Annotated in this window: 50 protein-coding genes, 1 tRNA gene and 1 riboswitch (2 of these 52 only partly in view); of the genes, 30 read left to right on the top strand and 21 right to left on the bottom strand. The window is 65.3% G+C overall.

The window, feature by feature from the left end:
• From FHP89_RS15345 to FHP89_RS15330, 4 genes are all read right to left on the bottom strand, one after another.
• A protein-coding gene (locus FHP89_RS15345) for a cupin domain-containing protein (RefSeq protein ID WP_144174434.1) crosses the window boundary here: on the bottom strand, positions 1–800 show its 5' portion. The gene continues 112 nt to the left of window position 1, outside the view; only the first 800 of its 912 coding nucleotides appear in the window; the start codon lies at positions 798–800; its stop codon lies off the left edge, out of view.
• A 72-nt stretch (positions 801–872) separates the two neighbouring features.
• Positions 873–1,676 carry a spondin domain-containing protein gene (locus FHP89_RS15340; protein ID WP_144174432.1) on the bottom strand — a complete coding sequence of 268 codons (804 nt, stop codon included), beginning with the start codon at positions 1,674–1,676 and terminating at the stop codon, positions 873–875.
• A gap of 127 nt (positions 1,677–1,803) precedes the next feature.
• Positions 1,804–2,472, bottom strand: coding sequence for a hypothetical protein (locus FHP89_RS15335; RefSeq protein WP_144174430.1), 669 nt, complete (start codon positions 2,470–2,472; stop codon positions 1,804–1,806).
• A gap of 168 nt (positions 2,473–2,640) precedes the next feature.
• Positions 2,641–2,714, bottom strand: a tRNA-Gly gene (locus tag FHP89_RS15330).
• A gap of 140 nt (positions 2,715–2,854) precedes the next feature.
• Between FHP89_RS15330 and thiS the strand changes: the two genes are divergently transcribed.
• The 10 genes from thiS (at position 2,855) to FHP89_RS15280 (ending at position 15,594) form a co-directional block, all read left to right on the top strand.
• Positions 2,855–3,058, top strand: coding sequence for a sulfur carrier protein ThiS (gene thiS, locus FHP89_RS15325; RefSeq protein ID WP_144174428.1), 204 nt, complete (start codon positions 2,855–2,857; stop codon positions 3,056–3,058).
• 43 nt (positions 3,059–3,101) lie between these two features.
• A complete protein-coding gene (locus tag FHP89_RS15320) occupies positions 3,102–3,887 on the top strand; it encodes a thiazole synthase (protein ID WP_144174426.1) in 786 nt (261 codons plus the stop codon).
• A gap of 49 nt (positions 3,888–3,936) precedes the next feature.
• Positions 3,937–4,653, top strand: a complete 717-nt coding sequence (trmB, locus tag FHP89_RS15315) for a tRNA (guanosine(46)-N7)-methyltransferase TrmB (RefSeq protein WP_144174423.1) — start codon at positions 3,937–3,939, stop codon at positions 4,651–4,653.
• Between the two features lie 28 nt (positions 4,654–4,681).
• Positions 4,682–6,490, top strand: coding sequence for a signal peptide peptidase SppA (gene sppA, locus FHP89_RS15310; RefSeq protein WP_144174421.1), 1,809 nt, complete (start codon positions 4,682–4,684; stop codon positions 6,488–6,490).
• A 74-nt stretch (positions 6,491–6,564) separates the two neighbouring features.
• Entirely contained in the window at positions 6,565–6,951 is a 387-nt protein-coding gene (locus tag FHP89_RS15305) for an MliC family protein (RefSeq protein ID WP_144174419.1), read from the top strand.
• Positions 6,952–7,134: 183 nt separating this feature from the next.
• Entirely contained in the window at positions 7,135–10,125 is a 2,991-nt protein-coding gene (locus FHP89_RS21305; RefSeq protein ID WP_313792166.1) for a type VI secretion system Vgr family protein, read from the top strand.
• Positions 10,126–10,129: 4 nt separating this feature from the next.
• Positions 10,130–11,146: a hypothetical protein gene (locus FHP89_RS15295; protein WP_144174417.1), complete on the top strand. Its 1,017-nt coding sequence runs from the start codon at positions 10,130–10,132 to the stop codon at positions 11,144–11,146.
• Complete coding sequence (locus FHP89_RS15290) at positions 11,143–14,250, top strand: T6SS effector BTH_I2691 family protein (protein WP_144174415.1); 3,108 nt, start codon at positions 11,143–11,145, stop codon at positions 14,248–14,250. The genes FHP89_RS15295 and FHP89_RS15290 overlap by 4 nt, the downstream gene beginning before the upstream one ends.
• Positions 14,247–15,278, top strand: a complete 1,032-nt coding sequence (locus FHP89_RS15285) for a DUF6708 domain-containing protein (protein WP_144174413.1) — start codon at positions 14,247–14,249, stop codon at positions 15,276–15,278. The genes FHP89_RS15290 and FHP89_RS15285 overlap by 4 nt, the downstream gene beginning before the upstream one ends.
• A 67-nt stretch (positions 15,279–15,345) precedes the next feature.
• Positions 15,346–15,594: a hypothetical protein gene (locus FHP89_RS15280; protein WP_144174411.1), complete on the top strand. Its 249-nt coding sequence runs from the start codon at positions 15,346–15,348 to the stop codon at positions 15,592–15,594.
• Between the two features lie 67 nt (positions 15,595–15,661).
• On the opposite strand, the gene hemW is transcribed toward FHP89_RS15280, so the two are convergent.
• The 5 genes from hemW to FHP89_RS15255 all read right to left on the bottom strand — a co-directional run bounded on the left by hemW (position 15,662) and on the right by FHP89_RS15255 (position 20,138).
• The gene (gene hemW, locus FHP89_RS15275) at positions 15,662–16,870 is read right to left on the bottom strand and encodes a radical SAM family heme chaperone HemW (protein ID WP_144174409.1); all 1,209 of its coding nucleotides are present in this window, start codon (positions 16,868–16,870) and stop codon (positions 15,662–15,664) included.
• The gene (gene rdgB / locus FHP89_RS15270) at positions 16,867–17,469 is read right to left on the bottom strand and encodes an RdgB/HAM1 family non-canonical purine NTP pyrophosphatase (RefSeq protein WP_144174406.1); all 603 of its coding nucleotides are present in this window, start codon (positions 17,467–17,469) and stop codon (positions 16,867–16,869) included. The genes hemW and rdgB overlap by 4 nt, the downstream gene beginning before the upstream one ends.
• A 2-nt stretch (positions 17,470–17,471) precedes the next feature.
• Complete coding sequence (gene rph / locus FHP89_RS15265) at positions 17,472–18,191, bottom strand: ribonuclease PH (protein ID WP_144174403.1); 720 nt, start codon at positions 18,189–18,191, stop codon at positions 17,472–17,474.
• Positions 18,192–18,273: 82 nt separating this feature from the next.
• Entirely contained in the window at positions 18,274–19,194 is a 921-nt protein-coding gene (locus FHP89_RS15260; RefSeq protein WP_144174401.1) for a PP2C family protein-serine/threonine phosphatase, read from the bottom strand.
• Positions 19,191–20,138, bottom strand: coding sequence for a serine/threonine protein kinase (locus FHP89_RS15255; RefSeq protein WP_144174399.1), 948 nt, complete (start codon positions 20,136–20,138; stop codon positions 19,191–19,193). Before FHP89_RS15255 ends, FHP89_RS15260 begins: the two co-directional genes overlap by 4 nt.
• A gap of 90 nt (positions 20,139–20,228) precedes the next feature.
• Between FHP89_RS15255 and FHP89_RS15250 the strand changes: the two genes are divergently transcribed.
• Positions 20,229–21,098, top strand: a complete 870-nt coding sequence (locus tag FHP89_RS15250) for a YicC/YloC family endoribonuclease (protein WP_144174396.1) — start codon at positions 20,229–20,231, stop codon at positions 21,096–21,098.
• Positions 21,099–21,322: 224 nt separating this feature from the next.
• On the top strand, positions 21,323–22,318 hold the full coding sequence (locus tag FHP89_RS15245; RefSeq protein WP_144174394.1) for a toll/interleukin-1 receptor domain-containing protein: 996 nt from the start codon (positions 21,323–21,325) through the stop codon (positions 22,316–22,318).
• A 77-nt stretch (positions 22,319–22,395) separates the two neighbouring features.
• On the opposite strand, the gene FHP89_RS15240 is transcribed toward FHP89_RS15245, so the two are convergent.
• Positions 22,396–22,635 carry a helix-turn-helix domain-containing protein gene (locus FHP89_RS15240; RefSeq protein WP_144174392.1) on the bottom strand — a complete coding sequence of 80 codons (240 nt, stop codon included), beginning with the start codon at positions 22,633–22,635 and terminating at the stop codon, positions 22,396–22,398.
• Between the two features lie 224 nt (positions 22,636–22,859).
• Positions 22,860–23,183 carry a DUF1840 domain-containing protein gene (locus tag FHP89_RS15235; protein WP_144174389.1) on the bottom strand — a complete coding sequence of 108 codons (324 nt, stop codon included), beginning with the start codon at positions 23,181–23,183 and terminating at the stop codon, positions 22,860–22,862.
• Between the two features lie 117 nt (positions 23,184–23,300).
• On the opposite strand from FHP89_RS15235, the gene FHP89_RS15230 reads away from it, so the two are divergent.
• Complete coding sequence (locus tag FHP89_RS15230; RefSeq protein ID WP_144174387.1) at positions 23,301–24,953, top strand: thiamine pyrophosphate-binding protein; 1,653 nt, start codon at positions 23,301–23,303, stop codon at positions 24,951–24,953.
• 65 nt (positions 24,954–25,018) lie between these two features.
• Here the strand turns inward: FHP89_RS15230 and FHP89_RS15225 are convergent, their stop codons facing one another.
• Complete coding sequence (locus tag FHP89_RS15225; RefSeq protein ID WP_144174385.1) at positions 25,019–26,617, bottom strand: hypothetical protein; 1,599 nt, start codon at positions 26,615–26,617, stop codon at positions 25,019–25,021.
• A gap of 15 nt (positions 26,618–26,632) precedes the next feature.
• Positions 26,633–27,031, bottom strand: a complete 399-nt coding sequence (locus FHP89_RS15220) for a DUF4399 domain-containing protein (RefSeq protein ID WP_144174383.1) — start codon at positions 27,029–27,031, stop codon at positions 26,633–26,635.
• A 135-nt stretch (positions 27,032–27,166) separates the two neighbouring features.
• Here FHP89_RS15220 and FHP89_RS15215 point away from each other — a divergent pair, with 135 nt between their 5' ends.
• Complete coding sequence (locus FHP89_RS15215) at positions 27,167–28,024, top strand: alpha/beta fold hydrolase (RefSeq protein ID WP_144174381.1); 858 nt, start codon at positions 27,167–27,169, stop codon at positions 28,022–28,024.
• On the opposite strand, the gene FHP89_RS15210 is transcribed toward FHP89_RS15215, so the two are convergent.
• A complete protein-coding gene (locus FHP89_RS15210) occupies positions 27,998–28,951 on the bottom strand; it encodes an AEC family transporter (protein WP_144174379.1) in 954 nt (317 codons plus the stop codon). The genes FHP89_RS15215 and FHP89_RS15210 overlap by 27 nt on opposite strands.
• Positions 28,952–29,150: 199 nt before the next feature.
• Between FHP89_RS15210 and FHP89_RS15205 the strand changes: the two genes are divergently transcribed.
• The 6 genes from FHP89_RS15205 to FHP89_RS15180 all read left to right on the top strand — a co-directional run bounded on the left by FHP89_RS15205 (position 29,151) and on the right by FHP89_RS15180 (position 35,298).
• Entirely contained in the window at positions 29,151–29,975 is an 825-nt protein-coding gene (locus FHP89_RS15205) for a substrate-binding periplasmic protein (protein ID WP_186300207.1), read from the top strand.
• The gene (locus FHP89_RS15200) at positions 29,972–31,324 is read left to right on the top strand and encodes a GGDEF domain-containing protein (protein ID WP_144174367.1); all 1,353 of its coding nucleotides are present in this window, start codon (positions 29,972–29,974) and stop codon (positions 31,322–31,324) included. Before FHP89_RS15205 ends, FHP89_RS15200 begins: the two co-directional genes overlap by 4 nt.
• Positions 31,324–32,034 carry a substrate-binding periplasmic protein gene (locus FHP89_RS15195; RefSeq protein WP_144174365.1) on the top strand — a complete coding sequence of 237 codons (711 nt, stop codon included), beginning with the start codon at positions 31,324–31,326 and terminating at the stop codon, positions 32,032–32,034. The genes FHP89_RS15200 and FHP89_RS15195 overlap by 1 nt, the downstream gene beginning before the upstream one ends.
• Positions 32,035–32,283: 249 nt before the next feature.
• The gene (locus FHP89_RS15190) at positions 32,284–33,252 is read left to right on the top strand and encodes a Bug family tripartite tricarboxylate transporter substrate binding protein (RefSeq protein WP_144174363.1); all 969 of its coding nucleotides are present in this window, start codon (positions 32,284–32,286) and stop codon (positions 33,250–33,252) included.
• Between the two features lie 90 nt (positions 33,253–33,342).
• Positions 33,343–33,786: a tripartite tricarboxylate transporter TctB family protein gene (locus tag FHP89_RS15185; protein WP_144174361.1), complete on the top strand. Its 444-nt coding sequence runs from the start codon at positions 33,343–33,345 to the stop codon at positions 33,784–33,786.
• A 3-nt stretch (positions 33,787–33,789) separates the two neighbouring features.
• Positions 33,790–35,298: a tripartite tricarboxylate transporter permease gene (locus FHP89_RS15180; RefSeq protein WP_144174359.1), complete on the top strand. Its 1,509-nt coding sequence runs from the start codon at positions 33,790–33,792 to the stop codon at positions 35,296–35,298.
• Between the two features lie 156 nt (positions 35,299–35,454).
• Here the strand turns inward: FHP89_RS15180 and FHP89_RS15175 are convergent, their stop codons facing one another.
• Together FHP89_RS15175 and FHP89_RS15170 are read right to left on the bottom strand one after the other, a co-directional pair.
• The gene (locus FHP89_RS15175) at positions 35,455–36,861 is read right to left on the bottom strand and encodes a sensor histidine kinase (RefSeq protein WP_144174357.1); all 1,407 of its coding nucleotides are present in this window, start codon (positions 36,859–36,861) and stop codon (positions 35,455–35,457) included.
• 12 nt (positions 36,862–36,873) lie between these two features.
• A complete protein-coding gene (locus FHP89_RS15170) occupies positions 36,874–37,566 on the bottom strand; it encodes a response regulator (RefSeq protein WP_449240220.1) in 693 nt (230 codons plus the stop codon).
• A 77-nt stretch (positions 37,567–37,643) separates the two neighbouring features.
• Between FHP89_RS15170 and FHP89_RS15165 the strand changes: the two genes are divergently transcribed.
• Both FHP89_RS15165 and FHP89_RS15160 read left to right on the top strand, forming a co-directional pair.
• Entirely contained in the window at positions 37,644–38,738 is a 1,095-nt protein-coding gene (locus FHP89_RS15165) for an ABC transporter substrate-binding protein (protein WP_260851634.1), read from the top strand.
• Positions 38,739–38,768: 30 nt separating this feature from the next.
• A complete protein-coding gene (locus FHP89_RS15160; RefSeq protein ID WP_144174353.1) occupies positions 38,769–39,818 on the top strand; it encodes an AbrB family transcriptional regulator in 1,050 nt (349 codons plus the stop codon).
• Between the two features lie 119 nt (positions 39,819–39,937).
• Here FHP89_RS15160 and FHP89_RS15155 read toward each other — a convergent pair whose 3' ends face one another.
• The 3 genes from FHP89_RS15155 to FHP89_RS15145 all read right to left on the bottom strand — a co-directional run bounded on the left by FHP89_RS15155 (position 39,938) and on the right by FHP89_RS15145 (position 45,229).
• Positions 39,938–42,640 carry a CoA-binding protein gene (locus FHP89_RS15155; RefSeq protein WP_144174351.1) on the bottom strand — a complete coding sequence of 901 codons (2,703 nt, stop codon included), beginning with the start codon at positions 42,638–42,640 and terminating at the stop codon, positions 39,938–39,940.
• A gap of 65 nt (positions 42,641–42,705) precedes the next feature.
• The gene (locus FHP89_RS15150) at positions 42,706–44,082 is read right to left on the bottom strand and encodes an ATP citrate lyase citrate-binding domain-containing protein (RefSeq protein ID WP_260851633.1); all 1,377 of its coding nucleotides are present in this window, start codon (positions 44,080–44,082) and stop codon (positions 42,706–42,708) included.
• A gap of 100 nt (positions 44,083–44,182) precedes the next feature.
• Positions 44,183–45,229, bottom strand: coding sequence for a porin (locus FHP89_RS15145; RefSeq protein ID WP_144174349.1), 1,047 nt, complete (start codon positions 45,227–45,229; stop codon positions 44,183–44,185).
• A 167-nt stretch (positions 45,230–45,396) separates the two neighbouring features.
• Here FHP89_RS15145 and FHP89_RS15140 point away from each other — a divergent pair, with 167 nt between their 5' ends.
• Both FHP89_RS15140 and FHP89_RS15135 read left to right on the top strand, forming a co-directional pair.
• A complete protein-coding gene (locus FHP89_RS15140; RefSeq protein WP_144174347.1) occupies positions 45,397–45,750 on the top strand; it encodes an antibiotic biosynthesis monooxygenase family protein in 354 nt (117 codons plus the stop codon).
• Positions 45,751–45,801: 51 nt separating this feature from the next.
• On the top strand, positions 45,802–46,173 hold the full coding sequence (locus tag FHP89_RS15135; protein ID WP_144174345.1) for a hypothetical protein: 372 nt from the start codon (positions 45,802–45,804) through the stop codon (positions 46,171–46,173).
• A gap of 3 nt (positions 46,174–46,176) precedes the next feature.
• Here FHP89_RS15135 and FHP89_RS15130 read toward each other — a convergent pair whose 3' ends face one another.
• Positions 46,177–47,580, bottom strand: a complete 1,404-nt coding sequence (locus FHP89_RS15130; RefSeq protein ID WP_144174343.1) for an MBL fold metallo-hydrolase RNA specificity domain-containing protein — start codon at positions 47,578–47,580, stop codon at positions 46,177–46,179.
• 105 nt (positions 47,581–47,685) lie between these two features.
• Positions 47,686–47,760, top strand: a riboswitch (S-adenosyl-L-homocysteine riboswitch).
• Between the two features lie 76 nt (positions 47,761–47,836).
• Between FHP89_RS15130 and metH the strand changes: the two genes are divergently transcribed.
• From metH to FHP89_RS20990, 4 genes are all read left to right on the top strand, one after another.
• Positions 47,837–51,571 carry a methionine synthase gene (gene metH, locus FHP89_RS15125; RefSeq protein WP_144174341.1) on the top strand — a complete coding sequence of 1,245 codons (3,735 nt, stop codon included), beginning with the start codon at positions 47,837–47,839 and terminating at the stop codon, positions 51,569–51,571.
• Entirely contained in the window at positions 51,537–51,845 is a 309-nt protein-coding gene (locus FHP89_RS15120; protein WP_144174339.1) for a cupin domain-containing protein, read from the top strand. Before metH ends, FHP89_RS15120 begins: the two co-directional genes overlap by 35 nt.
• Positions 51,846–51,946: 101 nt before the next feature.
• On the top strand, positions 51,947–52,921 hold the full coding sequence (locus FHP89_RS15115) for a PEP-CTERM sorting domain-containing protein (RefSeq protein ID WP_144174337.1): 975 nt from the start codon (positions 51,947–51,949) through the stop codon (positions 52,919–52,921).
• Complete coding sequence (locus FHP89_RS20990; protein WP_186300206.1) at positions 52,918–53,349, top strand: ribosomal protein L7/L12; 432 nt, start codon at positions 52,918–52,920, stop codon at positions 53,347–53,349. Before FHP89_RS15115 ends, FHP89_RS20990 begins: the two co-directional genes overlap by 4 nt.
• Positions 53,350–53,413: 64 nt before the next feature.
• Here the strand turns inward: FHP89_RS20990 and FHP89_RS15105 are convergent, their stop codons facing one another.
• On the bottom strand, positions 53,414–54,019 hold the full coding sequence (locus FHP89_RS15105; RefSeq protein WP_144174335.1) for a YitT family protein: 606 nt from the start codon (positions 54,017–54,019) through the stop codon (positions 53,414–53,416).
• 119 nt (positions 54,020–54,138) lie between these two features.
• Here FHP89_RS15105 and FHP89_RS15100 point away from each other — a divergent pair, with 119 nt between their 5' ends.
• Together FHP89_RS15100 and FHP89_RS15095 are read left to right on the top strand one after the other, a co-directional pair.
• Positions 54,139–55,122: a toll/interleukin-1 receptor domain-containing protein gene (locus FHP89_RS15100; RefSeq protein ID WP_144174332.1), complete on the top strand. Its 984-nt coding sequence runs from the start codon at positions 54,139–54,141 to the stop codon at positions 55,120–55,122.
• 109 nt (positions 55,123–55,231) lie between these two features.
• Positions 55,232–56,045: the 5' portion of a PAS-domain containing protein gene (locus FHP89_RS15095; RefSeq protein ID WP_260851638.1), read on the top strand. It continues 2,522 nt past the right edge of the window; the window shows 814 of its 3,336 coding nt (coding positions 1–814); the start codon lies at positions 55,232–55,234; the stop codon falls past the right edge of the window.

The raw sequence follows: 56,045 nt of genomic DNA, 5'->3' as shown, positions 1-56,045 counted from the left end.
ATGCGTTCTTCGTTCAGCAGATGCCGTGCATGCAGCATGCGCCATTCGGTCAGCAGATCGATCGGACCCCGCCCCAGCGCCTCGCGAAAACGCTGGGCAAAGCCCGAACGCGACAGATGCGCTTTTTCGGCCAGCTCCGCCACCGTCCACGGGTATTCCGGCTCGGCCAGCATGGCGTCCAGCGCCGGATGCAGGCGCGGATGGGTAAGTGCCGCGGAAAGCCCGGTGGCCGGCGTGGGGTGACGCGTCATGCCCTCGCGCAGCACAAACAGCAGCAGGGTTTCAGCCAGTCGTTTCAGCAGCGGATCGGTGTTGGGCGTGTCGCGGGCCGCCTCCTGAAACAGCAGTTGCGTCAGGCTGGCCAGCGGCTCTTCATCGGCCTGAATCACCAGCGCATCGGGTAGCGTGCCGCGCAGCAAGCGGCAGGTGGCTGGGTCCACATCCAGATAGCCGCAGATCAGTGCGGTTCCTTCAGACGGCGCGGCCAGCGACGTCACATTGCCGATCTCGGTGTGACCAAAGCGTGGCCGGATGTCGGCGCGATGCGCCAGCACGTGGGCGCTGTCCCACGGCAGAATCAGAATGTCGCCGGCGCCCAAGACGCGCGGCGCCTTGTCCGGCAGGTGCAGCCAGGTACGACCGTGACCCACAATATGAAAGGTCATCCGGCACTGGCCGGAGGTGTCCACATGCCACTGATTGCACACCTGACCGCGAAACGACACCTCGACCCGCGGCGCGAGGCGGCGGAGCAAAGCGTCGATCGGGGTGTCGCGGCGTTCGGGCTGAAGGCAATCCATGGCGGGTCTCCTGGGTGACAGGCAATGGACATTGCGTTGTCATCGCATAAGACCCGGCCACCGGCGAAGGGCTTACATCGCGGTCATCACTTTTCGCTTGCGGCGCATCCAGCCCGCCATGCCGAGGCCGCCCGCCAGCAGCGCCAGCGTGCCCGGCTCCGGTACTTCAGAGATGGTGATGCGCGCGACCTGATAGCCGTCAGCGGTGAAGTCGGCATTGGGGAAGGCCGTCAGAATCGGCCCGCCCGCATTGAAACCACTGTGCAGCGCCACCACGCCGCCTTGGGGCGTACCGGTGTCGGCGACCATCTGGCCGAGCACCGGGGTGTCGGCGGCCGCCTCGGTGTTGACCTCGGTGCCGGCGTCCCAGATTTGCGAGCCAAGAATCACGATGCTCTGGCCGGTCACAGTGCTGCCGTCGCGTACCTTGTAGGCGGTTGGATTGCCGTTGCCGAAGAAGGCATCGTTGCTCGGCAGAATCATCGAGGCAAAGCTCAGATACAGATCGGTCGCCCCCGTGCCCAGGTCCAGCACGATCTCGCCGCTGCCACCGGGCCCGAAAATCGGCGGCGAGCCCGGACCAATGCCGGGGCCAAACACCACGCCCTGCATGCCACTCGAGAACAGCGTGCTGAGCGGGCCGGGGTTGCCGTCCTCGGCCAGACGTTCCAGCTGGGCGCTGGCCGGCGCGCCGGCATCAAACAGATCGAAGCTGCCGTCGTGCACGCCAATCCACACCGGCGTGAACAGGGTGCCGGCAGTCGGTGCCAGGTTTTCGACCTTGATCTTGATGAGTGCGGCCTGGGCGGCCGGCGCGGCGAGAAAAGCCGCACTGCTGACAGCCAGCAGGGCAGTAAAGCGAAGCGGATGGCGCATGTCGGTGTCTCCTTTATGGATGAACGGGGCGGCAGACGAGTGCGTGCCGGTGGACACCCTGACTCTAGTTTTGCACCGCCGCCGACACCATGCGCCAGCGTCCAGGGTTTATGACGGAGGGTCCGGCCTAGACCTTGAAATCGGCCAAGCGAAAAGCGGTTTTTGTCGCAAGAACATCAGCAATCTCGCTCATCGTGTCCTTGCGCTCATCAAGTACTGTGTCGTGCAGGCTTTCCCGCTCTGCGTCGACCTTGATGCGGTACCCTTCGGCGTCTTTGACGATTGTTGCGTGGTGGTGCTCGAGGCCGGTGGAGGTATCGATCGACATGGATGCGGTCAATTGTGTTGACGCCGCATTCAACGACATCGCTTCTGCGAACTGAGCTTCGCGTATAGCCTTTTCAAGCCGTCTCGCGGAACGAACTGCAATAACTCCTACCAATATGGCGAGCAGGTTGAAGTTCAATTGGCTTGGGGGAGAAGCCCAGCCGAATCCGAACTTGACAGTGATCGGACCCATCAGGGATGCGTAGAACGATTCAGACGAGTACTCGACTGATTGCATGAGAAACGATGCAAAAACGAGCCAGAACGCCCATGGTTTTCCGTAAAACGCCATTGCACCACCGATTAAAGTAAGGCTGCCAAGGAGTACAACGATCCCCATGGTGTGCACTGGCATCGGTTCCGTGACCATCAGTAGCGGGTATAGAAATGGACCGGCAAAGAAGTGTAGGCCTTGCAGGATGGCGAGTGCTGCGATGAGGTTTTCAAGGCGCGTAGTTCGGACTGACATGTGGGGCCTACTGCATTGACCGTGAAGGCGCACGCTTTGGGCGAGCGATGTGATCGAAAGGGTATGACAGATGGACTGAAGAGTACTTCAATATGGAAAACGGCAAAAGCACGCAAAACGCCACCGTCCGGTGGATGTAGTGAGCAACATGAAGGAGATCAGGCGGCGTGGAGCGGGTGAAGGGAATCGAACCCTCGTATGCAGCTTGGGAAGCTGCCGTTCTACCATTGAACTACACCCGCACGCTTTGGATGGCCGCGAACGCGACAGCGCGGATTGTAGCCTTGCCGCTGGCGCTTTGGCAATTTGCCCGCGCCGGCCGGGGCCGGGGTGCATGCTACAATTTCGGCTTCTTTTTGCCTCGTCAAGTACCGTCATTGCCATGATTTCCGTGCATATCAATGGTCAGCTCGAAACGCTGAACGCGCCCCTGTCGGTGGCCGACTTGTTGCAGAGCAAAGGCCTGGCCGGCAAGCGGCTGGCGGTTGAGCGCAATGGTCAGATCGTGCCGCGTGGTGTGCACGCCGATACCGCGCTGGCCGACGGTGACACGCTGGAGATAGTCGTGGCCGTCGGCGGCGGCTGATTGACTGGCCTCTTTCCCCTGATTCTTATTCGGTAGCCTCTCCATGAACGACGCACTCGTCATCGCTGGCAAGACCTATGCCTCCCGCCTGCTGGTGGGCACCGGCAAGTACAAGGATTTCGACGAAACCCGCGCGGCGATGGACGCCAGCGGGTGCGAAATCGTGACCGTGGCGATCCGCCGCACGAATATCGGCCAGGACGCGAACGAGCCGAACCTGCTCGATGTGCTGCCGCCGGATCGCTTCACGATTTTGCCCAACACGGCGGGCTGCTACACCGCCGACGACGCCGTGCGCACGCTGCGTCTGGCGCGTGAACTGCTCGATGGGCATCCGTTGTGCAAGCTGGAGGTGCTGGGCGATCCCGACACGCTCTTCCCGAACATGCCCGAAACACTCAAGGCCGCCGAGACGCTGGTCAAGGATGGCTTTGACGTGATGGTGTACTGCTCGGACGACCCCATCCAGGCCAGGATGCTCGAAGACATCGGCTGCGCCGCGGTGATGCCGCTGGCGAGCCTGATTGGTTCGGGCATGGGCATTCTCAACCCGTGGAACCTGAAGCTGATCATCGAGCAGAGCAAGGTGCCGGTGATTGTCGACGCGGGCGTCGGCACGGCCTCGGATGCGGCGATTGCCATGGAGCTGGGCTGCGACGGCGTACTCATGAACACCGCCATCGCCAAGGCGCAGAACCCGATTCTGATGGCCAGCGCCATGAAGAAGGGTGTCGAGGCCGGCCGCGAAGCCTTCCTGGCCGGGCGCATGCCCCGCAAAACCTATGCAGCCACGCCCAGCTCGCCCACCGGCGGCCTGATCGGCGGCTGACTCCGCTCCCCGCTCGGCGCGCAGGCGTCGGGCCAGCAGACCTTCAAAAATGACTGACACCCACGACACACCGGACACGCCCGAGGCCGATGGCCGCATGTCGCACCGTGCGATCCGCAGCTTTGTGCTGCGCCAGGGCCGCATGTCGGACGCCCAGACGCGCTTCCTCGAGGCCAAAATGCCGGTGGTCGGCATCGCCTATCGCAACGCGCGTATCGATCTGTCCGAGGTGTTCGGGCGGCAGGCGACGCAGGTGGTGGAGATCGGCTTTGGCATGGGTGACGCCACCGCCAAGATCGCCCAGGCACTGCCCGACACCGACTTTGTCGGCATCGAGGTGCACGGCCCCGGCGTGGGCAATCTGTGCAAGCTGATCGACACCGACAACATCCCCAATCTGCGCATCATCCAGCATGATGCGGTGGAGGTGTTGCAGGCCATGATCGCGCCGGACAGCCTCGATGGCGTGCATGTGTTCTTCCCCGATCCGTGGCCGAAAAAGCGGCATCACAAGCGCCGCCTGATTCAGCCCGAGTTCGTCGCGCTGCTGGCCAGCCGGCTCAAGCCCGGCGGTTACATTCACTGCGCCACCGACTGGGAAGAGTATGCTGTTCAGATGCTCGAGGTGCTGTCGGCGGAGCCCTCGCTGGCCAACACCGCCGACGACTACGCACCGCGGCCCGACTACCGGCCACTGACCAAATTCGAACAACGCGGCCTGCGGCTGGGCCATGGCGTATGGGATCTCGTCTTCCGACGTCAATAACTCTGACCGACCCCAAGGATAGGCACGTATGTGGCGTTTTCTGACTGCACCGTTTCGTGGCGTCTGGCGACTGATTGACGGCCTGCGCCGGGTTTTGGCCAATGTGCTCTTGCTCCTGCTGGTCACCGCCATCGCGCTGGCCTGGTGGTTGAGCCGCGGGCCCGACATCGCCGATGGCAGCGTGCTCTTTCTCGCGCCCGAAGGCCGGCTGGTCGAGGCCGCCACGCCGCCGGCACCGGCCGACCTGCTGCAAGGCGGGCGCGGCGTGGGTGAAGTGGTGCTCGACGATGTGCTGGTCGCCATCCGTCGCGCCGCGACCGATTCGCGCATCCGAGGGCTGGTGATCGAAACCGACCGCCTCGGTCCGGCGCCGATCACCAAACTGGCTGCCATCCGCGACGAGATCGTCACCTTCAAGGCCAGCGGCAAGCCGGTCGTTGCCCGCGCCCGCCGCTACAACCAGGCGCAGTACTACCTGGCGACGGCCGCCGACCGCATCGTGCTCGCCCCTGACGGCTATGTGCTGATGCAGGGTCTGGCGCGCTATGGCACCTACTACAAGCGCGCGCTCGATCAGCTCGGCGTGAAGGTGCAGGTGTTTCGCGCCGGCAAATACAAGTCCTTTGTTGAGCCCTACACGCGCAGTGACATGTCGCCCGAAGATCGGGCCGTGACCCGCGAGTTGCTCGATACGGTGTGGAGCCAGTTGCGCAGCGATGTGTCCGCCGCGCGCAAGATCGCGCTGGCGGTGGTGGACGATTACGTGATCGACTATCGCCGCTTGATGGCCGCGGCCGGTGGCGACACTGCGCAGATGGCGAAGGCGCAGGGCCTGGTCGACGACCTGATGGACGATAACGCCTGGGCGCACTTCCAGCACACCGAACTCGGGCTCGATCCGGCGCAGATTGCGGCCGCGCGTGTTGATGTCGACGGCTATCTCGCCGCGACCCAGGGCTGGACGCCCGATGAGGGCGAGGCGATTGCCGTGCTGACGGCGCAAGGCGCGATCGTGGACGGCGACGGCCCGCCGGGCACGGTCGGCGGCGACCCCACCGTGGCCATGCTCCATGCTCTGCGTGACGACCCGCGCGTGCGCGCCGTGGTGGTGCGCATCGACAGCCCGGGCGGCAGCGCCTTTGCCTCCGAACAGATTCGGCTTGCCATGCAGTCGCTGCGCGACGCGGGCAAACCGGTGGTGGCCTCGATGAGTTCGGTCGCCGCGTCAGGCGGCTACTGGATCGCCACCGGCGCCGATGAAATCTGGGCCGCGCCGATGACGCTCACTGGCTCGATCGGCGTCTTCGGCCTGTTCCCCGATGTGTCCGCGCCGCTGCAGCGTCTGGGTCTGGACGTGGATGGCGTCGCCACCGCACCGCTGGCCAGCGCGCTCGATCCGCGCCGCCCGCTATCGGACGACGCGAGTGCCGCGCTGCAGATGGGGGTTGATCACACCTATGATCGTTTTTTGCAACGCGTGGCCGACGCGCGCAACATCAGCGTTGATGCCGCCGATGCGGTGGCGCAGGGCCGGGTGTGGATGGGGCGCGAGGCCAAGGCGCGCGGGCTGGTCGATCAGCTCGGTGGCCTGGATCAGGCCGTGGCCGCCGCGGCGCGTCTCGCCGGGCTGAGCAGCTACCACCGGGTCGAGGCCAGCATGCCGCTGCCGCTGCGTCTTCAGTTGCTTCAGCAGCTGGTGCCCGAGCTGTCACCGGCCTCGGGTGCGGTGGGCGGGCAGTGGCTCGCGCAGCTTCGTCGTGATGCGCTCGAGATGCTGAGCTGGAACGACCCCGATCATCTTTACGCGCATTGCCAATGCGCGCCGCTCGCGCCGTGAAGCGTTTTGTTGCAGTTTGCCGGCCGTTCAGGGGGTACCCTGATCGGCCATATGACGAAAAAGAGGCTGGGGTAATGGCGGCGAAGTGGCTGGCGATTCTGAGTGTGTCTGTGTGGCTGGCGGCGTGTAGTTCTGCGCCACCCGCGTCGGTGGTGGAAGCACCGCCGCCCGATCCGGTCACTGGTGAGCCGGGGCAGATGGAGTTTGCCCTGAGCAGTGGTCGCTATCGTTGCGATGCCGGGCAGAGCGTGGATGTCTTCCGCAGCGCCGAAGACCGCAACCGCATCAATGTCGGCTGGCATGGCGAGTTGGTCGCGCTTGCGCGCAATCCCTCGGCCTCGGGCCTGCCGCGCTATGAGAGCGCGAGCAGTGATCTGGTATGGATCGATCTGCCGTGGAAGAGCGTGCTGCTCGACGACCGCAAGGGCAAGCCGCTGGCGAGTGACTGCAAGCCGGTCTGACGCGCGTCGGCGGGCGTACGATTTGTTGTCGCCGGCCGATCTCCGGGTATGCGTGAAAATGCCTTAGGTATAAATCAAATGCCGCTTGGCATTTTATCGGTTAGAACATGGGCATGCTTGTTGATGGCCGCTTAATGACGATATCATTCGCGCTCATTCTATTCGAGCCGCCGACGTCGTCCCATGGATCTACGCCTTCCCCGTTCCGCCGGCTGGACACAGCACCGGCGGCTGATGCGCCTGACGACGCCCGCGGGCGACGATGTGCTGCTCGCCGAGACGGCGACCATCCACGAAGCCATCGGCCCGCTGAGCGAGCACAGCGGCCTGCGTATCGCGCTCACAGCGGTCAGCGAAGATGCTCACCTGGCACTCGACGCCTTGCTCGGCCAGGCGGTCCGGCTCGATCTGCAAACCGCGCTGTCCCGCGTCGAAGCCCGCCCCTTTCATGGCCACATCACCGCCCTCTCCAAGCTCGGCGCCAATGGGGGCTTCAGCCGCTATCGGCTCATCATTGAGCCCTGGCTGGCCTTTCTTGCCCATCGCCAGGACAGCTATATCTTCCAGCAGCGCAGCGTCATCGAGATTATCGATGCCGTGTTTGCCCGCTGGGTGGGGCAGGGTGACCTGAACCCGGCGTGGCGCTGGGATCTGGCCGACCCCGCGCGCTACCCCAGGCGCGGCACCACCACGCAGTACCAGGAAAGCGATCTGGCCTTTATGCGTCGTTTGCTGGCAGAAGAGGGCTTGTTCTGCTGGTTCGAGCACGCCGCCACCGACACCCCCGCCTTTGGCCAGCACACCCTTGTCATCAGCGACCACAACGCGGCCTTCACCGACAACCCACAGCCGGTGTTTCGCTTTACCCAGCCCGGCGCCACGATGCGCGACGACAGTGTCGACCGCTGGCACGGCATGCGCCGGCTGGATACCGCCGTGCTCGCCGGCGGCAGCTGGGACTATCGCAGCCTTGACACCCGCGATCAGCAAGACGAGAGCCGCATCGACAACGGCCACAGCCCCAGGCTGACGGCCACCGACGACCCGGGCCAATACGCCTGGCAAGACAGCGCCCACGGCGAACGCATGCTGCGCGGCCAGCGCGAAGCGCTCGACGCCCGCGCCAAACAGTTCCTCGGTCAGGGCACCGTGCGCACCGCCGCGCCGGCCAGCGGCTTCACTCTCGTCGAGCATGCCGAACACGATCTCGACCCGCCCGAGTCGCGCCACTTCGTCATCACCGAGATCACGCACCACGCCCGCAACAATCTGGACGAGCACATCCCGGGCGGCGCCGGTGCGACCACCGATTCGGTCTTTTCAGGTACCGACGGCGGGTTGAAGCCCGCCCTACAAAAGGCTGCCGCCGGGACGGATGTTGCCACGCAAGGGCACAAATCCGTCGGGCCGAATGCATCCGGCCACACCGCCTCCGAACACAGCACACCCCCCGTCGAGCTCTATCGCAACCACTTCCGCGCCATCCGCAGCCACATTCCCTGGCGCCCCTTGATGGCCGACGGCCACGGCCGCCACATTCACCCGCGGCCCACCGTGCACGGCACACTCACCGCCGTCGTCGTCGGCCCCGGCACCCCCACGCACACCGACCGCGACGGGCGCATTCGTGTTCAGTTCCCGTGGCAGCGCGGCACTCAGAGCGCGAATCACTTCGACCGCGCCGAGCACGACAACGCCCCCGCCAGCGACGCCCTCGGTGCCTGGGTGCGCGTCATGAGTCCGGCGGCTGGCGCCAACTGGGGCGGCCACTGGACGCCGCGACCCGGCCAGGAAGTGCTCGTCGCCTTCGACCACGCCAACATCGATCGCCCGGTGATCATCGGCGCGCTCTATAACGGCCAAGGCAACGACGACCGCCCCGGCAACCGGCTCGGCGCCGCCACCATGGCCGCCAGCGCCAACGCCCCCGCCTTCTTCGCCGGGCGAGCCGCCGAACCCCATCGCCACAACGCCGCCCTCTCCGGCCTCAAAACCCAACAACTGAGCACCAGCCGCCACGGCCAGGGCGGCGCCAACCACCTCATCTTCGACGACACCCCCGGCGAGCCGCGCATCTGCCTGGGCACCACCGAATACACCAGCGCCCTGCAACTGGGCCACCTCAAACAACAACACGACAACGCCCGGCTCAAAGACCGCGGCCACGGCGCCGAGCTGGCCACCCACGCCGCCGTGGCCGTGCGCGCCGGCAGCGGCCTGCTCATCAGCGCCGACGCGCGGCCAGGGGCCAGCGGCACGCATCTGGACAGCCGTGAGGCCATGTCGCAGCACGAGGACGGCAAATCGCTCACCGTCGCGCTCGCCGACACCGCCGCCAAACAAAACGCCGCGCTCGCGGGCGAGCCCGCCGCCGACAAGCTCCCCGCCAGCGAGGGGCTGGCTCATGCCCTCGACACCCTCGGCGCCACGGCCACCATCGGCGCCAGCGCCAATGGCGGGTTGAAACCCGCCCTACAGACAAGCGCCACGGCGCCAGGGGCATCGGCCCACACCGCCGCGAAAGCCCACCCTTCCGTCGGGCCGGATTCATCCGGCCAATCAAGGGCCGGCCATGCCAGCTTCAAACCCATCGCCGGCGGCGAAGGCAGTGTCCCCGCCTGGTCCGCTCCCCGCCTGCAATACAGCGCCCCGGCCGGCATCGCGCAACTCACCCCTGCCTGCGCCATCCTCGTTGCCGGCAAAACCCTCAGTCTCGCGGGTCAGGACATCAACCTCGTCGCCCAGGGCAATCACAGCCTCGCCGTCAAGGACGGCCTCGCGCTGTTCACCGTCGGCAAAGCCAGCGGCAGCAAGCCCAACACCGAGACCGGCATCGCCCTGCACGCGGCCAGCGGCAAAGTCAGCGTGCAAGCGCAAAGCGGCCAGCTACGCGCCGCGGCCGACAAGACCGTCACCCTCGCCAGCACCACCGCCAACCTCAAGGCCAGCGCCAAAACCCACCTCCTCGCCACCGCCGGCGGCGCGTATCTCAAGCTCGAAGGCGGCAACATCAGCCTGCACGCCCCGGGGCCGGTCAAGCTCAAGGCGAGCATGAAGAATCTGACCGGGCCGAAATCGAGCAGCGTGGGCGGAAGCTTGCCGAAGGCGGGGGATTTGCGGGTATGTGCGGCGGCCGCTGCGCAGGCGGGCGCGTCGGGCGCTACGGCCATATAACGACATGAACCACATCACCGATATCACCCCCGAATCATTGTCGGCAAAGCTGACGAGTCAACTGGATCCCGTCGTACCCACCTTCGTGCTTGTCGATCCGATGTTGGGCGAGCCCTTGCCTGAGCTTGTCGAGGCGGTGAATGAATGCGCCGATCTCGACGAACTCAATGACATGCGCTCGAAGGTATGGCAGGGGGCGGTGTTCGCTCTGGTGCTCGACGAGACGATCGAACTCGAAGCGCATCGACATCCGTATCTTGTGAGTGTCGATCCAATGACACAGGCGCTGCCAAACTCTGCGCGAATCGCATTCGAAGAGCGCGCGCGGGCATTGGCGCAGGGGACGGCGCCATACCGGATTGGTGGCTGGTTGCAAAGCGCCCGGGATCCGCAGGTGTTGTGTGGAGAAATTGCCCGCTTGTGCCGTCTGCGCACCCAGGGCGGTGTTGCCCGATCGGCGCGTTACCTTCGCATGGGCGATCGTCGTGTCCTGGCACTGCTCAGACATGTATTGGGCGAGCAGTCGATCGGATCGCGGTTGCCCTCGCTGAGCCAGTGGCTCTGGCTTGACGATGCCGGGAGGCTTGAACGGCTTTCACGGATCGAGCCCACGACCGACAAGGCGCTCGTCATAGCGTCGGTGGCATGGTCGCGCCTGGCGCTCGGCACGGATATTCACCCGGTTCGTGCGCGCTGGCTCGGCATGGCGCCAGATGCGCACACCGATTTCGATCGTGTTGAACGCGCGTTGGCTCATGCCGGGGCGATGCGCACAAAGTGGCCCGCCAGATTTCAGGACAGCGCCGACCGTCAGGCGTGGGCGCTGCTGTACCTGCTGTTCGGCGACCTGTCGGGACAGCCGGGCATCGATGCGCTGCTCCGGCAAGGCGACCCGGCGCATCCGGAAGCGCCGGGCGAGCCGGCCGAAGCCTTTCACCTGCTGTTTGACGCCGCATTCGACGTGGCCGTGCGCATGCGTCTGGACGCATCGCGTTCGCCCACGCTGGAAGAGAACTCATGAGCAAGAATCCGAAGTGCGAGGTCTGCGCCAAGAGCGGACTGTCGATTGCCCTGTTCCGGCCATCGCCGGTCGCCCGGGAAGAGGCGGTTGCCCCCGTGGTGGCAGACCGGCTGCGCGACGCCAGCGCCTTGGTTGCCGGCCTGCACCCCGGCATCTCACCCGCCACCGCCCGCCCCGTGCTGCGCCTGCTGCGCAAGGGCTACCTGCACGTCTACTTCGAGAAACCACCCTCGGCCGGTAAACACTGGCAGATCTACCGTGTCACCGATCAGGCCGAACTGATCCCGCTGGAAATGGCCGACATGATCAACACCGCCGGGGAGGTGGTTTGCCGTCGTGAGGGGCACAACCAGGCGACGCTGCGCAGCCTGCACATTCCCCAGGCCCACAAGGCGGGCAAGGTGTGGGTCGCCTTCAGCGCCAACTTGTGGTCGGACGCGATCAAGCAGCAAAACAAGGCCGACCCGGCGGTGATGCAATGCATCGACGTGCCGGCCATTCTCGGTGGCGCCCGCCCCGCCAACAGCTTCGAAGCCGATGCGCAGTCACTCAATGCCTACGTGGCCGAGTGTGCCACGCCGAAGTTCAAGACGGCCAGGGGCGGCGCGCTGAGCCGCTTCCCGTTCGTCGCGCTGACCGACGTGGCCGGTAACGGACCGTCGGCGCAGGTCTCCGATTGGGCGAGCGCACTGAACAACATCGCCGCCGCCCACCCCAAGACGGCCGGCAAGCAATTTGGCCTGGTGCTGTCCGACCCGGTCGGCTTCGCCATCGAGCTGAACGACCTTCGCCTGCGCCGCTACTCGCTCGCACTGACCGAACTGGAAAAGCCCGACAACGTCCATGCGCTCAACAGTTCCAACGCCCTCATGGGGCTCAAGTCGGTGATGCTCGATGGCAATCTGGCGCGCGGTTGGGATACCGTCGCGCAGGTCATGAGCGGGGGGCAGTTCAAGGACATCATGCGCGTGCGGCCCAACCCGCGCGGCTGGCCCGAGGGCACGCGCTGGGAGCCCCTGCCCGACACTCGCGAGAACCGCCTCAAATACGGCCACGGCCAAGGCCGGGTGGTATTCCCCGACCACGAAGAACGCGCCGAGGCCTGGGCCCGTCGTCAAACCGAAGCGACATGGTCGCGCATGGCCAAGTACTACGATGAGGAAAAACGCGCCGCGTGGATCGACACATTCGACAATCGGCTCGAAACAACCCACTTCAAGCCACTCGAAGCCTTCGAACTCGATTGGCTGGGCGCCCGCCAGAGCCCGGCCTTCAAGCGCGTCTTCGAGCGCCACTACGACCCGTCCGACCCCAACAACCCGCGCATGGTCCACCGCCCCGGCCTCATCTACGCCGCCGAGGTCGACGCCGCGCTCACCCCGCAGCCCTACACGCGCGGCAAGGCACTGACGCAGTGGGTGGCGGAACTGCAAAAGGACGCGCCCAACCCCGACGCCTTGCTGCTACGCGCCCTGGTGGCCAATCAGGACGAGATCATCGCCGCCAGCGATCAGGTCTATGGGCTCAAGGACGCCTCTGCCGTCGGAGAACACCTGCACGACAAACGCAACGACAAGCTCCTCGACCTGGGCAAGGGCGTGGTCCAGCAAGCGGCCGAGGGCAAGATGGGCGCCACCGCCGCCGCGCTCACCAAGCGTTTCGGTTGGCTCGGCGACGCATTGGGCGGCTACGCCACCAGCATCGCCATGAGCGCTACCGGCGCCGCAGCCGCGCTCACCGACCCCAAGACCGCCGCGGCCATCGCCGCCGGGGCCAGTGGGCTGGCGCATCTGCCCGTCGAGTCGGCCGCCGGGCGAACACTGCTCAGAAAAGTGCAATCCATCCACATGGTGCGCCAGACGCTCGACATGGCGCTCAAAGGCGTGGTGCAAGGCGGCGGGTTGCGAACACCGGTGCTCATCCACCGCAGCATGCCCATCGACGAGGCCATGGATCTGCTGCGCGGGCGCTCGGACCAGGACATGGGCGTTTCGCGCAACCAGCTCAAGCGACTCAAACGCGGCGGCCAGAAGAACATCACCATGAGCGTGCTGACCGACAACAAGACCCTGGCCGAGATGGGTGGTGACACAAAGGCCTTGATCGAACACGGCAATGGCGAGATCAAGCTCGGCGGCGCCTCGCGGGCGCAACAGGCGGGCGCGGTGGCCGCCACGGTGGTGCTCTCGGAAGAATCGTTCATCAAGCTCTACCAGGCGCAGTCGCAAGGTTTGGCGCAAGCGGCGGCCGGCATCGGCGAAGCCTTCAGCGGCGCCAAGGCCGCCATGCGCAGCCTGGACGGGCGTTTGGCGCTGGGGGTGATCATCATCAACGGTGCGGGCGTGTTGGACAACCTCAACAGACTTGAAAAGGCGGAGGACGCCATCGCCGTGCGCAACGCCTGGTACGGCATGGCCGACGCCAGTGCCGGCGTCACCGGCGGGCTGCTGGAGCTGTCGGGGGTGGTGGCCAAGGCGGCGATGCAGGCGCGCAGCCGGGCGCCGGTGGTGGTGGCGGAGAGTGCGGCCTTGAGCTACCTGGCGGCGAGTGCGTACTTCATGGGGGCGATTGCGGGGGTGGTGAATGGGGTGTCGGCTTGGGCCAAGGCGGGGGATGCGGAAAGGAGAGGGGATGATGCTGTGGCGAGGCTATATGCAATGTCGGCGCTATCGTTCAGCGGAATGTCTGTCGCATATGGCACATTGGCGCTAGGTGTTGTCGCAGATCGGATGGTCGCCAAGGGTTTGGGCGGTGCCGCGATGCGCACGATTTCGCTGCGTTTCGGCGCCAGAGGCACTTTCGCGCTGTTGGGTGTCTCGCTCAGCGGCTGGGGTCTGATCCTGCTTGGTGCCGGGCTGATCTTCGAGGTGGGGGCCATTCTCATGACGCCCACGCCCTTGCAGAACTGGATTCGCCGGACCTATTTCGGCACGGGTGGCGGCGATGGCAAGCCCTTTGCCAAGGGCGACTGGCCGGCAGAGTATGCGGCCTTGATGGAGACGCTGACCATTGCGACCGAGTCGGACACCACGGCCCAAGTCGGTAGCGCCGCGACGCCAAGCTTGAGCCCTGAACTGGACCATTCCATTAACATTGCGCCATGACGACATCGAGACTCTATCGGCACGGGGAGCACCCTGAGCAGCAGCTAAGTGCGGATTTTCCCGAAACCCCGCCCCAGGCAACGGATGGCGCGACTTTCGATGGCGTGGTCAAACGCTTCGACAAAAGAACTCGCGCCCATGAGAATGGGATGTCCATGGGGTGGGTGAAGCGGACGTTTACGGATGCGATTGAGTGCACCCGAACGGGGGATGGAGCGCGGGGTCTTGGGTTCTTTTTTGCGTGTGCGTTTTTCTTTGGATTTGGCTCGGCGCTACTTTTCGGCGTTATCCTCAATGGCCTTTTTGACGTCGACGGCTTGTTTGATGTGGTGATCCTGATCGCATTTTTGGCACTGTTCGTCGGCGGTGCTTTTCTTCTCCCTCTCTGGGGCATCCGCCTAGAACTCTTCGCCCCCGAAGACCTCCCCGTCATTTTCGACCGCAAGCACCGCAAGGTGTACCAGATCACGCGCTACACCCAGCCGGGCCTCAAGGGCCTGTTCAAGCCCTGGCCGACGGTGGCGCTCGAATACGACTGGGATCTGGTCGATGCACAACTGAACGTTCAAACCGCTGTCGGCCCCAACATCGCCAAGCGCCAGCACTCGCTGTGGTTCGTCGTGCGCCGCAGCGCGGATGACGACACTCCCATCGATGCCTTTACGCTGGGCAATTCTCTTGTATTCAACGAAGGACTGGCATCGGCCTTCTATGAGCACATCCGGCGCTTCATGGAAGAAGGTGGGCGGCATGTGGTGCGGGGCGAGCCGCTGGCCGTCGTTGGACGCCCTGAAACCATGTGGGAGGGCGTCAAGCAGGCGGCGCACTACAAAGGCGGCGGATTCCGGCAGTGGTTCCGCGATGGCTCGCTCATCCCGTGGATGGTCATCCTGCTGTTCCCTGTCTTTGGCCCGATGATCTTCCTGTCAGGCATCGGTAACTACCTCGCGTACAAGACCTCGACTCCCGTGCGCTGGCCTCGGGAAGTGCTCGATGCGGTGGGCGAGCCGTTGGCGGGGCAAGCGTAGGGCCGGCTTGGCGCACGCAACCGTGCCGCCAAACCGTGCGACGCGGCATCGTCCCAAATGGTGGATCATGTTCGATATCGTCGGTTGGGCGGAAGAGTGGTCCAACTGGTACCGCGACTGCGACAAATTCGGCCTGAGCCCCATGCCATGGATGAGCAGCATCATCTGGGTTCTGACCTTTCCCCTGTGGTTCCCCATGCATGCGGCTGATTTGGCTGAGTTGGCGGCGATAGAGAAACCATCTTCAAACGCCAAAAAAGAGCCTCTGTCACGCAAGTCGGCGATCCGCATCAATGGCCATGTCATCGATCTATAGGCTGCTGGAATCCTTTTGGCAATTTCCGGAGGTCATGGCTTCCGCTGACCCGACCTCCCGTAGATCCTCAGTCCAGAAACATTTCTAGCAAATCATTCAAGAAGCGTTGGCCTTGCAGCGTGGGGCGCAGCGTGTCGCCGCTGACATCTAACAGGCCGCGGTCGCGCGCGGCGATCACTTTGGCCTGGATGACATCGAGCGCGATGCCGGTGCGCGTTTCCATCAAATCGGTGGGGATGCCGTCGATCAGGCGCAAGCTGTTCATCATGAATTCGAAGGGCAGGTCGGCCACGCTGAGGCCTTGCTCGGTCTGCACGAAATCGCCATGCCCGTGGGCGGCCAGGTAGGCGCCCGGGTGCTTGTGGCGCATCTGGCGGACGATGCCGGTGTGGCTGGAGAGCTTGCTGTGGGCGCCGGCGCCGATGCCGAGGTAGTCGCCGAAGGTCCAGTAGTTGAGGTTGTGGCGGCAGCGCTTGCCGGGCTGGGCGAAGGCCGAGGTTTCGTAGTGTTGGTAGCCGGCCTCGGCGAGCATCGTTTCAACGAGTTGCTGCATGTCGGCGGCGAGGTCGCCATCGGGCAGTTTGGCCGGCGGGCTGTGGTGGAAGGGCGTGTTGGGTTCGAGCGTGAGGTGGTAGCAGGACAGGTGCTGCGGGGCGAGCGCGATGGCGGTGCGCAGGTCGGCGGCGAGGTGGTCCAGACTCTGGCCGGGCAGGGCGTACATCAGGTCGAAGTTCACCGACTCGAAGTGGGTCAGCGCCAGTTCGGCGGCCTTGTGTGCCTCGGCGCCGGCATGGATGCGACCCAGTGCGCGCAGGTAGCGGTCTTCAAAGCTCTGGATGCCCAGCGACAGGCGGTTGACGCCGGCCGCGCGGTAGCCGGCGAAGCGTGCGGCTTCGACGGTGCCGGGATTGGCCTCCAGCGTGATCTCGGCCATTGGGTCGAGCGGCAGCAGCATGCGCACGGCGGTGAGCAGGCGGTCCAGCCCCTCGGCGCTGATCAGGCTGGGCGTTCCGCCGCCGATGAAGATGCTCAGCACGCGGCGCCCCCACACATCGGGCAGAGCGGCTTCGAGGTCGGAGATCAGCGCGTCGACATACGCCGACTCGGGGATGCCGTCCTGATGCACTGCATGCGAGTTGAAGTCGCAATACGGGCACTTGCGCACGCACCACGGAAAATGGATGTACAGCGACAACGGCGGTGGGGCGCTCAGTTGTGGCGTGGCCGGTGGGGTGGGGCGTTGCGGGCGCAGCGGGATGACGCGGCGTTCGCTCACGGTTGTGCCTGCAGGGCCTGGATGCGTTCGAGCAGGTGGCGGCAGGCGTTGCCGCGGTGGCTGAGCATGTTCTTCAGGGCGGCGTCGAGTTCGGCGGCGCTTTGCTGCAGATCGTCGAGCCAGAACACCGGATCGTAGCCAAAGCCATGCGTGCCGCGCGGGGCGTCGAGGATCTGGCCGTGCCACTCGCCTTCGGCGATGATCGGTTGCGGGTCGTCGGCGCTGCGCACCAGCGCCAGCACGCAGACGAAGCGGGCGCGACGGTCGTCCTGGCCGGCCAGATCGGCGATCAGGCGGTCGATGTTGCGGGCGTCAGACTTGGGCTCGCCGGCATAGCGCGCCGAGTGGATGCCGGGGGCACCGCCGAGCGTCTCGACGCACAGGCCGGAGTCATCCGCCAGCGCGGGCAGGCCGGTGTGCTGTGCGGCGTGGCGGGCCTTGCCGAGTGAATTTTCGACGAAGGTGGCGTAGGGCTCGTCGGCTTCGGGCACATTGAAATCGGACTGCGGCCGGACGGAGATGCCCAGCGGTGCCAGCAGGGCCGTGAATTCGCGCAGCTTGCCGGCGTTGCCGCTGGCCAGAACGACGGTGTCAAACATACTTAATCCTGTGCCAGCGCGTCGCGCTGGAGCGCGTTGAGTTCGGCGATGCCGGTGGTGGCCAGGTCGAGCAGGGCGTCGAGCTGGGCGCGGGTGAAGGCGTGGCCTTCGGCGGTACCCTGCACTTCAACAAAATGGCCGCTGGCGGTCATCACAACGTTCATGTCGGTGTCGCAGGCGGAGTCTTCGGGGTAGTCGAGGTCGAGCACCGGGACGCCGTTGTAGATACCGACCGACACTGCGGCGACGAGTTCGCGCATCGGGTTGGCGGTCAGCAGGCCGCGGCGCACCAGGCCGTCGAGCGCTTCGTGCACCGCCACGCAGGCGCCGGTGATGGCGGCGGTGCGGGTGCCGCCGTCGGCTTGCAGCACGTCGCAGTCGATGATCACCTGGCGCTCGCCTAGCGCGTTCATGTCCACCACGGCGCGCAGGCTGCGACCGATCAGGCGCTGGATCTCTTGCGTGCGGCCGCTTTGCTTGCCCTTGGCCGCTTCGCGGGCGCCGCGGGTGTGGGTGGCGCGCGGCAGCATGCCGTATTCGGCGGTCAGCCAGCCGGTGCCCTTGCCGCGCAAAAAGCCGGGCACGGATTCTTCGACGCTGGCGGTGCACAGCACGCGGGTGTCGCCGAATTCGATCAGCACCGAGCCTTCGGCGTGTTTGGTAAAGCCGCGGGTAATGCGGATGTCACGGAGTTGATGGGGCTGACGCTGGCTGGGACGCATGGGGCAAATCCTGTGTGAAAGGGGTGAGACGGCCGACGACGGCAGCGGCGCGCACGCCGGCTGCCGGTGGGAGGCGTGGGCCTCAGTCGGAGGTGAATTTCTTGATGGCGACGTTGATTTCGGAGATGGCCTGTTCGATTTCGTCGTCGGTCAGATCCTGGGCGCCGCTGCCGGCGGTGCGCTCGAAGCTTTCCATTTGGGTGGTGAAGCTGCTGATCGCCATGGTCTGGGTGGACACGGTGTCGGGCAGGGTTTCGGCAAAGTCCTGCAGCCATAGCAGGCCGATCATCGACAGGTTGTCGGCATGCGCGCCGCCGCGTTCTTCGGCTTCATCGAGCAGTTTGGGGATGCTCTTCATGAGCGGCCTGCCGTCGAGCAGCCGCGCTTTGAGCGGGTCGGTGCCGACCGGGCCCCACACGCCGTCGGTGCACAGCGCCAGGATGTCGCCCGAGAACAGCGGCGTCGGGCGCGAGAACTCGACCTGCGGTGAGTGATTGCCGCCCAGGCAACTGTAAATGCGGTTGCGTCCGGGGTGCACTGCGGCCCCTTCGGCGTCGATCAGGCCCTGGTCGAGCATCAGCTGCACGCGGGAGTGATCGCGGGTCTGCATTTCGACCTCACCCTTGCGCAGCAGGTACAGGCGCGAGTCGCCGGCATGGGCCCAGTAGGCCTGGCCGTTCTGGATCAGACAGGCGACCACCGTGGTGCGTGGCGCTTCGGGCAGGTATTTGTCGAAGGCGTAGTCGAGGATGGCGTGGTGCGCGTTGGTCATCACGTGCGACAGGAACAGCACCGGATCGCCCACCAGCGGCTGGGCTTCGCGCTGGAAGGCCTGGGTGATGAACTGCACCGCGATCTGCGCCGCGACCTCGCCATGAAGGTGTCCGCCCATGCCGTCGGCGACAACCATCAACAAGGCGTCACGCGAGTAGCAATAGGCGATGCGGTCCTGGTTGGAGGCGCGCTTGCCGATGCGGCTTTCTTGGTAGATGGTGAATTTCATGAGCGACCAATGAAGGTTTTGAGCCGGCTCCCGACGTCCGAAAACCACGAGGCCGGCATGGCCTCGTCGGGTCCGCGCTGGACCAGTGCCTTTTGTAAAGCGTAGACGCTTTGAGGGCGGGCGAGGGGGTCAAGATGGAGACACCAGTCGATGATGTCGAGTAGTTGCTCGCTGTGGCGACCGGCAAAGGCCTTGGCCGCGGGCGTGTAGGTGTCTTTGGTGGTGCGCTCGTCAGAGCGCGGCGGCGCACTGCCGGCCAGGCAGGCATACATGCTGGCGCCGACGCTGTAGATATCGCTCCACGGCCCGAGATGCTCGCGCCCGGCGAACTGCTCGGGCGACGCGAAACCCGGGGTGTACATGGGTTTGAGCATTGGCTGGCCGGTCATCAGGGTCTGGCGCGCCGCGCCGAAATCGAGCAGCACCGGCGTGCCGTCCAGACGCAGATAAATATTCGAGGGCTTGATGTCCAGGTGCAGCAACTTGTGCGCATGCACTTCGCGCAGGCCGTTGAGCATGCGGGTGAACACGCCGCGCAGGAATCGTTCGCGCAGCACATCGCGGTGTTTGTTCACATACTCGTGCAGGGTCCGGCCGCGCTCGAACTGCATCACCATGTAGACGGTGTTGTTGGCGCGAAAGAAGTTGAGAACCCGCACCACGTTGGGGTGCATCAGCTTGGCCAGCGCGCGCCCTTCTTCAAAAAAGCACTTCATGCCGTAGCGAAAGGCGGGTTCGTTCTCGGCGGAGATAATGGGCTCCACTTCGCCTTCACCGCGCAGCGCCAGTGAATTGGGCAGGTATTCCTTGATCGCAACGGGTGTTCCCTCGGCGTCATACGCGAGGTAAACAATGGAGAACCCCCCCAGCGACAGTTGCCGCTCGATGCGGTACTGGTCCAGCTGAAAACCGGAAGGCAGTGCCTGATTAACTTGAGGGGGCATGAAGGGGCGGCTAAAATTCCGTTTTCACAGCATTTTCTTGTGTGCCGCGGGTGGTGTAAAGCACATCGACACCGGGCACCGGAGTCCCAGATGATACTCAGTATGACCGGCTTTGCGGTCCAACACCGCGAACTGGGCAGGGTCAGTCTTCATATCGAACTGCGCAGTGTCAATTCCCGCTTCCTTGATCTGGCCTTCCGCCTGGGCGACGACGTCCGGCTCGCCGAACCCGCGCTGCGCGAAATGCTCACCGCGCGTCTGAGCCGGGGCAAAGTCGAATGCCGACTGTATTTGCAGAAGAATGATGCCGCAAGCACGGCCGAGATGTCTCTCAACGGCGCTTTATTGCAACAACTGAAGGCCGCGCAGACCCAGGCGCAGGTGGTTTTTCCGCAGGCCAAGGCGCTGTCGGTGTCCGAGCTGCTGCGCTGGCCGGGCATGATGGCCGACGACAGCGTCGGCTTTGATGAACTGATGCCGGTGATCCGCGAGATGGCCGAGGCGGCGATCGACGAGTTCCTCGCCAGCCGTCAGCGCGAAGGCGAGAAGCTGGCTGGCATCATCCGCGAGCGGGTCGACGGCATGCGTGAGCTGGTGCTGCGTGCCGCGCCGCAGATGCCGGTGCTGGTCGAGGCCTATCAGGCCAAGCTGACCGAGCGCCTGCGCGAGGCGGTGGCCACGCTCGATGAAGACCGCATCCGTCAGGAAGTGGCGCTGTTCGCCCAGCGCATCGATGTCGATGAAGAGCTCGATCGCCTGCGCACCCACTTGGACGAGGTGACGCGCATTCTCAAAAAGGGCGGCATCTCAGGCAAGCGCCTGGACTTCCTGATGCAGGAACTCAACCGCGAAGCCAATACCCTGGCCTCCAAGAGCGCCGCCACCGATGTCACCGCCGTGGCGATGGAAATGAAGGTGCTGATCGAGCAGATGCGCGAGCAGGTACAGAACATCGAGTGATCTGCTGGATGCGAAGAGAGAAAAGACCGCAGTGGATGCGGTCTTTTTTTTGGGCCACTCTGCTGGGTCGGGGTGTCGATCGGCCGTTGCGGCGTCCTTGTGTGCTTGCCCCCCGATGCGATGTCACATGAAGCGGCCGAATGGCGCTAAGGTAGGAGCTTGGCCGATCCGCGGCAGTGCCAGAGACCTCGCGGGTCGCGTTCAACCGAGAGCAGGAGGGCTCGATGGCGACATCCGTTTCCCCGCCGCGCGCGGGGTCGCAGCGCATCTTCATCAGCTATCGCCGTGATGACACGCAATGGGTGGCCGGGCGTCTTGGCGATTCGCTGGGGACCTACTTTGGTGACAAGCGGGTCTTTCGTGATGTTGAAGGGATCGCCGGTGGCGCGGATTTTGGCGAGGTCATCCGGCACACGCTGGGCAGCGCCGATGCCGTGGTGGTGCTGATCGGGCCCGACTGGCTGAGCGCCAGCGATGACGAGGGCCGCCGGCGCCTCGACGATGCCGACGATTGGGTCTCCCATGAAGTGTCTGCCGCGCTCGAGGCTGGCGTGCCGGTGTATCCGGTGCTGGTCGAGGGCACGCCGATGCCGCGCGTCGACGAGTTGCCCGCATCGCTCCGGCCGCTGGCCCGTTTCAACGCGATCTCGATCAGTGATAGCCGTTGGCGCGAAGACGTGACCCGACTGGCGAAGATCATCGCGCTCGACATTCCCTCCGCCACCGAGCGCCAGTTGCATCAGGTGAACCTGGCGGTGTCGCTGTCGCTGGTGCTGGCGGTCGCCCTGACCGTCTTGACGGTGATCGGCAATCTGTTCGACGCCAGCAGCAGCCTGACCGGCCAGGACGGCGTGCCGGCGTGGTCGTTGAAGCAGTTGTTCGAGAGCGTGAGCACCGTCGGTGCTCTCAACGAGGGGCGTTGTCTGAACCCGCCGGCGGGCTGGTTTGTGCCACTCAGCAAGGCCTGGTCGGGGGTGATCTTTCTGGTTGTCGTGCCGGCCAGCGCGCTGATGTTTGTGTTTGCACGGCATGTTGATCCGGCGCGGCGCGGCTATTTCCTGGGCGCGGCCTGGACCGGGGCGATTGGGGCATTCACCGCGTTCATGTTGTTCAAGCCGGTCTGCGAGGAGTACGAATCGGCGGTGCTCTTCACCGTCGGGGTGCTGGTTGCGACGCTCATGCTGGCCTTGATGAGCCTGTCGGGATTCCGCGAGCGGTAGTCGCAGGCGGGTTCTCGCCTGGCGCATACTAAAAAACCCGCTTGTGGCGGGTTTTTTAATGGGGTCGGGGGATGAGCTTACTGACCGGTGGCGCGAAGTTTCGCGAGCAGTTTCTCGGACCGTTTGGGGGGGCCGTAAACCAGGTCGAGCAGGAGTGCGATCGGAATCGGAAGCGGCCGTCCACTTTCGTAACGGCTGCCGGCCGACTGGGTTACGCCGATGGGCGCCCAGAACTCGGACTGACTCAGCTTGCGCTTCTTGCGCCAATCCAGCAGTTGCTCGGCGCTTGGGGATTGGGCTTTGTGTCGCTGTGGCATGGCTAATCCAAAAGTATTAGTTTTTGATGCGTAGCCGCACTTTAACCTTTTAGGTTGTATGGATCAATTCCCAATTGCGTCGCGGGATGCCGCAGACAAATCCTGTAACAATTATGACGTCGCAGTTTATGGCGTCGGAACGCGGCTTGCGCGCTCATAGTTCCATTGAACTAGTGGTGTGTGGCGACGGCTTATGGCCGCCGCGAGAGCGGACTTGATCCGGATCAAACGCCCCAGGTGACGGGCTTTTGTTCTTTTTGCGCCAGTTCAAGCAGCTCCAGCAGCGGCCAGGCGCGCTGGTAGAAGCTGACCGGCGCGGCCATGCCGCGCGGTGCCGCTTCTTCTGCGTCGGGGTCGTCCTTGGCCTGTGCGGCCCGATCGGCGGCGATGGCTTGCTTGAGCCGTGCGATGGCGTCGGGCAGTTGTTCGACGGTGACGATGCCGCTGGGGCTGTCGGGGTCTCTGCCCAGCGCCCTGAACATGGCCTGGGCGGTCGGGCCGAGCATGATGACGTCGGCGCCAGCGGGAGATTTGAAGATGGTCAGCATGAGCGTGTCCTCGTGGGGAATGCGTTCGATTGTAGTCCGAGCGGGCGGGTCGTTGCCCGGAGCGCGCGGGCGCAGCACAATGGACGCACAAGCATATCGACAATGACGGAGGCAAGCATGACGGCAGAGCATCCCGAGGCGAGGCTGGGCGGACACATCGTGGCCGAGGCGCTGCGCATCAATGGCGTGAACACGGTGTTCTGCGTGCCCGGTGAGAGCTACCTGCCCTTGCTCGACGGCTTGTATGAGCGCCGCGAGCAGATCCGCCTGATCACCTGTCGCCACGAGAGCGGCGCCGGCTTCATGGCCGATGCCTGGGGCAAGCTCACCGGCCGGCCCGGCGTGTGCCTGGTGACACGCGGGCCGGGCGCCTGCAACGCCAGCATTGCGGTGCATAACGCGGCACAGGATTCATCGCCGATGATTCTGCTGGTCGGGCAGATTGGCGACGATTGCGTGGATCGCGAGGCCTTTCAGGAGGTCGACTACCGTCGTATGTTCGGCAGTATGGCCAAGTGGGTGACGCAGATCGACCGCATCGACCGCATTCCCGAATACATGCACCGCGCCTTCCAGACGGCGATGTCGGGCCGCCCGGGCCCGGTGGTGCTGGCGCTGCCCGAGAACCTGTTGTTCGGCCGCGGCGTGGCGCGTGACGTGGGGCCGGCGCGGGCGGTGCAGGCCAGCCCGGCTGAGGACGACATGGCACACCTCAAGGCGCTGCTCGCCGCCGCCGACCGGCCGCTGGTGATCCTCGGCGGTGCCGGCTGGAGCGACACCGCCTGCATCGACATGCTCGGCTTTGTCGAAGCCAACCACCTGCCGGTCGCCTGCGCTTTCCGCTGGCAGGACCTGTTCGATCATCGTCATCCGAATTACATCGGCGACGCCGGTCTGGGCATCCGGCCCTCGCTGGCAAAACGCATCGACGCGGCCGACCTGCTGATCGTCGTCGGCGCCCGTCTGGGCGAGGCGACCAGCAGCGGCTACACGCTGATCGACGTGCCGCAGCCCAAGCAGGCGCTGGTGCATGTGCATGCCGGTAACGACGAGCTGGGCAAGGTCTATCGCGCCGAGCTGCCGATCAATTCGGGCATGGCGGCTTTTGCCGAGGCGGCGGCGGATATTCGGGTGGATTCCTCTGCCTGGGCCGACAGCGTGGCCGATGATCGCGCCGAATATCTCGCCCACAGCACGCCGCCGACGGTGCCCGGCCCGCTGCAGATGGGCGAGATCATGACCTGGCTGAACGACACCCTGCCGGACGACGCCATCCTCACCAATGGCGCGGGCAACTACACCATCTGGCTGCATCGCTACTTCCGCTATCGCCGTTTCCATACGCAGCTGGCGCCCACCAGCGGCAGCATGGGCTACGGCGTGCCGGCGGCGGTGGCGGCCAAGCTGGCGCACCCCGAGCGGCAGGTGATCGCCTGGAGCGGCGACGGCTGCTTCATGATGACCGGGCAGGAGCTGGCCACCGCCGTGCAGCACGATCTGGCGATCATCTTCATCGTGGTGAACAACGGCATGTACGGCACCATCCGCATGCACCAGGAAAAGCACTATCCGGGCCGCGTGGCCGCCACCGCCCTGAAGAATCCCGATTTTGTCGCGCTCGCGCAGGCCTATGGCGCGTACGGCGAGCGGGTGACCGAGACCGCGCAGTTCGCGCCCGCTTTTGAGCGTGCGCAGGCGGCGGGCAAGGCGGCGCTGATCGAGCTGGCGCTTGATCCGAATGTGCTGACGCCGACGCTGCGCCTGAGCTAACCCGGCGAACCAGACCGGGATGGTCTGGTTTTGCTGGGAGCGTGCGTGGCCGGATGAATCCGGCCCTACCTGCGGCCGCGAGACTGTGTAGGGCCGGATTCATCCGGCCTTGCCGCCGGCGTCAGCAGCGCGGCCAGCACGGCGCGGTCGGTGTGGCGGTGGCGTTGGGTCATGTCCGCCCAATGCACTCGCCCACTGGCGTCGCCGAGGTCGGCCTCGGCGGTGCGGCGGTCGGTGTGCTCGTTGAACAAAACCACAATTTGCCGCAAGTGCGCGGCGCGCGACAGCTCGCCCAGCTCAAAGCGGCAGCCACCGTTTTCGGCACGGAAGTCGCGCAGATCCATCAACACCGCATGCGAGCCGGCGACCAGCGCGCGTAGCGCGCCTTGCCAGGTCGCGTCACCGCAATAGCATTCGTTGATGCGGTAGCGGCCGTCATGATCGGGCGTCAGGTCAAACTCCGCCAGACGGCGCGGAATGTCGTCCGGCTGCAGGATGAAGCGCTCGCGCAGGCGGCGGCTGAGGAAGACGAAGAGGTCGTCGGCGTCCAGCGTGCGGGTGACCAGATCGGTGCCGGCGATCAGCACCGTGTTGCCGGTGGCGCGCCAGCGCTCGGTGACGGCGTCGAACAGCGCCTCGACGGCCGCGTCGCGCCGGAACACCCGCAGCACCAGCAGCGTGGGCGGGGCGGGCGGCGGTGCCAGCCACCCCCGCGCCAGCGCGAAACCGATGGGCACCCACAGCCACACCAGCACAATGCCAAAGGCCGCCAGCCCCACCGAGTGGATGCTCGGCAGCGCCATGGCGATCAGCACCACCAGCCAGAACAGGCCGAAGAGGTAGGCCAGCTCCGAGAAACGTTTGTGGCGGTAGGCCGTCGCCACCGCCCGCAGCACGCCGATCACCGGCCAGATGCCGATAGCCCACGGCGCGGCAATGAACACCAGAATGGTCGGTATTGCGCCGATGGCGTCGAGCAGTGCGAGCAGGGTCGGCGGCGGGGCATCCACCATCGACGCCGCCCATGCCAGGCCGACCAGCGAGGTGCCGACCAGCACGACAGCGGCCGGAAACAGCAGCGGAGCGATGGCCCGGATCCGCCCCGAGGCGGCCAGACCAAGCAGGCTGATCATTGGCAAGGCGACCGTCGACGCCAGCCAGCCAGTGACCATGACGAGGGTTTGCGCGGCATTCGAGCCGAGCAGGATGACGGGGATCAGGCACAGCATGTACGCCGCCACCGCGCCAACCGTGCGCCAAACCGACCAGCGCCACAGCAGACCCAGCGCCGGCACCACCGGCCAGGTGTACACCGCGCCGAGGACGAGCCAGCGGTTCAGGGTGAAGCCGGGGTCGGTGTGCACCGCGAGCAGTTCGAAGGCGCTGGTGGACAGCCCGAGCACGATCGAGATGCCCGCCAGCACGGCTGCAAGCCGGCGATTCTGGCGGCGGTTGATGACCGCATCGAAACGGGCCGGCGCGGCGGTGGCACCCACCACTGTGGTCATGGGCGTTGCCACGGCCGCGTCCTGCGGCGGTGTTGGCGTGCTCATCAGCCGCAGCATGGCCTTGCGATAACGCCCGGCGAGCCACCAGGCCACGATGGCGGCGATGGCAAGTGACACCAGCAGACCGAAGAGCAACTGTCCGTCGAGCGTGGCCATGGCAGCGTTCCGGGTTTATTTGACGGTGATCGTGATCGTGCGGCTCATGTCCGGCCCATAGGACTGATGCAGGCCGTCGGCGAATTGCAGGGTCAGCGTGTGTTGCCCGGGCATGAGTTTGAGCGTGGTCTCGGTCTGGCCCTTGCCGAAATGCAGGTGGGTGTCGTCGGCGGGCACGGCCACGCCGGCGGCGACCGGCTTGCCGTTGATGATCAGATGGTGGTGGCCGGTGCCCTCCATCAGCGCGCCGGCGGGCTGCACCTTGATGCCTTCCACGCCCATCTTGACGGTAAATTCCTGCGCCACGGTGGCGCCATCAGCGGGTTCAACGAAATGCACGCTGCCACCGGCCATGGCCAGCGACGAGAGTCCGGCGGCACACGCCGCAACGATAAGGGAATGAATTTTTGTCATGGGTCTCTCCTGGGGTTGGCGCCAGTACGGCGTCATTTCAATCTATGTGTGAAACGCTCAAAACGCCAGACTTGCAATGTATCCCCTCGTTAGCAGCGCTCTATACTCTGCCCGCTCAACCGGACGAGACTTGCGATGGAACACTTCACCGCCGACGATGGCGAACGCCTGCACCTGAAGATCTCGGGCGAGGGCCCGCCGCTGATTCTGCTGCATGGCTGGACCGCCTCGCACCGCGACTGGAACCCCTTCATGGCGGATTTCGACGCCCACCACCGGGTGATCCGCTGGGATGCGCGCGGCCATGGCGGCCACCCGCTGCGCACCGCCACCGCGCCGACCGTGCAACGCATGGCGCAGGATCTGGCGGCGGTGATCGACCACTACCAACTCGATGGCGCAACGGTGGTCGGCCACTCGATGGGGGCGTTGACGCTGTGGCAATACCTGCGCGACTTCGGCCCTGCGCGGCTGTCGCGCCTGGTGTTCATCGACCAGTCGCCGCGTCTGGTGACCGGGCCGGGTTGGCGCTGCGGCATCTATGGCGATTTCGATGCCGAGCGCAACGCGGCCTTCATGGGCGATCTGCGTGGCGACTTTGCCGAGGCCGTGCTGCGCCTGGTGGCGAACGGCCACAACGCCGCGGCGCGGGCGCGGTATGAAGAAAACGGCGAAGCCATGCAGTCGGCGCGGCGGCGGCTGGCCAGCGTGGCGGCCGACCCGTTGATCGAATGCTGGGCCAGCCTCACGGCGGCCGATTACCGCGACGTCCTCAAAACCATCCCGCTGCCGAGCCTGCTCATTTACGGCGGGGCCAGCAATTTTTATGGTGCCGAGGTGGCGCACTATGTGCGCGACAGCATTCCCAACGCGTTGCTGCACATCTACGAAGATGTCGATCATGCGCCGCATCTGTGGCAGCGCGAGCGCTTTATCGCTGACGTGCTGGCCTTCGTGGCGGCGGATTCAGGCCAGCAGGGCGACCGCGCCTGAGAAGGTAAAGAAGGACACCGCAGTCGACACCAGAATCACCCGCGCGATGCGGCCGTTGTCGGCGCCGAAGCGCTCGGCCAGCAGTGACACATTGCTGGCGCTGGGCAGCGCCGCGGCGAGCACGATGACGGTCAGCGCGAAGGGGTCGAGCGGCAGGCCGAGATGGATGGCGATGCCGCCAATGATGAGCACCAGCACCGGGTGCAGCAGCAACTTCTTGAAAGCCACCGGCACATAGTCGATCAGCGGCGTCGGGTCGGTGCTGGTCATCTGCGAGCGCGCCAGCACCGCGCCGATGGTGAACAGCGCCACCGGCGAGGCCGAGTCGGCCAGCAGGCTGATGGTCTTGTCCAGCGGGCCGTAAAGCGTCAGGCCGGCGGCCGAGCTGATGCCGCCGAGCACGATCGCCCAGGGCATGGGGTTGCCGGCCACGCCGCGCAGCGCCTTGCCGGCGGCCGCCCGCGCGTTGCCAGCGCCATGGCCGTCGAGCCGCGACAAGGCAATGCACAGCGAGGAGGTGACCAGCAGATCAACCAGGATGGTGACAATCACCGGCCCCGCCGCGCGCGCGCCGAGCAGCGCCACCAGCAGCGGCACGCCCATGAAGCCGGTGTTGGGAAAGGCCGCGGTGAGCGCGCCGAAGGCGGCGTTATTCCAGTCGATGCGTCCGCCCAGGGTGAGCGCCACGGTGGTGCCGACCATGATCAGCGCGCACAGCAGATAGACGCCGATCACGCTCGGGTCGAGCAGCTCGGCGATCGGCGTGCTGGCGCCGAAGCGGTACAGCAGGCAGGGCAGGGCGAAGTACAGCACGAAGCCGTTCAGGCCCGGAATCGCCGGCATGGGCAAGGCGCCGCGGCGTACGGCGAGATAGCCGCACAGCACCAGGGCAAAGAAGGGAAAGGTGACGGCGAGGACGGACAGCACGCGTGGGTTTCCGCTGGACGGTGGATGAGCGTTATCGTCGCATGCTTTGGCCTTGTGGCGTTCGTTTGAAGCGATCGGGCGTACGGGCGGCTCAAGATTGGTGGTCAGCTGCCGACAATGGCAAGTAGACGACGCCGCATGGATGGGCGCTGCAATGCGCCGCCGGGTATCACGGCGGTCGCACATCGGATGGAGTGGCATGCACGACGTAGAAACAATGCTGCGACGGAATGGCTTTGATCGCGCTCAGCGTGGGCGGGACCACGCACGCCGCCAACCGAGCCGGTGGACCCGGCGGCTGGCCGCCATGGTGTTGGCGGCATGGCTGTTGCCGGCCAGTGCGCAGTCGATTCGTGTGGTGACCGAGGAGTACCCGCCCTACAACTTCACCAAGGACGGTGTGGTGAGCGGCGTGAGCACCGTCGTGGTGCGTGCCGTGCTCGCCGAGGCGGGGCTGGATGCCCAGATTCAGCTGATGCCCTGGGCGCGCGCCTACGAGTTGGCGCTGCACACCGAGAATGTGCTGATCTACTCGATCGCCCGCTCGCCGGCGCGCGAAGACCTCTTCAAATGGGTGGCTCAGGTGGCGCCGTCGGCGTGGTTTCTGTATTCCTATCGTGGCCGTGAAGTCCCTCTGAAAACACTTGAGGATGCCAAGCGCTATCGGATTGCGACGGTATATCAGGATGTCGGTGAGCAGTTTTTGCTGGGGAATGGCTTCGACCGTGAGCACAGCATCCAGTCGAGCAATCGGTATGCCTACAACTACGAGAAACTCAAGCAGGGGCGGGTGGATCTGTGGATTGTTAACGGCGTGGTCGCTGACCATCTGGTGCGCGAGGCGGGCGATGACCCGGACACGCAGCTCAAGGCCGAATTGAAGCTCGATGAGATTGCCAGCAACGGTCTGTATATGGCCTTCAGCCTCGCGACGCCGGACGCTGTCGTCGAGCGCTGTCGCCAGGCATTCGAGCGTTTGCGCCGCGCCGGCCGTTTGCCGGGCCAGAAATCGGGCGGCTCGTGAATACTGGCGTCACGCCACCGCGTTCGGGGGCGCCCGGGGCGCGCAGCCGAATCGGCGTGCGCCTGCTGCTGGTCACGGTGATGGCCGGGCTGGTGTTCTCCGTGCTCAGCACCGTGGTGCGCGGCGCGCTGGCGTACATGGATGAGCGCGATGCGCTCGTCGATGAGCTGGCCCAGGTCGAGGACATCATTCAGCCCGCCTTGGCCAAGGCCATCTGGGAGCTCGATCGTGCCAGCGTCAAGGTGCATCTGGACAGCGCCGCCCGGCTCCCGGCGCTCGGCCAGATTGTGGTGACGATCGTGATGGCCGACGCCGAGCCCGAGGTTCACGCCCGGAGGCGCCCGGGCTGGTCACCCGATGCCTCATTGCCGGTGCTGCGGCGGTCGCTGGTGTACTCGCCCTATGCCGACTCGCGGGAAGTGGTGGGTGAATTGACCGTCTTTGCCAACGGCGGGGAACTCAAGCGACGCCTGTACCGCGAGCTTCGCATCATCTTTGCCACCCAGCTGATCCAGTCGCTGCTGCTGGCGGGTTTCGTGATGTGGATGTTCAACCGCTCGGTGACCCGCCATGTGCGCGATGTGGCGGCACACCTCGACGCCTTGTCGCCCGAGACGCTGTCGCGCAAGCTCGTTCTGCGCGACAAGATGAATCAGAACGACGAGCTCGATCAGCTCGCCGGCGGCGTCAACGAATTGCAGCACCGTCTGGGTGGGCACCTGGCGCAGCAGGCGCAGTACGAGGGTGAGCTGTCGCGCCACCGTGACAACCTGGCCGAGCTGGTGGGCGAGCGCACGCGCGAGCTTGAAGCGGCCAATCTCAAGCTCGATCAGCTGTCGCGCAGCGACGCCCTCACCGGCGTGTCGAACCGGCGGCATTTCGATGAATGCAAGGAAGTGGAGTACCGTCGTGCGCAGCGCACCCACCAGCCGCTGTCGCTGGTGATCTGCGACATCGACTACTTCAAACACTTCAACGATACCTATGGCCATATGGCCGGCGATGACTGCCTGCGCCGTGTGGCGGGGGCGCTGGCCGAGTGCTGCCGCCGGGCCGGCGATGTGGTGGCGCGGGTGGGGGGCGAGGAGTTCGTGATCCTGTTGCCGGGGCAGGATATGGCCGAGGCGCAGCAGTGCGCAGAGCGCTTGCGCGCGGCGGTGCAGGCGCTGGGTATTGCCCACACGGCCTCCGAGGTCGCGCCCAGCGTCACGATCAGCGTCGGCGTCGCCGGGCTGGATCTGCCCAAAATGGAAAGTGTCGACGCGTTCTATCACTGCGCAGACCAGGCGCTGTATCGCGCCAAGGCGGGTGGCCGTAACCGGGTGGTGTGCTGGGAAGGAGAGGCTTGATGCGAATCGTGTTGGCGCTGATCGTGTGGTTGGCCGTGAGCGCGGCTCAGGCACAAGCAATACAGGTGGTGACCGAGGACACGGCCTATACCTATCTTGAAAATGGGCGCGTCGTCGGGCCGGCGACACACCATGTCCGCGCGGCGTTGGCACGGAGCGGGTTCACCGATGTGCGGGTCGACCTCTATCCCTGGGCGCGCGCCTACGCGATGGCCTCAAGCCAGCCCAATGTCCTGATCTACCTGATTGCCCGTACGCCCGAGCGGGAGGACCGCTTCAAGTGGGCGGGCGAGCTGATGCGCATCAAATACCATCTGTACAAACTCGCCGCGCGTGAGGACATCGTGGTCGACAGTCTCGACGCCGCGCGGCCCTACCGCGTCGGGGTGATGCGCTCGGATGTGCGCCAGCACTATCTCCAGCGAAACGGCTTCGCGCATCTGGTGGAGTCGTCGGGCAATGAAGAAAACTTCCAGAAGCTGCTGGCCGGGCGGGTGGATCTGGTGCCCCTGCCGCGCGGCGATGTGGCTCGGCTGTGCGCCAGGTTCCAGGTCGATTGCAGCACCGTGACGCCGGTGTTCTCGCTCGACGCGCTGACGGTCGACTTGTACATGGCCTTCAGTCTCACCACTGATGATGCGGTCGTTGAGCGGCTTCGTCTGGGCTACGCGGCGCTCAAGGCCGAGGGGCGTCTGGTCGCGATCGACTAGCACCGCCTTGCGCCGAGGGCGGCCGCTGGCGGCGCGGCGGATACGGCAGGACTCATCTCGCAGGCAACGGTACCGATTTCCCGCGTCGTCGGTGGGGCCGGGTTCGGCCGTCTACGGTGCGTGGCGTGATCCTGGTGCGCCCCTGTCGGTGACTGAAAGCTGATCGAAAGCGCATCGGCCTATCGTTCGCTGCACGTGCCGGAATGCAGATTCCGCACTGCAACCAACACAGAACGGAGGAGACCCGACATGATCAAGAAAGCCCTGCTTGCCCTGGCCGCCACGGTCGCGATGAGCGCGACCCAGGCCGCACCGGACAAAACCGAATGCATTGCCCCGGCCAAGCCCGGTGGCGGATTCGACCTGACCTGCAAATTGGCCCAAGGCGGCCTGCAAGGCGGAAATTTCATCGACTCACCGATGCGTGTGACCTACATGCCGGGCGGCATTGGTGCGGTGGCCTACAACACCGTGATCGCTCAGCGCCCCGACGAGGCCGGCACGATTGTGGCGTTTTCGGGCGGCTCGCTGCTGAACCTGGCCATCGGGAAGTTCGGCCGCTATGGCGTGAATGACGTGAAGTGGCTGGGCACGGCGGGCGCCGACTATGGCGCGATCATCGTTCGCGCCGACTCGCCGTTTCAGAGCCTGAAGGATTTGATGGCGGCGCTCAAAGCCGATCCGACATCGGTGGTGTTTGGCGCGGGTGGCTCGGTTGGCAGCCAGGACTGGATGAAGTCGGCCTTGGTCGCCAAGGCAGCCGGAGTGGATTTCAAGTCCATGCGCTATGTCGCCTTCGAAGGCGGTGGCGAGGCCATGACGGCGCTGCAGGGCGGTCACGTCAAGGTTTACTCGGGCGACGCATCGGAAGTCGCGGCCCATCTCAAGGGCGGCCGGGTACGGGTGCTGGGCATTTTGTCGGCTGACCGCTTGCCGGGTGAGTTGAGCGCGATCCCGACCGCCAAGGAGCAAGGCTATGACGTCCAGTGGCCGATCATCCGCGGTTTCTACGTCGGCCCGAAAGTCGCTGATGCTGACTACGCCTGGTGGGTGGCGACCTTTGACAAGATGCTGGTCTCGCCGGAGTTCGCCAAGCTGCGCGAAGCCCAGGGACTGTTTCCCTTCGACATGACCGGCGCCAAGCTGGACGCCTATGTGAAGGAGCGGGTCAAGCATTACGCCGAACTCGCCAAAGAGTTCGGGATGGTTGCTCAGTAAGTCTGCCTGACCTGATTTGTCGCGATCGCGACCGCCACCGCAAGACGGTGTCGGTCGCCTAGCCACGCCAACGTGCGACTGGAGAACCCCATGAGCGAGCGTATTTTCGGCGCTTTCCTGCTGCTGCTGTCGGTGGGAGGCATCTTTGTTGGATGGGACCTGAAGGCCCCGATTTCTTATGAGCCGGTCGGGCCGCGTGCTTTCCCGCTCCTGGTGTTTTCCTTGCTGGGCGTCTGTGCGCTGGGGCTGATTCTCACCCGGCGCGAGGCCACCGAGTGGGCACCATCGCCGGTGTTGCTGCGTGTTGGCGCGATGTTCCTGACGGTGCTGGCCTACGCCTTGCTGTTCGATAAGCTCGGCTTCGTGATCTCGACCGCCTTGATGAGTGTGCCCCTGGCCCGCTTCTTTGGCGGCACCTGGCGGCAGGCGATGTTGGCGGGCACCGGGCTCGGCGTGCTGCTCTTTCTGTTCTTTGATCGACTGCTCGACGTCGTCCTGCCGGTCGGTTACTGGCTCAAGCCATTGTTGGGGTAAGCCATGGAAATCCTCTCTCATCTTCTTGACGGCTTTGCCGTCGCCGGTACGCCGACCAATCTGTTGATCTGCCTGATCGGCGCTTTTCTGGGCACCATCATCGGCATGCTGCCGGGTCTGGGCCCGATCAACGGTGTGGCCATTCTTTTGCCCATCGCCTACGCGATGCGCCTGCCACCCGAGTCGGCGCTGATCTTGCTCGCCGCGGTTTATTCCGGGTGCGAGTTTGGCGGACGGATCTCCGCCATCCTGATCAACGTGCCGGGCGACGCGGGCGCGGTGATGACCACGCTCGACGGGTATCCGATGGCCAAGAACGGACTGGCCGGACCGGCCCTGTCGATTTCGGCGGTGGCGTCGTTTACCGGAGCCATCGTGGCCACTGTGGGTATCGTGGCGTTTGCGCCCTTGTTGGCCAACTGGGCGTTGGCCTTTGGCCCGGCGGAGTACTTCGCGCTGATGGTGCTGGCCTTGTCATGTCTGGGCGGGCTGGTGGGCGACTCCCTGCTCAAAGCCATGGTCGGCGTGCTGATCGGGCTGATGATCGCCTGCGTCGGCATCGATGCGAACAGCGGCGTCTATCGTTTCACCTTCGATCTGCTTCACCTGTCCGATGGCATTCCCTTCATCGTGGTGGTGATCGGCTTGTTCGCAGTGAGCGAGCTGATGCTGATGCTGCAAAGCCATCACGGCAGCACCACACCGGTCGAAGTGACCGGGCGCACGATGTTCAACATGCAGGAGTTCATGCTGGCGAAATGGACCATCCTGCGCTCGTCGGTGGTCGGCTTCTTTGTCGGCGTGTTGCCCGGCGCCGGCGCGTCGATTGCATCGGCGATGACCTACTCCATGGAGCGCCGCATGGCCGGCAAGGATCACTGCTTCGGCGAGGGCGATGTGCGTGGTGTGGCGGCACCCGAGGCGGCGAACAACGCGTCGGCTTACGGCTCGCTGATTCCGATGCTGACGCTGGGTGTGCCGGGGTCGGGCACCACCGCGGTGATGATTGGCGCGCTGACGCTCTACAACATCACGCCGGGGCCCACCTTGTTCCAGGACCAGCCCGGCATTGTGTGGGGCTTGATTGCCTCGCTGGCGATCTGCAGCGTGATGCTGGTGTTGATGAACATTCCGCTGGTCAAGCTCTTCGTCAAGTTCCTGCAGATCCCGAACTGGGTGCTGGTGCCGGGCGTCGCGGCGGTGTCCATGGTGGGGGTGTATGCCGTGCATGGCACGACCTTCGACCTCATCGTCGGCACCTTGCTGGGCGGCTTCGGCTACCTGCTGCGTGTCATGAACTTCCCGATGGCACCGTTCATTTTGGGCTTTGTACTGGGCGACATGATGGAGCAGAACCTGCGTCGGGCCTTGTCGATCAGCAACGGCGAACTCAACATCTTGTTCTCCAGCCCGATCTCGATCGGCCTGTGGGTCGCGGCGATTGCCATGTTGGTGGGGCCGCGGCTGGCCAAGGCCATCGAGATGCGGCGTCAGCGCCCGGCCGTGATCTAAGCGGCGTCGGCGTGGCGCACCCGCAAGGGGCGCTGCGCCGTGTGCCGGGTTTTCTGCGTCAGACGCGTCACGCGGCAGGGGGCGCACTCGGGGACATCTCGGGTGCGCCCCCTGTTTTTATCTGCCTGAGACGCCGGCGTGCGCCGGCCGTGCGAATCAGCGCGGCGCGCCCGGGCGATGTTGCGGAAACTCGACCAGAATCGTCAGGCCGCCAGCGGCCGATGTCTGGTCAAGCGTGATCTGTCCGCCGTGGGACGAGACGATCTCCTGGACGATGGCGAGCCCCAGCCCGCTGCCGGGCGCCGTGCCTTGCCCGAGGATCCGGTAGAAGCGCTGAAAGACCTTGTCGCGCTCGGCGGGGGAGATGCCGGGCCCCTCGTCGCAGACCGACAGCGCCACGACGCCGTTCAGGCAGCCGGTGGCGACAACAACCTGTGTTTCGGGCGGGCTGTAGCGGATGGCATTGTCGAGCAGGTTGGAGATCAGCTCGCGCAGCATTTGCCCATTGCCTCGCACCATGGCTTCGCCATCGCCTTCGAAGGCCAGCTCGATGCGTTTTTGAAGCGCCAGGGGGGCTTGTTCGAGGCAAACCTCTTTGGCCAGCTGATGCATGTCCACCGCGGTGCGATCCCGCGGTGACTGTTCCAGGGATTCGGCATGCGACAGCGCCAGCAGTTGGTCCGCCATGCGGCGGGTGCTGTGGATCGTGCCAAGCAGACTCTTGAACGTATGCTGGATTTCCGAGGCCTCGCTCTGACGCTGGCCGTATTCGATCTGTGTGCTGAGCACCGCCAAGGGGGTCCGGATCTGATGCGCGGCATCGGCAAGCAGGCGGCGTCGCGCGGCCATCATGGTCGACAGCCGGTCGGTGTGGTGGTTGATGGCGTCAATCAACGGCCGGACTTCGGAGGGCACATCGGTGTGGGCGATCGGCGTCAGGTCGGCTTCATCGCGCTGGCGAATGGTGTCGCGCAGCTTGAGCAAGGGCTTGAATGCCGTGGTGAGCGCAAAGGCGAGGATGACGGTGCCGAAGATCACCAGCAGGACCTGACGCTGCAGACTGTCGGCGAACAGCACGCGTGCCAGCGCCAGACGGGATTCGGTGGTCTCGGCGAAAATGATGGTGGCCGCATCGCCGCCGGTCAGCGCGGGATCGTAGAGCCGCTTTTTCATGGCACCGATGCGGACATTTTCATTCTGGAACTGGCCGTCGACGATCCGGGGCGGGCCATCGGGGATCAGCCCGCCGGGAGGCTTCAATGCTTCGTAGCCGGTGATCAGCGCACCGTCCGGGCCGATCACGGCATAGAAAATGCGCTCCTGGACGCCACCTTCAAACGCGTCGAAGGCAGAATAGGGCACATCAACGGCGATGTTGCCTTCGAGCGAGTGAACACGCTCGGCAATCGATTTGATCGATGCCGTGAGTGAACGGTCATACGCGCGATTGACCGCGTCCAGTGCCCCGAGATAGGACAGTGCCGCGTTGATCAGCAGCAGCAACAACAGGGAGGGGAGCAGCCAGATGGCCACCCGGCGGCGCAAACTGACAGAATGCTTCACGCGCACCGGGCCTCAGGGTTCATCAACGGGGTGGATCAGATAGCCGAGCCCGCGCATGGTGACCACCGCGGCGCCCGAGCCTTCGAGCTTCTTGCGCAGGCGATGGACATAGATTTCGATGGCTTCCGGCCGTGCGTCATCGTCGAAGTTGAACACTTTCTCGAAGAGTGTTTCCCGGGTGACCGGGCGCCCCTGACGGGTGATCAGCGCTTCGAACACCGCCAGTTCTCGTGGCGTCAGGCCCAGGGGGACGCCGGCGATGCTGACCAGACGAGAGTTCGTGTCGAAGCTGAGCCTGCCAATGTGCACCGTGGGCGCCAGGTTGCCGGAACGGCGCAACAGCGCTTTGATGCGCGCTTCAAGCTCGGCCAGATCGAAGGGCTTGGGCAGGTAGTCGTCGGCGCCGAGATTGAGCCCGCGCACCTTGTCTTCGGTGCTGCCGCGCGCGGTCAACACCAGTACCGGCGTTTGCGCCGTGTTCTCGCGGCTGCGCATCCGCTTGAGCACCTCCAGCCCGTCCAGGCCGGGCAGGGACAGGTCGAGAATCACGGCGTCGTAGGGTTGGGTGAGCAGCGCGTGGTCGGCATGATCACCCCGGTTCATGACGTCAAGCGCGTAGCCTGCCTGAGTCAGCGCCTTCGACACCCATTCGGCCAGTTCGACATGGTCTTCAACGAGGAGCAGGCGCATGAGTTTGAAAGTCATTCGAAAGCTTGATGACCGATCATACTGACTCAAAAAAGCCCTTGCGCAAAGCCTTGGGCGGGAAGGAGAGGCACTCCGTGTTTCGACGCCAACATTCGTTCCGCGTAATCATCGTGCTGGTCTGGGCGCTGCTTTTTGGCCTGCCTTTGGCGCTGGCCCAGACCGCCCCCGATCAGCGCTACTCCGCCGCGCGCAAAGAAGGCGTGGTGGTGATCTACGCGGCGACGGATGAAAGCCTGGCACGCGAACTGATACAGGACTTCATGCAGCTGTATCCGGGCGTGCGGGTCGAATACCACGACATGAGCTCGGGCGTTCTGTACACCCGCTTTGTGGCGGAGACGGACCGGGGGGGTGTGGCCGACGTGGTCTGGAGCTCAGCCATGGATTTGCAGGTCAAGCTGGTGAACGACGGCCACGCCCAGGCGCATCGCTCGCCCGAGACGGCGGCGCTGCCCGATTGGGCCGTGTGGAAGGATGAGGCTTTCGGCACCAGTTTCGAGCCCGTTGTCTTCGTCTACAACCGCCGGTTGCTGTCAGAGGACGAGGTGCCGAGCAGCCATGCCGAATTGTTGCGCTTGCTGGCGCGCGCGCCGGAGCCATTCCGGGGGCGTCTGACCACCTACGACCCGGCACGCTCAGGGGTCGGGTACTTGCTTCACAGTCAGGATGTGCTCGCCAATCCGGTGGTGTTCTGGCGTCTTGCCGAGGGCTTTGGCCGCATTGGCGTCCAGACCATGCCGGCCACCTCGGACATGCTCGACCATGTTGCCTCGGGGAAGGCCCTGATCGGTTACAACATGCTCGGCTCCTACGCCATGATCCGGGCCGCCAGCGACCCGAACCTGGGCGTGGTGTTGCCGCGGGACTACACCCTGGTGATGAGCCGGGTGGCCTTCATCGCGCGCCAGGCGCGCCACCCCAATGCCGCGCGGCTGTGGCTCGACTATCTGCTCTCGCCCCGCGGGCAAGGGCTGCTGTCGAAGAATCCGGGCTTCTATTCGGTGCGTACCGATGTGCCCGCCGATGAGGCGGCCGAGGAGTTGCGTCAACGGCTGGGCGGCGCGTTCAGGCCGATTGCCATTGGCGCCGGTTTGTTGACCTATCTGGACCAGCTCAAGCGCCGGGACTTCCTGCGCCAATGGAATGATTCCGTCGCGCCGCTGCCCTGAGCGCGGTCGCCGCGACAGGCTGTTGGCTTCATGTCATTCAAGAATAGCTGCACGACCTTCGGCCTGATGGCATCGACCCTGGCGCTGGCGGGCCTCGCAGGCCTTGCCGCGTCGGCGGCGCACAGCCCCTTGCCCTGGATGCTCGGCCCGCTGTTTGGTGTCGCGGCGCTGCGCACGCTCGGCCTGCCCTTGCTGCCGCCGCCCGGTGGGCGTCAGGCCGGCCAGTGGGCGATTGGCGCCAGTCTGGGCCTGTACTTTACCGCGCAGGTACTCGATCTGTTGCGCGCCAATGTTCTGTTGGTGAGCGTGCTTGCCCTCTCGGCCTTGTTGATCGGCTTGCTGTGCGCCTTGTTGACCCTGCGTCTGGCGGCCAGCGATCGCCCCACCGCGTTCTTTGCATCACTGCCCGGGGGCGCGTCGGAAATGGCGGTGATCGCCGAGCGCTTCGGCGGCGCGGTCGACCGGATTGCGGCGGCGCATGCGCTACGGGTCATGCTGGTGGTGGCCCTGGTGCCGTTCGGGCTGAGCTGGTTTGGCGCGCATGGTAGCGATGTCTACCTGCCGTTGGCGACGACGGTTGAGCCGGCCCGGCTGCCGTGGCTGCTGGCGTCGAGTCTGTGCGGCGTTGGGGCGTTGACCGCCCTGCGTGTCGGCAACGCCTGGGTGCTCGGCCCCTTGCTCGGGGTGGGCCTGGCGACGGCGTTTGGCGTTGAGCTGTCGGCGCTGCCGGTGTGGGCGGTCAATGGCGGGCAGTTGCTGATTGGTTGCGCGCTGGGCTGCCGTTTTTCACCTGAATTTTTTCATGCCGCGCCGCGCTTTCTGGCGGCCGCGGCCATGTCGGCATTGCTTGCCGTCGGCCTTGGCTGCGGCCTGGCGGTCATGGTCTCTGCCGCGTCCGGCGTGCCGCTGGCCACGCTGGTGTTGGCCGCCGCGCCGGGCGGTGTAGCCGAAATGTGTATCACGGCCAAGGTCTTGCAGCTCGGTGTGCCACTGGTGACGGTGTGTCATGTATTGCGGGTGATTGTGCTGACCGTGGGCGCGCCGGGGCTGTATCGACTGTTCCTGCGCATGACGCGTTGAGCCCTGCTTCGAGGCGCATTGTCCGTGGTGCCGCATGCGCGTGAACGCAAAGCGGCCGCACCCGTGATTGCGGTGCGGCCGGAGCTTTTTCGCCGCGAGGCGCGGCTTCTGCGAGTTGCTTAAGCGACAAACCTCACTTGCGATTGCGGCGTGCGGGTGTCCATGTTGCGGCCGCGATTGAGGTGGTCATCGATCTCGCCGGCACAGCCAATCATGCGTCCGTAGAGGAAGGCGGTGAACGCCGCCGTCTCCAGTTGTGCCGTGGACAGGCGGCCCTCGCGCAGCGGCTGCCACATCATTTTCAGCAAGAGCGTGGCGATCAGCGCATCGACGTTGACGCAGAACACGTTGCGGGTGACGCCCCGATCGAACAGCGCCTGGGCGAGTTGGCGGTAGTAGTCATGGAAGATGTTGTATTCGCCGCGCGCAGCGAACAGCTCGCGGACGAATTTCTCGCGCGGGTCGACGTTGACCGCCTTGCCCTTGAACACCGGATGGTTGAGGCAGGGCAGGTTGCGACTGCCGGTGCCGGTCTCCTTGCCGGCGGATCGTTCGGCGGCGTAGTCGTCAATGAAGGCGTTGATCATCGCCGCGAGATCCAGTCCGTGGTCCGGATTGCCCGGGTCGGTCAGGTCCTGCCCGGCGAATCGCTCCAGCAAAAAGGCGACGCCTTCGAAGCCGTTGCCGCCATGGGCGAAGCCGGTGTGGGTCAGAAAGCCGACGACGGCCTTGTTGAGTTGCACGCGTGACGGGGTCTCCGGGCCATCGGCCGACACGGCGCCTTTCGCGCCTTGTACCGAAATCGCCCCCGGCCCGTTGGTGAGCAGCAGCCCCGTCAGTGTCTGGAAGGCAAACAGGTCATTGCCGCCGAGCGGTCGTCCGGTCAGGGCCAGGGCGGCCACCTCGGTGATTGAGCGCGCGCCCAGGCGCTCGGACTGCGCGATGCCGCAGACACTGTCTGCCGTGTGTTGCGTGGCATCGACGGAGGCGCCCAGCAGGGTGCCGATCAGGCGCATCCACCAGGGGAGGGTTTCAACGCTCAGTCGGGAAACACGCTTGCGCCGGAGCGGGCCCCAGCCCAGCGTGGTGGTCAGCGCGGCGAGCACGGCGTCGGCGCTCGGATGGCCCGCCTGAGCGATCAACCAGGTGAGCGGCACCGAACGGATGCCGCGCGCTTGCGCCGCCTCGATCATCGCGCCGGCGAGCGGGTCGGGTTCGTTAACGAGCAGCAGCGCGCGGGCGGCGGGGGTGAGCGCAATGCTGGTGCAGTCGAATGTCTGGTCGCAGGCATCGTCCAGCCCGGCCGCCGAAAACAGATCGATCAGCAGCGCGGCCACTTGCTGTGCCGGTTCGGCGGTGCGCGGTCCGACAATGCTCGCCGCCGCGGCGAGGACCGAGTTGGGGGCGTTGCCGGCCTCACGTGCGGCCTGCGCAGCGGCGAGCATGGCGGTGCCGTGCAGCCCGGTCAATGCCAGCACCGACAGGTTGATCAGCGCGTGGTCGTTCGGGCCGCCGGCGTCGCGCAAGAGGGCGAGGGCCAGATTCGCTTCGAGCGGCTTTTGTGCGGCATCCAGCATGGAGACGCCGTGCAGGCTGGAGACCTGGGTGCGGGGGTCCATCTGGGAAGCGCCCGAGGCGTCTTTCAGGTTCTGCCGCGCAAACACCGTTCCGACCGACCGGGCCAGCTCGGCGATGTGTGCGTTGTGGGGCGTCGCGGCTTCAACCACCGGCAGATCCAGCGAGGCCGGCAACTGGATGCCCTGGTTGGACCCGAACCACGGCTTGAGCTCCATCGTCCCTTCCGGCGCGAAGTCGGGCAGCGTGGCGTTGGCACGCATCACCGCGGTGAGCGCGGCGGGAATATGGGCAATATTGGTGACGACCGCGCCTTTGGCGGAGAACACCGGATTGTCGGGCGTGTAGAGGGCGTCGACGCCGAACTTCTCCATGAACCAGCGCTCTTTGCTGAGCGCGTCGTCGTGGCCGCCGGCCATCGCGCCGGCATGCCCTACCGCGCGGGTCAGCTTGGCTTTCCAGCGACCGACGACGCAGGCCACCACGGGTTTGGTGAAGTCGGCGTCGCGCTCGTAATAGCCGCCGGGCTCGCAGTACAGCACGGCCGCCTTGCTGCGCGCGTCGTTGGCCAGGGCAAAGGCGAACTCCGGCGCAGCATAGTGGATATAGATGTCTTTGCCGCTGGAGACCAGCGTGGTGGTGCCCCAGCCCGCCATGCGCAGGTACTGGGCGATGGTGGTGGTGAAACCGCCCGAGTTGGAGAGGATGGCGATCGAGCCGCGCTTGAGCGTGTCGCCCGGGCTGTCGCCGCCCAGTGCGCCACCGATGCGGACCTGGTTCCAGGCGTCGGCCACGCCCAGGCAGTTGGCGCCGAAGATGTCGATGCCCGCTTGCTGGCCCATGGCGCGGATTTCACGCGCATCGTGGACCGCGATCTTCTCGGTGATGATGAAGATCTTCTTCAGCTCCGGATTCACCCGGATCAGCTCGGCAACGCCGTCGCGCGCGGCCGTGGGCGGCAGATACACCACGCCGCAGTTGAAACGGTGGCCGGCTTCAAGGCCTTCGCGCACACTGTTGAATACCGGAATGGGCCCGCACGGGGTGTCCAGGGTTTGCCCCCGGCGTCCCGGCGAGGTGCCAAAAACCACATTGCCGCCCGACCAGGCATGGCCGACCGGCGTGACCTCGGACGACTCGCCGCCCAGGATGTTCAGTACGCACACCTTGTCTTGCGTGGTGGCGATCTGGGACAGGGAACTGATCCCCACGTAGTACTGGAAGTCACCTACACCTTGCTGATGCATGTTGCTCTCCTGGAGTCTGTGTTGTTGTCGCGGCACGCGTGCCAAGCCACGTCCGGCGGGGAGGCTCAAGCGGCCTCGGATTGGGTGCGGATGCCCAGCCTGGCGGCGATCTCTTCGCGGCCGCCGGCCTTCATCCATTCATTGACTTCGCGGGCGTAGTCGACGACCTCGCTCATCGCCGTGTCGTAACCAAAGAAGCGGTAGGGCAGGCCCAGGGCTTCGCAGGTATCGCGGAAGGCGGCCATGCCTCGCACCAGATTCGGGCCGCCGCGGCCAATGACCACGAACAGCGGGGTGGGGCCATGCTTGCTGATGTGTTCGCGCAAGGCGTCCGACATGGCGCGGAAGGTTTCGAAGATGTCGGTGTTGTTGGACTTGCCGCCGATGATGAACAGCACATTGGATTGCGCGAGCCAGTGGCGGAAGCAGATCGACGCGACCGACTTCATCTTTTCGTAGGGCGGGTTGCCGCCGAAGTCGGAGGAAATGATGGCGTCGTCGCCCAGCATCTCGGTGACCAATGAGTTAGCACCGCCGCCAAAGGTTGGGGCGAGGATGGTGCCTTTGTCGTTGATGACATAGACGTCGCTCTGGCCCTGGTGGGTGCGCAGCTGGTTGATCTCCTGTTCGAAATCCGAGTAGTCGGCGGCAAACAGGTGCGCTGGCAGATTGAGCCGGTGCCAGCGGGTGTCGTCGCGGTCAAAGCCGCACTTGAAGTCGCAGGCAACGGGGGTGAGGCGGCCGCGTCGATCAGGGCGCATGCGGATCGGGTTGAGCTCGAGCACGGTCATGCCGAAGTTGTGATACAGCTCCCACAGTTTCGGGAGCTGTTGCACCAGCGGCGAGATGATCTCGCTCGGGGCGCCGATGTCGGCCAGCGCATTGGCCACCACGAAGGCCTTCATGCCGGTCAGCGCATCGAAGGGCACGCGGGCGATCAGCTTGGGGTCGAGCTCTTCAATATCCACACCGCCGCAGTGCGTGATGGTCAGTGTCGGGGCGCGAAACTCGGTCGACACCGACAGCGAAAAATAGATCTCATGCTCGGCGGGGACGGCGCCTTCAAAGGTGACGCCATTCGCCTTGGCAGACTGGTTGCCGTGGTGGTGCTCGACAAAGTAGAGGCGCTCCTTCTCGGTCAGTGCCGTTTTGAGATCCTTGGCCCGACCGAGCAGACCGGCCTTGCCCTTCTTGCCGACGCCGCCTTTGAAAACGGGTTTGACGAACACCGATCCGTGGCGCTCGATCATGGCCTTGATGGCCTCTTCGCTGGCGTCCGGCCCGAGGACTTCGGCACTCGGAAACCCAACGAACTCAAGCAGTTTGCTACCGTGAAGCATGCCGGTGATCTGCATGACTTTCTCCTGGATGTTGCTGGAATAGGTGACGAAGAATGGTCGCCTGCTGTGGGCGACGAATTCATCCGAGGTACGGCGTTTCATGTCGGCCGCGTGAAAAATGGACCCCGACTGTTCTCCTGCTCCCCCAGTCGGGGTCCGACGACGATTGACGTGCGAACGACCGCCGTCGCGAAGCGAGAGATCAGAAGCGGTGACGGATACCGGCCATCACCACGCTCGGGTCATCGCCAGCGGCCGGGGTCGTGCTCCAGGCGTAGTTGGCGTTGCCCTTGTTGCTGATGTGCGAAAACGCGGTGTACAGCGTGGTGCGCTTCGACAGGCTGTGCATGTAATACAGCGACCAGCCGCTCGCATCTTCTGCGCCGGCTTCATTGCTTTCGTCGCGCGCGCCATAGCTGATGGCCAGCGTGCCGGCGGCACTGACCGGAATTTCTGCGCCGAGCGCGTAGCTGTGTGCCTTGCCCGTGCCCTGACTGCCGCTTTCACGATCCTGGCTGTAAAGCAGATAGGCTTTGGCGACGGTGAAGTCGTAAGCGCCGGCAATGCCGTGGGTGCTCGCCTGGCCGCCGGTGCTGTTGGTGTAATAGGTCTGTGTCGTGACCGCGGCGGCAAAGGGGCCGTTCTTGTACAGGCCGGTGACGCCGTAGCCGCGGCCTTGCTTGCGGGTGTCTTCATCCGGGCCTGTGTTCTCGGCGCCGGTCCAGTAGCCGACTTCGGCCGAGAAGCCGCCAAAGCTCGGTGAGCGGTACTTGATCATGTTGTCGAAGCGGGTTTCATAACCGCGCGCGACCGATCCGGTTTTGCGATGGAGCAGGCCGGCCGTGCGGTCCGCGCCGCCGGTGGCTTCAAACGGGTCCAGTGCATCAAAGGCGGGCGAATACTGACGGCCCAGCATCACCTTGCCCCAGCGACCCTCAAGGCCGACGAACGATTGGCGACCGAACTGACGTCCGCCCTGACCGGTGGCGCCGGTATCGGGGTCGAAGCCGGTTTCGAGCACAAACAGCGCCTTCAGCCCGTTGCCCAGATCTTCGGTGCCCTTGAAGCCAATCCGGCTGCCGTTGAGTTCGCTGCTGGCCACGCCGGTGTATTTCTGGTTGCCGGCTTTCTCGTAGCTGAGGTTCAGGTCGATCAGACCGTAGATGGTGACGTTGGCTTCGGCGTGTACGAGGCCCGGCAGCCCCAGGGCGGTGGTGGCCAGGATGGCCGCGATTTTATTGAGTTTCATTGACTCCTCCTTGTGTGGTCGCTTGTCTGTGCCGCGAAACTGTCGTCCGGCGGTCAGCGCATTTCACGACAAGGGGCTTTCAGTCCGCTTTCGCTCCCAGCAGCAGGCGAAGGCGTCGGCTATGGTGTCTGTATCAAGGCCGGCGGCGCCGGCGCGGGAGGAGAGCCATGTTCGTGGTGGTCTATTGGTGGCGGGTCACGCCGGGTAAAGAGGCCCAGTTTCGTGAGGCCTGGCGGCGGGGCACGCAGCAGATCGTCGAGATCTACGGCGGCCTGGGGTCGCGCCTGCATCAGGAGCGCGACGGCCGCTTCGTGGCCATGGCCGAGTGGCCGGACGAGGCGACCTGGCAGCGCGCCTTCGATGCGCGCATGGTCTATCCCGACAAGGCGGTGCGGGCGGCGTTTGTTGACGCCATTGCCGAGGTGCCGCCCGATAACAAGCCGGCCTTCACCATGACGGTGACCGATGACTTGCTGGTGCGCACCGGCGCCCTGCCAGGAGCGCCACCCGGTGCCGCGTAAAGCCATGTATCAGGGGCTAAAGCTTTGCCGCGCGCTGCCGTAGTCCGGCTCATGAAGAAAAAGCGACGCAAGCTCCTGCCCCTCGGCATCAAGAAGCGGACCACCACCGAACTGCCGGCGCTGATCGCCCTTGAGGCGATCGGTCAGCCGTGGTTTTGCGAGGCGCATCTGACCGATCTGATGGCGCTGTCGATGGTCTGTCAGGTGGCGAGCGAGGCGGGTTCGGACGTGAATACGGCCGCGCTGGCGCTGCTCGACCTGCTCGGCAAGGAGCCGCTCGATGGCGCCGCCATCGAACCGCTGGTGGTGCTGACCAATGACTGGATGCAGCGTCAGCCCAACGGGCGCATACAGGATGCGATTGACCGGCTGCTGATCGTCAGCAAGACGCCCGAGCTTGCACCAACCGACGAGGCGCCGTAAGGCCTAGAAGACGAGGCTCTCGCCAATCGCCGGCACCTCGCAGCGGATCTGTTGTTCCTTCCATAGCTTGTGCGACAGGGCGTCCAGCGCGCGGGGTTCGCCGTGCACCAGCACCACGCGGGGCGGCCCGTCAAAATGCCCCAGCCAGTCGGCCAGTTGTGACTGATCGGCGTGTGCCGAGAAGCCGCCGAGCGTCTCGATGCGCGCCTTGACCACATAGTCTTCACCAAACATCGAGATGTGTTTGGCGCCGTCGACCAGGATGCGGCCGAGCGTGTTGCGTGCCTGAAAACCGATGAACACCAGCGCGTTGCGGGCGTTCCAGATGCGGTGCTTGAAATGGTGGCGAATCCGGCCGCCGGTGCACATACCGCTGCCGGCGATGATGATGGCGCCCGCCTTGATGCGGTTGATCGCCATCGATTCGTCGGTGCTGACCGCACAGTTGAGGTTGGGCAGGAAGTCTTCGATTGAACTGTGATGGCTGCGCTCGATATGTTTGACATCGTCCCGGTCGAGCAGGTGGAACCAGCGGTCGTACAGGCGGGTGGCCTTGATCGCCATCGGGCTGTCGAGAAAGATCTGCCAGCGACTGAGCTCGCCGCGCTGATGCAGGCGGCCCAGATGAAAGAGGATTTCCTGCGTGCGGCCGACCGCAAATGAGGGGATCATCACGTTGCCGCCGCGTTCCCAGGTGGCCTGCAGGATCTCCCCCAACTCGGCGAGCGTGTTGTCGATGCTGCGATGGTTGCGGTCACCGTAGGTGGCTTCCATCATTACCAGGTCCGCCCGCGTCAGCACGGCCGGATCGTTCATCAGCACCGCGTCGCTCTTGCCCAGATCGCCCGAAAACACCAGCGTTTTGCGCCGGGCTTTTTCGGTCAGCGTGAGCTCGACAATGGCCGAGCCCAGGATGTGGCCGGCGTCATGGAAGCACACCGTGGCCGCCGGCCCGAGCGACCATGTCTCGCCGTAGGCATGCGGCTGGCACTGCTTGAGCGCCTTGTGCACATCGGCGCGGCTGTAATCGGCCTTGCGCAAGGGCTTGCCGCGGCGACGGTTGCGCACATTGGCGCGCTCCAGGTCGCGCAGGTACAGGCCGGCGGCGTCTTCGAGCATCAACTCGAGCAGATCGACCGTGGCCTCGGTGCAGTGGATGAGGCCGTTAAAACCGCGATTGACCAGCAGCGGCAGGCGGCCGGAGTGGTCGAGATGGGCATGGGACAGCACCACCGCGTCGATCGCTTTCGGATCGAAGGGGAGCGTTTCTTCATGCAGACGCTCGACCGCATCTCCGCCCTGGTGCAGGCCGCAGTCAAGCAGCACGCGGCCGAGGGCCGGCGATTCGAGCAGGTGGCAGGAGCCGGTGACTTCCTGCGCGGCGCCGTGGAAGGTGAGCGTGGCCATGGTGTCCTCCGAATCGATGAGTGCCGCTGCGCGGTCTCTGCGATCAGCCTACCATGCGCGGCTGCGTGTCTCGACACCGCCAGCCAAACCCCGTAAAATCCAATGCTTGCTGAGGAGCGCTGCGACCCGTGGGGTGTTTCCGGGGCCAGGCTCAGCAACGAATAACGGCGCTCGCAAACCTTTAGCCGGTTTGCCGCGCCGTTTTTCTTTGGGTGGTCCCGGCTATGATTGAAACAGCACGCCCGAGGACCGACCCATGCAAGCCGACCGTACGACCGAACTCCAGACCCTGCTGGCCCAGCGCATCCTGATTCTGGATGGCGCCATGGGCACCATGGTTCAGCAATACAAACTGGGCGAGGCCGATTATCGGGGCGAGCGCTTCGCCGAGCATCCGCGCGACCTCAAAGGCAATAACGACCTGCTGGTGCTGACCCGGCCGGATGTGATCGCCGCCATCCATCGCGAGTACCTCGACGCCGGCGCCGACATCATCGAGACCAGCACCTTCAACGCCAACGAGGTGTCGCAGGCTGAGTACGGGCTGGCCGAGCTGGCCTACGAGATCAACGTGACCGGCGCGCGTCTGGTGCGTGAGTTGTGCGATGAATACACCGCCAAGAACCCGGCCAAGCCGCGCTACTGTGCCGGCGTGCTCGGCCCGACCTCGCGCACCCTGTCGATCTCGCCGGATGTGAACGACCCGGGCTTTCGCAACATCAGCTTCGACGCGCTGGTGGCCGACTACAGCCAGGCCGCGCGCGGCCTGATCGAAGGCGGCGCTGACCTGCTGCTGATCGAGACCATCTTCGACACGCTCAACGCCAAGGCGGCGGTGTTTGCGGTGGAGCAGGTGTTTGCCGAGCTCGGCCAGCGTCTGCCAATCATGATTTCCGGCACCATCACCGACGCCTCGGGCCGCACCCTGTCGGGTCAGACCGCTGAGGCCTTCTGGAACTCGCTGTCGCACGCCAAGCCGCTCAGCTTCGGTCTCAACTGTGCGCTGGGTGCCGCCGAACTGCGCCAGTATGTGGATGAGCTGTCCACGGTCTGCGACTGCTTCGTGTCGGCCCACCCTAACGCCGGCCTGCCCAATCCGCTGTCGCCCACCGGCTACGACGAAACCCCCGAGGCGCTGGCCGGCGCGGTGGCCGAATGGGCGCAGTCAGGCCTGGTGAACATCATCGGCGGCTGCTGCGGCACCACACCGGCGCACATCGCCGCGATCGCCCAGGCGGTTGAAGCCACCGCGCCGCGCGCTGTGCCGACGCTGGAGAAGAAGCTGCGCCTGTCGGGCCTGGAGCCCTTCAACGTCGGCGCCGACGCGCTGTTCGTGAACGTCGGCGAGCGCACCAACGTGACCGGCTCGAAAGCCTTCGCGCGCATGATTCTCGAAGGCCGTTTCGACGATGCGCTGGCCGTCGCCCGCCAGCAGGTCGAGAACGGCGCGCAGGTGATCGACATCAACATGGACGAGGCGATGCTCGATTCGCTCGCCGCCATGGAAAAATTCCTCAAGCTGATCGCCTCCGAGCCGGACATCTCCAAGGTGCCGATCATGCTCGACTCCTCCAAATGGAGCGTCATCGAGGCCGGCCTCAAGTGCATCCAGGGCAAGGGCGTGGTGAACTCGATCTCGATGAAGGAAGGCGAGGAAGAGTTTCTGCGTCAGGCGCGGCTGTGCCGGCAGTACGGCGCGGCGGTGATCGTCATGGCCTTCGACGAAACCGGCCAGGCCGACACCTACGCGCGCAAGACGCAGATCTGCAAGCGCGCCTACGAGCTGTTGCTAGGCATCGGTTTTCCGCCCGAAGACATCATCTTCGACCCCAACATCTTCGCCATCGCCACCGGCATTGCCGAGCACGACAACTACGCGGTCGATTTCATCGAGGCGGTGCACTGGATCCACGCCAATCTGCCGTATGCGAAAACCTCGGGTGGCGTGTCGAACGTGAGTTTCAGCTTCCGCGGCAATGACGCGGTGCGTGAGGCGATCCACACCGTGTTCCTGTTCCATGCCATCAAGGCCGGCATGAGCATGGGCATCGTCAACGCCGGCATGCTCGGCGTGTACGACGATCTCGACCCGGTGCTGCGCGAGAAGGCCGAAGATGTGGTGCTCAATCGCCACCCCGGCGCCGGCGAGGCGCTGGTGGACTTCGCGGTGACGGTCAAGGAAGGCAAGGCGAAGAACACCGGCCCGGATCTGAGCTGGCGCGAGCGCTCGGTCGAAGAGCGGCTCAAGCATGCGCTGGTCAAGGGCATCACCGACTTCGTGGTGGCCGATACCGAAGAGGTGCGCGCCACCCTGGCCGCCGCCGGCAAGCCGCCGCTGGCGGTCATCGAAGGCCCGCTGATGGCCGGCATGGACGTGGTCGGCGATCTGTTCGGCGCGGGCAAGATGTTCCTGCCGCAGGTGGTCAAATCGGCGCGGGTGATGAAGCAGGCGGTCGCCCATCTGCTGCCCTTCATCGAGGCCGAAAAGTTGCGCACCGGCTCGGCCAGCAAGGGCAAGATCATCATGGCCACGGTCAAAGGCGATGTGCACGACATCGGCAAGAATATCGTCGGCGTGGTGCTCGGCTGCAATGGTTACGAGGTGGTCGATCTCGGTGTGATGGTGTCGACCGAAAAGATTCTGCATGCGGCCAAGGAGCATGGCGCCCAGGCCATCGGCCTGTCCGGGCTGATCACCCCCTCGCTGGAGGAGATGAGCCATGTGGCCGGCGAAATGCAGCGTCAGGGCTTTGATGTGCCGCTGCTCATCGGCGGCGCCACCACCAGCCGTGCCCACACCGCGATCAAGATCGCGCCGCATTACAAACAGCCCGTGGTCTACGTGCCCGACGCCTCGCGCGCGGTCGGCGTGGTCACCGCGCTGCTGTCCGAAGGCGGCGCCGAAGACTTCAAGACTCAGCTGGCGGCTGACTACGACAAGATCCGCGCCCAGCACGCCAACAAGAAAGGCGTCACGTTGGTGAGCCTGGAAGCGGCGCGGGCCAACGCCTTCCGCACCGATTGGGCGGCCGAGCCGGTGGCCGCCTGCAGCAATTCGCATCAGGCGGGCTATCAGCCCTACACCCCGCCCGAGCCCAACACCACGGGCGTGATGGCGATCGATGTGGATCTGGACGACCTGCGCGACTACATCGACTGGGGCCCGTTCTTCCAGACCTGGGATCTGGCCGGCAAGTTTCCGCAGATTCTCGACGACGAAGTCGTCGGCGAGACCGCGCGCAACGTGTTTGCCGATGCCAAGGAAATGCTCGAGATGATCATCGCCCAGGAGTGGGTGCAGGCCAAAGCGGTGTTCGGCCTGTTCCCGGCGGCCCGTGTGGGTGACGACATCGAGTTCTATACCGACGAGTCGCGCGCCACGCCGATGATGAGCTGGTATGGCCTGCGTCAGCAGCACGAGCGCCCCAGCGGCAAGCCGCACTGGTGTCTGGCCGACTTCATCGCGCCGAAAGACTCGGGCGTCAAGGACTGGTGTGGCGCCTTTGCGGTGACCGCCGGCCTCGGTATCGAGCTCAAGCTGGCCGAGTTCGAGGCCAACCATGACGACTACCGCGCGATCATGCTCAAGTCCCTGGCCGACCGCCTCGCCGAAGCCACCGCCGAGTGGCTGCACGAGCGGGTGCGCAAAGAGTACTGGGGCTATGCCGCCGACGAGACGCTGGCCAACGATGCGCTGATCAAGGAGCAATACCGCGGCATCCGCCCGGCACCGGGCTACCCGGCCTGCCCGGATCACACCGTCAAGGCCGCGCTGTTCGAGCTGCTCGATGCGCCGGTCAACGCCGGCATGGGCATCACCGAATCCATGGCCATGACACCGGCCGCTTCGGTCAGCGGCTTCTACTTCTCGCACCCCGAGAGCCACTACTTTGCGGTCAGCAAGATCGGCGAAGACCAGCTGACCGACTGGGCGCGGCGCACGGGGCTGAGCGTGGATACGGCCCGCCGCTGGCTGGCGCCGCTGTTGTAACGCACCGGACGCGCTGATTGCCCTCGGCCGCCTCGCCAGCGAGCGCTGCGATGTCAGCGTCGTCACCCGCGCGCCGGGGGCGGCACCGCCGCATACCCACGCCGAGACCTTGCATGTGCTGGTCACCGAAGGCTGCCTGTGGCTGACCATGGACGGGGCCGAACGCGCCGTCCGCCCCGGCGAATGGTGCTGCGTGCCGGCCGGCACCGAGCACACCGAGCGCTACGCCAAGCCTACGTCGGCGGTGGTGTTCTGGCTGCGGGACGCGGCCTGAGGCGAGCCCGCGCTTGACCTGAGCGACGACGCCGCCATACTGGAAGGCGTGCGACGCCGGGTTATGGCGTCGGCATTTCTCCGGTTGCCGAGGTCAAGATCATGAATTTTTCCCGCCGCGTCGCCCTGCCACTGGCGCTGATTGCGCTGTGCTACGCCCCGCTCACCTTCGCCGCCGGCACTGCAGTGCGGGGGCCGTCGACTGCGGCAGCCGACGCGTCCGAGGTTCAAACGCAGACGACCGGCCTCATTGATCTCAATCCGTCGCGCACGCCGCTCAGCACCGTGCACGGCTACGATTCGGTCACCAGCATCAGTGTCGACACCGACAAGGGCATCATCAAGGGCTATGCCGAGTTCGACCTGCCGACCGATTCGACCCTGCCCCTGAACGCGACAGTCGGTTCCGTGGTGCAGGGGTCGCTGCATTCGCCCCTCACCTTCATGGGCGGCACCGGCCCACAGACCGTTACGGCCGAATTGCGTTTCGATGGCAGCTTCGACGCGTTGCGCGGGCTGCCCACCTTCAGCCTGACCGGCAATATCACCGCGACGAGTTTCACCGCGATTCCCTTTACCCAGTCGCTCTATCAATCGCAATTGACGTTCCTGATGAGCGCCGTGACACCGACGTATGTGCCACAGGTGATCACCTTGGGCCATGAAAGCCAGACCGCGGGCGGGGTCACCACCGATACCCCGTTCTATGCCGGGGCAACGCAAGTGGCGGTGGATGCATCGGCCACCTCGCTCGACGCCATCGTGCGTCTCAGCTTCGATGTGATGCCCGGCCAGACTTACAACATCAACAGCTTCGTCAATGGCCTCGTCACCGCCGAGCCGGGCAGCAACCAGACCGCCACCCATGGCGACCTGCTGTCCTCCGCCGGCGTGCTCGACTTCTCGCATACCGCGCAGCTCGCCCTGTATGTACCGCAGGGCGTGACGGTGGTGGGCGACCCCTTGGTCAGTCAGATCGTCGTCACCGCCGTGCCCGAGCCGCAGGCCGCCGGCATGCTGCTGGCCGGGCTGGTGCTGGTCGCGGGTATCGCAGGTCGTCGGAGGGTGCGCGGGTGAGCGGCGCGGGGCGCGATTTTCCGGCCGATGCGCGCGCGGCACTCGAGGCCGGGCAGTTGATTGAAGCGATCAAGATCGTGCGGCAGACGCATGGTCTGGATCTGGCCGAGGCCAAGGACTGGGTCGAGCGCGAACGGGACGCGGCGGTGGCAGTAGCATCGCCCACCGGCCGCGCCGACCGCCACGATCTACCCGGCGCCGCCGAGGCGGCGCTGGCGGGTGGGCGCATGATCGATGCGATCAAGATCGTACGCGCCGAGCGCGGGCTGGGCCTGAAAGAAGCCAAGGAACTGGTGGATCGGCATATCGCGCATAGCGACACGCCGTTTGGCCATGCGGAGCCCGGCAAGCTGCCCGGCGTGCTGGCCTGGATTGTGCTGCTGGTGGTGCTCGTCGCCGGCGGGGCGTGGGTCGTCGTCGGCGGTTGAGTTTGTGGCGATTCAGCCGGCCTGCGCGGGCCAGCCTGGCGCCCGCGCGATCGATCGACCCGACTCAACAGCCCAGATACCGCCCTCGGCGGTGATTGACGCCGATCACCATGTTCAGCGCGCCCGAGGCAAGCACGGACAAGGCGGCCGCGTGCAGACCGATGATCCAGGCCGCGGCGCCCAGAATGACCAGATCCATCAGCATCTGAATGGTGCCGGCGCGCCAGCCACGCGTTTCCTGCAAATAGACCGCCAGCACCCCGAGCCCGCCCAGACTGGCGCGATGGCGGATCAGCACCAGCAGCCCGTTGCCCACCAGCAGGCCGCCGACAATGGCGGCAAACACCGGGTTGATATGGTCGAGATGGATCAGTGTCGGCAACCACTCGCTCAAAACCGACAGCGACGCCACCGCGGCAAAGGTCTTGATCGTGAACGCCCGTCCCATGCCGCGCCAGGCCAGCACATAGAAGGGCAGGTTAATGACGAAGAACAGGGTGCCAAAGTTGAGGCCCGAGGCGTAGTGCGCCAGATAGGCCACGCCGACCGTGCCGCCCATGGGGATGTCGGCGCTGCGAAACAGCAACACGCCGACGGCGACATGGATGCTGCCGATGAGGATGGCGAGCACGTCTTCGTAGAGATGGTGGGGCGGGCTGGGCTGGGTCATGAGTGCGGCGTGGCGGGAAAGACCGACATGATACCGGCTCCGGTCGCTCTCGCCTGTCAGGGCAAATCCGGCTATGGTGAAACCAGAGCCTGAACATCAGGAATGCATAGGGGGCGTGCATGAAAGGGATATTCGTCAGCTACCGACGCCAGGACAGCCAGAGTGCCGCCGGCCGTCTGAGTGATCATTTGCGCGATCACTTGTCGGACGTACCGATCTTCCGCGATGTCGAAACCATCGAGCCGGGGGTCGACTTTGTCGAGGCCATCGAACGCGCGCTGGCCAGCTGCGGCGTTCTGGTCGCGGTGATCGGGCCGCGCTGGTTGAGCGTGACCGATGCCGACGGTCAACGCCGGCTGGACAGCCCCGACGATTACACCCGCATCGAGATCGCGACGGCCTTGAATCGGACCGGCGTGCGGGTGATTCCGGTGCTGGTCGAAGGCGCTGTGATGCCCGTGTCCACCGACTTGCCGGACGATTTGAGTCTGCTGGCCCGGCGCAACGCGGTCGAGCTCACCGACCGGCGCTGGGACTACGATGTGTCCCAACTGGTCGAGACCTTGCGCAAGGTGCTCGACGTGACGCCGGACCCCGATCCCGATCCCGATCCCGTGCCCCCGCCACCCCCCCCGCCGCCCCCAACGCCGGCCAAGGGTGGCTGGGTCAAATGGACGGTGATCGGCGTGATCGGGCTGGGGCTGATCGGCTTGTTCGCCGACGAAGGCATCGCGCCGCCCGAGCCCGACGTGAGCTACACCGTGCCGGCTGAGGTGGCGCCCCCGCCGACCCCCGTGGTGACGGACACCCGGCGACGCGAGATGGGCGTGGATCTGACCGGTTTCTGGCGCGATGAGGACGGCGGCGAGTTGCAGGTGGCGCAGCAAGGCGGCGCGTTCCAGGTGCGCGGCATGAGCGCTGATGGCGTCGTTGAGGGGCACGGGACGGTCAACGGGCTGCGTGGCCAGACCGTGTATTGGCTCAACGGTGTCGAACTGCACGCCAGCTTCTCGATCTCCAGCGATGGCAACCGGATCGACGCGACCGTGGTCGATCCGCGCAGCGGGGCGCGGGAGCGCTCGGTGCTAGTGCGAATGCGTTGAGGCCCAGGCCAAAAGATTCTTCAATCTACGCCGTTAGCAATAGGGTCGCGAGGCCGCGTCTGGTGTCTGACGGCGCGGCAGCGAGGTGATTGAGGAGATGGGTTTGACGGTGCTGGTACTTGCTTTTCTGTTTTTCGCGCTGGGCGTGGCGGCGCTGGTCCTGGCGGCTTGCCGGCGCCATGAACTGAACACGCTGCGGGCGACGTGCACCCAGTACGAGGCGGTGCTCAATCACCTGCCTGCCGGGATCACCCTGGTGGACGCCTCGCTCAACGTCACCGTGCATAACGCCGCCTTGCTCGAGGTGATGGATCTGCCGGCCGACCTGTTTGCGCATGGCACGACATCGCTTGAAACCTTGGTGCGCTACAACGCTCAGCGCGGCGAGTACGGCGAAGGGCCGCTGGACACCGTGGTTGGCGACGTCATGGCCCGGGTGCGTCAGCCCGAGCCATATCGCTACGAGCGAACACGGCCCAATGGCAAGGTGCTGGCCGTGCATGGCGCGCCCTTGCCCGACGGCGGCTTCGTCACCATCTATACCGACGTCACCGAGCGCCACAAGGCCGAGGCTGCGCTGGCGCGTGAGAGCTTTGACTTGCAGACCATTCTCGAGCACCTGCCGCAAGGCATTTCGGTGTTTGATGACCAGCTCCGGCTGCGTCGCTGGAACCGCATCTTGCTGGAGGTGCTCGAACTGCCCGAGTCGGCGGTGTACGAAGGCGTGCCGTTTGAAGAGCTGATCATGTTCCCGGCGCTGAGGGGCGAATACGGACCCGGCGACCCGGTGGAGCTGGTCAAGGCGCGCAAGGCGCTGGCGCTCCAGTTTCAGCCCCACCGCTTCGAGCGGACCCGCCCCAATGGGCGAACCCATCTGGTCGAAGGCACGCCCATGGTGCGCGAGGGCAAGGTCTCGGGCTTTG

The organism is Denitromonas ohlonensis (genome assembly GCF_007625205.1).
Lineage (GTDB): Bacteria > Pseudomonadota > Gammaproteobacteria > Burkholderiales > Rhodocyclaceae > Nitrogeniibacter > Nitrogeniibacter ohlonensis.
Note: the sequence above shows the minus strand (reverse complement) of the source record. Positions and strands in the feature narration are given on the sequence as shown.

What these genes read in the sequence shown, in the direction of transcription:
- FHP89_RS15155 (WP_144174351.1), bottom strand. Translation starts at nt 42,640, where the DNA reads ATGCATCAGCAAGGTGTAGGTGACTTCCAGTACTACGTGGGGATCAGT.
- FHP89_RS15180 (WP_144174359.1), top strand. Translation starts at nt 33,790, where the DNA reads ATGGAAATCCTCTCTCATCTTCTTGACGGCTTTGCCGTCGCCGGTACG.
- FHP89_RS15150 (WP_260851633.1), bottom strand. Translation starts at nt 44,082, where the DNA reads ATGAAACGCCGTACCTCGGATGAATTCGTCGCCCACAGCAGGCGACCA.
- FHP89_RS15185 (WP_144174361.1), top strand. Translation starts at nt 33,343, where the DNA reads ATGAGCGAGCGTATTTTCGGCGCTTTCCTGCTGCTGCTGTCGGTGGGA.
- FHP89_RS15140 (WP_144174347.1), top strand. Translation starts at nt 45,397, where the DNA reads ATGTTCGTGGTGGTCTATTGGTGGCGGGTCACGCCGGGTAAAGAGGCC.
- metH (WP_144174341.1), top strand. Translation starts at nt 47,837, where the DNA reads ATGCAAGCCGACCGTACGACCGAACTCCAGACCCTGCTGGCCCAGCGC.
- FHP89_RS15260 (WP_144174401.1), bottom strand. Translation starts at nt 19,194, where the DNA reads ATGAAATTCACCATCTACCAAGAAAGCCGCATCGGCAAGCGCGCCTCC.
- FHP89_RS15130 (WP_144174343.1), bottom strand. Translation starts at nt 47,580, where the DNA reads ATGGCCACGCTCACCTTCCACGGCGCCGCGCAGGAAGTCACCGGCTCC.
- FHP89_RS15255 (WP_144174399.1), bottom strand. Translation starts at nt 20,138, where the DNA reads ATGCCCCCTCAAGTTAATCAGGCACTGCCTTCCGGTTTTCAGCTGGAC.
- FHP89_RS15170 (WP_449240220.1), bottom strand. Translation starts at nt 37,566, where the DNA reads ATGACTTTCAAACTCATGCGCCTGCTCCTCGTTGAAGACCATGTCGAA.
- sppA (WP_144174421.1), top strand. Translation starts at nt 4,682, where the DNA reads ATGTGGCGTTTTCTGACTGCACCGTTTCGTGGCGTCTGGCGACTGATT.
- FHP89_RS15235 (WP_144174389.1), bottom strand. Translation starts at nt 23,183, where the DNA reads ATGCTGACCATCTTCAAATCTCCCGCTGGCGCCGACGTCATCATGCTC.
- rdgB (WP_144174406.1), bottom strand. Translation starts at nt 17,469, where the DNA reads ATGTTTGACACCGTCGTTCTGGCCAGCGGCAACGCCGGCAAGCTGCGC.
- rph (WP_144174403.1), bottom strand. Translation starts at nt 18,191, where the DNA reads ATGCGTCCCAGCCAGCGTCAGCCCCATCAACTCCGTGACATCCGCATT.
- FHP89_RS15115 (WP_144174337.1), top strand. Translation starts at nt 51,947, where the DNA reads ATGAATTTTTCCCGCCGCGTCGCCCTGCCACTGGCGCTGATTGCGCTG.
- FHP89_RS15105 (WP_144174335.1), bottom strand. Translation starts at nt 54,019, where the DNA reads ATGACCCAGCCCAGCCCGCCCCACCATCTCTACGAAGACGTGCTCGCC.
- FHP89_RS15220 (WP_144174383.1), bottom strand. Translation starts at nt 27,031, where the DNA reads ATGACAAAAATTCATTCCCTTATCGTTGCGGCGTGTGCCGCCGGACTC.
- FHP89_RS15160 (WP_144174353.1), top strand. Translation starts at nt 38,769, where the DNA reads ATGTCATTCAAGAATAGCTGCACGACCTTCGGCCTGATGGCATCGACC.
- FHP89_RS15225 (WP_144174385.1), bottom strand. Translation starts at nt 26,617, where the DNA reads ATGGCCACGCTCGACGGACAGTTGCTCTTCGGTCTGCTGGTGTCACTT.
- FHP89_RS21305 (WP_313792166.1), top strand. Translation starts at nt 7,135, where the DNA reads ATGGATCTACGCCTTCCCCGTTCCGCCGGCTGGACACAGCACCGGCGG.
- FHP89_RS15295 (WP_144174417.1), top strand. Translation starts at nt 10,130, where the DNA reads ATGAACCACATCACCGATATCACCCCCGAATCATTGTCGGCAAAGCTG.
- FHP89_RS15335 (WP_144174430.1), bottom strand. Translation starts at nt 2,472, where the DNA reads ATGTCAGTCCGAACTACGCGCCTTGAAAACCTCATCGCAGCACTCGCC.
- thiS (WP_144174428.1), top strand. Translation starts at nt 2,855, where the DNA reads ATGATTTCCGTGCATATCAATGGTCAGCTCGAAACGCTGAACGCGCCC.
- FHP89_RS15245 (WP_144174394.1), top strand. Translation starts at nt 21,323, where the DNA reads ATGGCGACATCCGTTTCCCCGCCGCGCGCGGGGTCGCAGCGCATCTTC.
- FHP89_RS15135 (WP_144174345.1), top strand. Translation starts at nt 45,802, where the DNA reads ATGAAGAAAAAGCGACGCAAGCTCCTGCCCCTCGGCATCAAGAAGCGG.
- FHP89_RS15340 (WP_144174432.1), bottom strand. Translation starts at nt 1,676, where the DNA reads ATGCGCCATCCGCTTCGCTTTACTGCCCTGCTGGCTGTCAGCAGTGCG.
- FHP89_RS15290 (WP_144174415.1), top strand. Translation starts at nt 11,143, where the DNA reads ATGAGCAAGAATCCGAAGTGCGAGGTCTGCGCCAAGAGCGGACTGTCG.
- FHP89_RS15195 (WP_144174365.1), top strand. Translation starts at nt 31,324, where the DNA reads ATGCGAATCGTGTTGGCGCTGATCGTGTGGTTGGCCGTGAGCGCGGCT.
- FHP89_RS15285 (WP_144174413.1), top strand. Translation starts at nt 14,247, where the DNA reads ATGACGACATCGAGACTCTATCGGCACGGGGAGCACCCTGAGCAGCAG.
- FHP89_RS15250 (WP_144174396.1), top strand. Translation starts at nt 20,229, where the DNA reads ATGATACTCAGTATGACCGGCTTTGCGGTCCAACACCGCGAACTGGGC.
- FHP89_RS15305 (WP_144174419.1), top strand. Translation starts at nt 6,565, where the DNA reads ATGGCGGCGAAGTGGCTGGCGATTCTGAGTGTGTCTGTGTGGCTGGCG.
- FHP89_RS15100 (WP_144174332.1), top strand. Translation starts at nt 54,139, where the DNA reads ATGAAAGGGATATTCGTCAGCTACCGACGCCAGGACAGCCAGAGTGCC.
- FHP89_RS15280 (WP_144174411.1), top strand. Translation starts at nt 15,346, where the DNA reads ATGTTCGATATCGTCGGTTGGGCGGAAGAGTGGTCCAACTGGTACCGC.
- FHP89_RS15320 (WP_144174426.1), top strand. Translation starts at nt 3,102, where the DNA reads ATGAACGACGCACTCGTCATCGCTGGCAAGACCTATGCCTCCCGCCTG.
- FHP89_RS15230 (WP_144174387.1), top strand. Translation starts at nt 23,301, where the DNA reads ATGACGGCAGAGCATCCCGAGGCGAGGCTGGGCGGACACATCGTGGCC.
- FHP89_RS15240 (WP_144174392.1), bottom strand. Translation starts at nt 22,635, where the DNA reads ATGCCACAGCGACACAAAGCCCAATCCCCAAGCGCCGAGCAACTGCTG.
- trmB (WP_144174423.1), top strand. Translation starts at nt 3,937, where the DNA reads ATGACTGACACCCACGACACACCGGACACGCCCGAGGCCGATGGCCGC.
- FHP89_RS15215 (WP_144174381.1), top strand. Translation starts at nt 27,167, where the DNA reads ATGGAACACTTCACCGCCGACGATGGCGAACGCCTGCACCTGAAGATC.
- FHP89_RS15145 (WP_144174349.1), bottom strand. Translation starts at nt 45,229, where the DNA reads ATGAAACTCAATAAAATCGCGGCCATCCTGGCCACCACCGCCCTGGGG.
- FHP89_RS15190 (WP_144174363.1), top strand. Translation starts at nt 32,284, where the DNA reads ATGATCAAGAAAGCCCTGCTTGCCCTGGCCGCCACGGTCGCGATGAGC.
- FHP89_RS15205 (WP_186300207.1), top strand. Translation starts at nt 29,151, where the DNA reads ATGCACGACGTAGAAACAATGCTGCGACGGAATGGCTTTGATCGCGCT.